General features: G+C 73.5%; 53 protein-coding genes and 1 riboswitch (2 of these 54 cut by a window edge). Of the genes, 14 read left to right on the top strand and 39 right to left on the bottom strand.

Features of this window, described 5'->3' with window-relative positions; genetic code table 11:
• The 5 genes from A4A78_RS15830 to A4A78_RS15810 form a co-directional block, all read right to left on the bottom strand.
• Window positions 1-140: the start of an error-prone DNA polymerase gene (locus tag A4A78_RS15830; protein ID WP_062950915.1), read on the bottom strand. Its footprint begins 3,286 nt before the window's first position; the window shows 140 of its 3,426 coding nt (coding positions 1-140); the start codon lies at window positions 138-140; its stop codon lies beyond the left edge, outside the window.
• Between the two features lie 2 nt (window positions 141-142).
• Entirely contained in the window at window positions 143-595 is a 453-nt protein-coding gene (locus A4A78_RS15825) for a hypothetical protein (protein WP_062950914.1), read from the bottom strand.
• The gene (locus A4A78_RS15820; protein ID WP_062950913.1) at window positions 586-1,170 is read right to left on the bottom strand and encodes a winged helix-turn-helix domain-containing protein; all 585 of its coding nucleotides are present in this window, start codon (window positions 1,168-1,170) and stop codon (window positions 586-588) included. The genes A4A78_RS15825 and A4A78_RS15820 overlap by 10 nt, the downstream gene beginning before the upstream one ends.
• A 214-nt stretch (window positions 1,171-1,384) precedes the next feature.
• Window positions 1,385-3,166, bottom strand: coding sequence for a DNA polymerase Y family protein (locus A4A78_RS15815; protein WP_062950912.1), 1,782 nt, complete (start codon window positions 3,164-3,166; stop codon window positions 1,385-1,387).
• A complete protein-coding gene (locus tag A4A78_RS15810) occupies window positions 3,166-3,993 on the bottom strand; it encodes a hypothetical protein (RefSeq protein ID WP_062950911.1) in 828 nt (275 codons plus the stop codon). The genes A4A78_RS15815 and A4A78_RS15810 overlap by 1 nt, the downstream gene beginning before the upstream one ends.
• Before the next feature lie 483 nt (window positions 3,994-4,476).
• On the opposite strand from A4A78_RS15810, the gene A4A78_RS15805 reads away from it, so the two are divergent.
• Both A4A78_RS15805 and A4A78_RS15800 read left to right on the top strand, forming a co-directional pair.
• Window positions 4,477-5,508 carry an NAD(P)-dependent alcohol dehydrogenase gene (locus A4A78_RS15805; RefSeq protein ID WP_062950910.1) on the top strand — a complete coding sequence of 344 codons (1,032 nt, stop codon included), beginning with the start codon at window positions 4,477-4,479 and terminating at the stop codon, window positions 5,506-5,508.
• Window positions 5,505-6,158 (top strand): HAD family hydrolase, encoded by a 654-nt coding sequence (locus tag A4A78_RS15800; protein ID WP_062950909.1) that lies wholly within the window; start codon window positions 5,505-5,507, stop codon window positions 6,156-6,158. The genes A4A78_RS15805 and A4A78_RS15800 overlap by 4 nt, the downstream gene beginning before the upstream one ends.
• 334 nt (window positions 6,159-6,492) lie before the next feature.
• On the opposite strand, the gene A4A78_RS15795 is transcribed toward A4A78_RS15800, so the two are convergent.
• Window positions 6,493-6,918 carry a hemerythrin domain-containing protein gene (locus A4A78_RS15795; protein WP_062950908.1) on the bottom strand — a complete coding sequence of 142 codons (426 nt, stop codon included), beginning with the start codon at window positions 6,916-6,918 and terminating at the stop codon, window positions 6,493-6,495.
• 171 nt (window positions 6,919-7,089) lie between these two features.
• Here A4A78_RS15795 and A4A78_RS15790 point away from each other — a divergent pair, with 171 nt between their 5' ends.
• Window positions 7,090-8,280, top strand: a complete 1,191-nt coding sequence (locus A4A78_RS15790) for an MFS transporter (protein ID WP_062950907.1) — start codon at window positions 7,090-7,092, stop codon at window positions 8,278-8,280.
• Window positions 8,281-8,377: 97 nt separating this feature from the next.
• Here the strand turns inward: A4A78_RS15790 and A4A78_RS15785 are convergent, their stop codons facing one another.
• The 4 genes from A4A78_RS15785 to A4A78_RS15770 form a co-directional block, all read right to left on the bottom strand.
• A complete protein-coding gene (locus tag A4A78_RS15785; RefSeq protein ID WP_062951293.1) occupies window positions 8,378-9,265 on the bottom strand; it encodes a helix-turn-helix domain-containing protein in 888 nt (295 codons plus the stop codon).
• A gap of 23 nt (window positions 9,266-9,288) precedes the next feature.
• Complete coding sequence (locus A4A78_RS15780) at window positions 9,289-10,191, bottom strand: aldo/keto reductase (RefSeq protein WP_062950906.1); 903 nt, start codon at window positions 10,189-10,191, stop codon at window positions 9,289-9,291.
• 67 nt (window positions 10,192-10,258) lie between these two features.
• Complete coding sequence (locus A4A78_RS15775) at window positions 10,259-11,089, bottom strand: RNA methyltransferase (RefSeq protein ID WP_062950903.1); 831 nt, start codon at window positions 11,087-11,089, stop codon at window positions 10,259-10,261.
• 4 nt (window positions 11,090-11,093) lie between these two features.
• Entirely contained in the window at window positions 11,094-11,888 is a 795-nt protein-coding gene (locus A4A78_RS15770; protein ID WP_062950898.1) for an ABC transporter ATP-binding protein, read from the bottom strand.
• A gap of 106 nt (window positions 11,889-11,994) precedes the next feature.
• Between A4A78_RS15770 and A4A78_RS15765 the strand changes: the two genes are divergently transcribed.
• Window positions 11,995-13,542 (top strand): RNB domain-containing ribonuclease, encoded by a 1,548-nt coding sequence (locus A4A78_RS15765; RefSeq protein ID WP_062950893.1) that lies wholly within the window; start codon window positions 11,995-11,997, stop codon window positions 13,540-13,542.
• Entirely contained in the window at window positions 13,539-14,324 is a 786-nt protein-coding gene (locus tag A4A78_RS15760) for a hypothetical protein (protein ID WP_062950891.1), read from the top strand. Before A4A78_RS15765 ends, A4A78_RS15760 begins: the two co-directional genes overlap by 4 nt.
• A gap of 45 nt (window positions 14,325-14,369) precedes the next feature.
• Here A4A78_RS15760 and glgA read toward each other — a convergent pair whose 3' ends face one another.
• Window positions 14,370-15,563: a glycogen synthase gene (glgA, locus tag A4A78_RS15755; RefSeq protein ID WP_062950889.1), complete on the bottom strand. Its 1,194-nt coding sequence runs from the start codon at window positions 15,561-15,563 to the stop codon at window positions 14,370-14,372.
• A 127-nt stretch (window positions 15,564-15,690) separates the two neighbouring features.
• Here glgA and glgC point away from each other — a divergent pair, with 127 nt between their 5' ends.
• Both glgC and serB read left to right on the top strand, forming a co-directional pair.
• The gene (glgC, locus tag A4A78_RS15750; protein WP_062950887.1) at window positions 15,691-16,932 is read left to right on the top strand and encodes a glucose-1-phosphate adenylyltransferase; all 1,242 of its coding nucleotides are present in this window, start codon (window positions 15,691-15,693) and stop codon (window positions 16,930-16,932) included.
• Window positions 16,929-17,609, top strand: a complete 681-nt coding sequence (gene serB, locus A4A78_RS15745; RefSeq protein WP_062950884.1) for a phosphoserine phosphatase SerB — start codon at window positions 16,929-16,931, stop codon at window positions 17,607-17,609. Before glgC ends, serB begins: the two co-directional genes overlap by 4 nt.
• Before the next feature lie 64 nt (window positions 17,610-17,673).
• Here the strand turns inward: serB and A4A78_RS15740 are convergent, their stop codons facing one another.
• The gene (locus A4A78_RS15740) at window positions 17,674-18,201 is read right to left on the bottom strand and encodes a histidine phosphatase family protein (protein WP_062950883.1); all 528 of its coding nucleotides are present in this window, start codon (window positions 18,199-18,201) and stop codon (window positions 17,674-17,676) included.
• 45 nt (window positions 18,202-18,246) lie between these two features.
• A complete protein-coding gene (locus tag A4A78_RS15735; protein ID WP_062950882.1) occupies window positions 18,247-18,972 on the bottom strand; it encodes a beta-ketoacyl-ACP reductase in 726 nt (241 codons plus the stop codon).
• A gap of 167 nt (window positions 18,973-19,139) precedes the next feature.
• On the opposite strand from A4A78_RS15735, the gene A4A78_RS15730 reads away from it, so the two are divergent.
• The 5 genes from A4A78_RS15730 (at window position 19,140) to A4A78_RS15710 (ending at window position 23,897) form a co-directional block, all read left to right on the top strand.
• On the top strand, window positions 19,140-21,107 hold the full coding sequence (locus A4A78_RS15730; protein ID WP_062950880.1) for a hypothetical protein: 1,968 nt from the start codon (window positions 19,140-19,142) through the stop codon (window positions 21,105-21,107).
• Window positions 21,104-21,634 carry a hypothetical protein gene (locus A4A78_RS15725; protein WP_062950878.1) on the top strand — a complete coding sequence of 177 codons (531 nt, stop codon included), beginning with the start codon at window positions 21,104-21,106 and terminating at the stop codon, window positions 21,632-21,634. Before A4A78_RS15730 ends, A4A78_RS15725 begins: the two co-directional genes overlap by 4 nt.
• Window positions 21,631-22,620: an SURF1 family protein gene (locus A4A78_RS15720; RefSeq protein WP_062950876.1), complete on the top strand. Its 990-nt coding sequence runs from the start codon at window positions 21,631-21,633 to the stop codon at window positions 22,618-22,620. The genes A4A78_RS15725 and A4A78_RS15720 overlap by 4 nt, the downstream gene beginning before the upstream one ends.
• Complete coding sequence (locus A4A78_RS15715; protein WP_062950874.1) at window positions 22,592-23,404, top strand: glycerophosphodiester phosphodiesterase; 813 nt, start codon at window positions 22,592-22,594, stop codon at window positions 23,402-23,404. Before A4A78_RS15720 ends, A4A78_RS15715 begins: the two co-directional genes overlap by 29 nt.
• Window positions 23,405-23,546: 142 nt before the next feature.
• Window positions 23,547-23,897 (top strand): RNA polymerase-binding protein RbpA, encoded by a 351-nt coding sequence (locus A4A78_RS15710; RefSeq protein ID WP_010551569.1) that lies wholly within the window; start codon window positions 23,547-23,549, stop codon window positions 23,895-23,897.
• A gap of 84 nt (window positions 23,898-23,981) precedes the next feature.
• Here A4A78_RS15710 and A4A78_RS15705 read toward each other — a convergent pair whose 3' ends face one another.
• The 9 genes from A4A78_RS15705 to A4A78_RS15665 form a co-directional block, all read right to left on the bottom strand.
• Window positions 23,982-24,587 carry an FxsA family protein gene (locus tag A4A78_RS15705; protein ID WP_062950872.1) on the bottom strand — a complete coding sequence of 202 codons (606 nt, stop codon included), beginning with the start codon at window positions 24,585-24,587 and terminating at the stop codon, window positions 23,982-23,984.
• Window positions 24,588-24,621: 34 nt separating this feature from the next.
• Entirely contained in the window at window positions 24,622-25,380 is a 759-nt protein-coding gene (locus tag A4A78_RS15700) for a polyprenol monophosphomannose synthase (protein WP_062950870.1), read from the bottom strand.
• Window positions 25,381-25,449: 69 nt separating this feature from the next.
• Window positions 25,450-27,087, bottom strand: coding sequence for an apolipoprotein N-acyltransferase (gene lnt, locus A4A78_RS15695; RefSeq protein WP_062950868.1), 1,638 nt, complete (start codon window positions 27,085-27,087; stop codon window positions 25,450-25,452).
• Window positions 27,084-27,866, bottom strand: coding sequence for a hypothetical protein (locus A4A78_RS15690; RefSeq protein WP_062950866.1), 783 nt, complete (start codon window positions 27,864-27,866; stop codon window positions 27,084-27,086). The genes lnt and A4A78_RS15690 overlap by 4 nt, the downstream gene beginning before the upstream one ends.
• 26 nt (window positions 27,867-27,892) lie before the next feature.
• On the bottom strand, window positions 27,893-30,847 hold the full coding sequence (locus A4A78_RS15685) for an RNA helicase (protein WP_062950864.1): 2,955 nt from the start codon (window positions 30,845-30,847) through the stop codon (window positions 27,893-27,895).
• Window positions 30,844-31,809, bottom strand: coding sequence for a diacylglycerol kinase family protein (locus A4A78_RS15680; protein ID WP_062950862.1), 966 nt, complete (start codon window positions 31,807-31,809; stop codon window positions 30,844-30,846). Before A4A78_RS15680 ends, A4A78_RS15685 begins: the two co-directional genes overlap by 4 nt.
• Window positions 31,806-32,636 (bottom strand): twin-arginine translocase subunit TatC, encoded by an 831-nt coding sequence (tatC, locus tag A4A78_RS15675; RefSeq protein WP_062950861.1) that lies wholly within the window; start codon window positions 32,634-32,636, stop codon window positions 31,806-31,808. The genes A4A78_RS15680 and tatC overlap by 4 nt, the downstream gene beginning before the upstream one ends.
• A gap of 146 nt (window positions 32,637-32,782) precedes the next feature.
• A complete protein-coding gene (gene tatA, locus A4A78_RS15670) occupies window positions 32,783-33,097 on the bottom strand; it encodes a Sec-independent protein translocase subunit TatA (protein WP_062950860.1) in 315 nt (104 codons plus the stop codon).
• A gap of 129 nt (window positions 33,098-33,226) precedes the next feature.
• Window positions 33,227-35,269: a WYL domain-containing protein gene (locus A4A78_RS15665; protein WP_231881073.1), complete on the bottom strand. Its 2,043-nt coding sequence runs from the start codon at window positions 35,267-35,269 to the stop codon at window positions 33,227-33,229.
• Window positions 35,270-35,336: 67 nt separating this feature from the next.
• On the opposite strand from A4A78_RS15665, the gene A4A78_RS15660 reads away from it, so the two are divergent.
• Complete coding sequence (locus tag A4A78_RS15660) at window positions 35,337-36,521, top strand: DUF3866 family protein (protein WP_062950858.1); 1,185 nt, start codon at window positions 35,337-35,339, stop codon at window positions 36,519-36,521.
• Window positions 36,522-36,761: 240 nt separating this feature from the next.
• Here the strand turns inward: A4A78_RS15660 and A4A78_RS15655 are convergent, their stop codons facing one another.
• The 7 genes from A4A78_RS15655 to fmt form a co-directional block, all read right to left on the bottom strand.
• Window positions 36,762-37,244 (bottom strand): PH domain-containing protein, encoded by a 483-nt coding sequence (locus A4A78_RS15655; RefSeq protein WP_010551580.1) that lies wholly within the window; start codon window positions 37,242-37,244, stop codon window positions 36,762-36,764.
• Window positions 37,245-37,251: 7 nt separating this feature from the next.
• Window positions 37,252-38,109, bottom strand: coding sequence for an ATP phosphoribosyltransferase (gene hisG / locus A4A78_RS15650; protein WP_062950856.1), 858 nt, complete (start codon window positions 38,107-38,109; stop codon window positions 37,252-37,254).
• A 76-nt stretch (window positions 38,110-38,185) separates the two neighbouring features.
• Window positions 38,186-38,449, bottom strand: coding sequence for a phosphoribosyl-ATP diphosphatase (locus A4A78_RS15645; RefSeq protein ID WP_062950854.1), 264 nt, complete (start codon window positions 38,447-38,449; stop codon window positions 38,186-38,188).
• A 73-nt stretch (window positions 38,450-38,522) separates the two neighbouring features.
• Entirely contained in the window at window positions 38,523-39,230 is a 708-nt protein-coding gene (pnuC, locus tag A4A78_RS15640) for a nicotinamide riboside transporter PnuC (protein WP_062950852.1), read from the bottom strand.
• Between the two features lie 90 nt (window positions 39,231-39,320).
• A riboswitch (FMN riboswitch) is annotated at window positions 39,321-39,439 on the bottom strand.
• Between the two features lie 26 nt (window positions 39,440-39,465).
• On the bottom strand, window positions 39,466-40,152 hold the full coding sequence (gene rpe / locus A4A78_RS15635; RefSeq protein ID WP_062950850.1) for a ribulose-phosphate 3-epimerase: 687 nt from the start codon (window positions 40,150-40,152) through the stop codon (window positions 39,466-39,468).
• Window positions 40,149-41,924 carry an RsmB/NOP family class I SAM-dependent RNA methyltransferase gene (locus A4A78_RS15630; protein ID WP_062950848.1) on the bottom strand — a complete coding sequence of 592 codons (1,776 nt, stop codon included), beginning with the start codon at window positions 41,922-41,924 and terminating at the stop codon, window positions 40,149-40,151. Before A4A78_RS15630 ends, rpe begins: the two co-directional genes overlap by 4 nt.
• A complete protein-coding gene (gene fmt / locus A4A78_RS15625) occupies window positions 41,921-42,886 on the bottom strand; it encodes a methionyl-tRNA formyltransferase (protein ID WP_062950846.1) in 966 nt (321 codons plus the stop codon). Before fmt ends, A4A78_RS15630 begins: the two co-directional genes overlap by 4 nt.
• An 84-nt stretch (window positions 42,887-42,970) precedes the next feature.
• On the opposite strand from fmt, the gene A4A78_RS15620 reads away from it, so the two are divergent.
• Window positions 42,971-44,212, top strand: a complete 1,242-nt coding sequence (locus A4A78_RS15620) for an MFS transporter (protein ID WP_062950844.1) — start codon at window positions 42,971-42,973, stop codon at window positions 44,210-44,212.
• A gap of 79 nt (window positions 44,213-44,291) precedes the next feature.
• Here the strand turns inward: A4A78_RS15620 and A4A78_RS15615 are convergent, their stop codons facing one another.
• The 10 genes from A4A78_RS15615 to A4A78_RS15570 all read right to left on the bottom strand — a co-directional run.
• A complete protein-coding gene (locus tag A4A78_RS15615; protein ID WP_062950842.1) occupies window positions 44,292-45,944 on the bottom strand; it encodes a DASS family sodium-coupled anion symporter in 1,653 nt (550 codons plus the stop codon).
• Window positions 45,945-46,008: 64 nt separating this feature from the next.
• Window positions 46,009-48,312: a primosomal protein N' gene (locus A4A78_RS15610; RefSeq protein WP_082835377.1), complete on the bottom strand. Its 2,304-nt coding sequence runs from the start codon at window positions 48,310-48,312 to the stop codon at window positions 46,009-46,011.
• A complete protein-coding gene (locus tag A4A78_RS15605) occupies window positions 48,282-48,665 on the bottom strand; it encodes an FKBP-type peptidyl-prolyl cis-trans isomerase (protein ID WP_010551590.1) in 384 nt (127 codons plus the stop codon). The genes A4A78_RS15610 and A4A78_RS15605 overlap by 31 nt, the downstream gene beginning before the upstream one ends.
• A gap of 38 nt (window positions 48,666-48,703) precedes the next feature.
• Entirely contained in the window at window positions 48,704-49,648 is a 945-nt protein-coding gene (locus A4A78_RS15600) for an FKBP-type peptidyl-prolyl cis-trans isomerase (RefSeq protein ID WP_062950840.1), read from the bottom strand.
• A 124-nt stretch (window positions 49,649-49,772) separates the two neighbouring features.
• On the bottom strand, window positions 49,773-51,179 hold the full coding sequence (gene pafA, locus A4A78_RS15595; RefSeq protein ID WP_062950839.1) for a Pup--protein ligase: 1,407 nt from the start codon (window positions 51,177-51,179) through the stop codon (window positions 49,773-49,775).
• Window positions 51,180-51,183: 4 nt separating this feature from the next.
• Entirely contained in the window at window positions 51,184-51,375 is a 192-nt protein-coding gene (locus A4A78_RS15590) for a ubiquitin-like protein Pup (protein ID WP_062950838.1), read from the bottom strand.
• A 28-nt stretch (window positions 51,376-51,403) separates the two neighbouring features.
• A complete protein-coding gene (gene dop / locus A4A78_RS15585; protein ID WP_062951290.1) occupies window positions 51,404-53,038 on the bottom strand; it encodes a depupylase/deamidase Dop in 1,635 nt (544 codons plus the stop codon).
• A gap of 38 nt (window positions 53,039-53,076) precedes the next feature.
• Window positions 53,077-54,663, bottom strand: coding sequence for a proteasome ATPase (gene arc / locus A4A78_RS15580; RefSeq protein WP_062950837.1), 1,587 nt, complete (start codon window positions 54,661-54,663; stop codon window positions 53,077-53,079).
• 52 nt (window positions 54,664-54,715) lie between these two features.
• A complete protein-coding gene (locus A4A78_RS15575) occupies window positions 54,716-55,789 on the bottom strand; it encodes a tRNA (adenine-N1)-methyltransferase (protein WP_062951289.1) in 1,074 nt (357 codons plus the stop codon).
• A 43-nt stretch (window positions 55,790-55,832) separates the two neighbouring features.
• Window positions 55,833-56,162 carry the 3' end of a site-2 protease family protein gene (locus A4A78_RS15570; RefSeq protein ID WP_062950828.1) on the bottom strand. Its footprint extends 786 nt past the window's final position, so 330 of the gene's 1,116 nt are visible here — the last part of the coding sequence; the start codon falls outside the window, past its right edge; the stop codon is at window positions 55,833-55,835.

Here is a 56,162-nt window from a genome sequence, read left to right as displayed (position 1 = left end):
CGGGCAGGACGGTACGGATCCTCCGCCTGCTTCCCGGTGTGCTCGACGACGATCGGCGGGGAGACCAGCTCGGCGGGACGGTCCGAGAGGACCGCCTCGAGGTCCTTCCACGCGGGCGGGCCCAGGAACCAGCGGGCCATGGTCAGACGCCCCGCGCTGCCGCGCCGTCGTGCAGCGCCCGAGCCGCCCTGCTCGCCACGTCGGCATCCGCGTCCCCGACGCTGGAGGCCTCGTAGCGCAGCTGGTTGCGTGCACGGCGCATCTGATCGAATCGTCGTGCCCCTGACTGCCCTGGAGGCGTGGTCAGCACTGCCCTCAGGAAGCGTCCCAGCGCCTCGTGCTGTCCCGTTCCGTTGGTCGTCCGGTACCCGTAGGCGGCCAGCAGCGCTTCTCCGACGTCATGTGCGGCGTCGTAGGCGAGGTTGTATCGACTCTCCGCCCAGCTGAGGTTGTCGAGGTCCGCGAGGCGACGACGGGCCTTCTCCAGGAACAGCTCTGCACGCCGCAGGTCGACGGGCACCTGTTCCAGTCGGCGCGCGGCCACGAGAGCGCGCACTGACTGCTCCTGGTCCGGGTCGAGCGGGGTCAAGGCCATGGCAGCTCTCCGAGGACGGGGACGGTGGGACTGTTCCGCACCCGGGTGTGGAATCCCGAGTCGCGATCGAACTCGCTGCGGGTGGTGATGGTGGGATTGACCGGGCGGTGCACGATCTCCTCGACCCGTCCGCAGGCGTCGTACACCGCATCGGGGTCCGGGGTCCCGATGATCATGAGATCGATGTCGTTCGGAGCAGGACCGTCCACCCGTCGCATTCGTGCGGCGAAGGAGCCGTGGAGGAATGCGCTCTCGATCCCGTGGATCCGGGAGAGCTCGTCTTTCAGCAGCGGAACGGGCCCGGTGGTGATGAGGAGGATCTCCCGCAGGGGGGCGACGAGGGGGCTGTCCGGGTCGGCGCGGAGCAGACGTGTGCGTCCTGCCTGGCGCTCGGTCAGGATCCCCGCCTGCAGCAGACGGGCGGATTCCCGATGGACGGAGGGATACGCCAGCCCGGTCTGCTCGGCGAGCTGAGTGAGACTCCGCTCTTCGTCGTCGAGCATGAGGGCGGACAGCAGACGAGCCTGGCCGTCCGAGCGGAAGATAGGGGCGAGCAGCGGCGCTTCGGTTCTCATATAACGGAGGATATCCTCCATTATTTTGACACTCAAGAGGTCCCGGGTTCCAGTCCCGGCCCCCTCTGCCCGCGCTCCTGCCGCTCGTTCCTCGCAGCACGTCGCCTCAGCGGTGCTTTCCGACTGCGCTCCTGCCGCTCGTTCCTCGCAGCACGTCGCCTCAGCAGTGCTTTCCGACTGCGCTCCTACCGCTCGTTCCTCGCAGTACGTCGCGCTAGTCATAGAGCCCCTCCAGCGTCCACTCCCCCGCCCGGGACAGGGCGAGCACGGCGACCTCCTCGGCGCTCGCTCCGCGCACCACGAGCTGCAGGCGTGCGGCGCGCCTGCCGTCCCGCGCCCACCAGCGCTCGTCGAGCACGACGGGAGCGGCATGGGCGAGCACCTGGCAGCCGGAGCCGGCGCGCAGCCCGGCCCGCTGCAGCGCCGGCGCGCCCGGGGCGAGGACGAGCAGGCGGGCCGGCGCGCCGCTCAGCAGACCACGGGCGGTGACCACGACGGGACGGCCTGCGGCGTCCTCGAGCCGCACCGCGGGCGGGTCGCGGAACACGGTCGCGGGCACCGGGCGGGGCAGGGCGCCGGGCCAGGGACCCTCGCGCCGTGCGGGCTTCTCGCTGCGCCAGGGCACCAGGGCGACCTCGTCGGCCAGCAGCCTTCCCCCGACGAGGGCCGGGACCTGCACCGCCTCCTCCCCCGCCAGGCCCTGCGCGCGGGCGAGCGCACGGGAGGCCCGCTGCGCCGCCTCCCCGGCGCTGCCCCACAGCGCGGGCGCGTTCTCCCCCGCCGGGGCCAGTTGCAGAGGGTGCAGCCCGATCCGGGTGATCGCCCCGGTCGCAGGACCGCCGAGTCGCGCCCGGGTGATCCATCCGTCGCACTGCCAGCGGATGCGGTCCACGACGTCGGCGACGGTCAGCGCCCCGTCGTGCCGCCAGGTGCGCTCCATCTCCTCGCCGCCCTCGGTGCGGGCCACGATCCGCAGCCTGGTGCACACCAGCCCTCGTTCGACCAGCATCGCGTGCAGCTGCTCGGCCAGCGGACGCGCAATGAAGGCCGCCTGGTCGGTGCGCACCAGCGGGGTCTCCAGCGTCGTCTCGGCCAGCAGCGGCTGGGTGGGATGGTGCGCGGCGGGCGGGGCGGGCTCCTGCCCGCGCGCGAGCAGGTGCAGCGTCGCGACGTCCGGGCCGAAGCGGTCGGCGACCGCGGCCGAGGGCAGTGCGGCGAGATCGCCGAGGGTCGTGATCCCGAGCCGCTGCAGCAGGTCGACCGTCTCGGCGAGGTCGAGGCGTCGTTCGGGGCGGGCGGCCGAGGGCTGACCGCGATGGCCCCAGCCGGGGCCGACGGGGGCGCTGCGCAGGGCCTGGATCGGGTGCGGGGCGAGGTACTCGGCGCTGCGGCCCTCGTGCACGATCCGGCCTGGCCCGGAGGCGAGCAGTGCGGCGAAGGGACCGTCGGCGATCCCGACGGCGCAGTCCCAGCCGGTGAGGTCGGCGACCGCGTCGAGGATCCGCTCGGCGAGGCGCCCCTCCCCGCCCTGGTGGCGGGCCGGCCCTCGGGCGGACATCAGCAGCACCCCGGGACGCAGCACGTCCACCCCGGCCGCGATCGTGTCCACCGAGGCGGCGACCAGCTCAAACAGCGCGGTCTCCTGCTCGCGGTCAGCCTCCAGCACGAGCGCCTCGGGGCAGGCGGCCCGGGCGGCGCGGCGCGTCATCCCCGGGCGCACCCCGGCCTCGAGGGCGGCGGCGCCGGCATGGGTGACGCGGTGCTGGTCGAGCAGGATCACCGGGACGGCGGCGAGATCGAGCGGGGCCGGCGCGGGGGCGTCCTCCTCCCCTGCGGCGGCCTCGAGGCGTCGCTGGTGGCGGTCCAGCGCGGCTAGCAGCGGCCAGTCCGGGACGGTCACGGCGACGGTGCGGGTCGCCCGGGCGGTGGCGGCGTCGACAGCAGCGGGGTCGGCCGCGGCGGGGGCGTGGAGGTGGGCGGGGGCGTGCACGCTCATCACCCGGCCCTCCGCACGCTCGGCAGGAGCTGCATCGCCGGACGCCGCTCCGGGACCGCCGCCGGACGGGCCGCAGCCCCCGCCGACGCACCGGCGGGAACCGCTGCGAGCATCCCGTCCACCTGCGGCAGCAGCACCTCGGCCGACCGGTGACCGGCGATGCCGCGGCCCTCGGCGGTGATCTCGAGACGGCGCCGACGCAGTCGTCCCGAGCCCTGGCCGAGGCCGGACCATCCCCGAGCGGTGGAGCGCAGCGTGAGGTCGGCGCGGCCGGGCGGGGCGGCGGCGAGGACGAGGGTGTCGGCGGTGCGGGCCCGGCCCAGCAGGCTGCGCCAGAGCGCCGGGGCGAGGTCCAGGTCGGGGCCGAGCACGAGCACGCCCACCCCGTCGGCGAGGGCGGAGAGCACCTGGGGACGCTGCTCGCCGTCCGCCGGGGCGAGGGCGAGGCGGCAGGGGTCCAGGCCCGCGTCCATCGCGGAGCGCAGCCCCAGATCGGGCATCCCGGCGATCGCGCACCAGGAGTCCTCCCCCGCTGCGGCGACCGCGAGGGACAGCAGCAGCGAGGTGCTCGCGGCGCCCTCGAGCGCCACGGAGCTGCCGGCGCGCAGGCTCCCGCGCGGGAACAGCGTCCGGAGCGGCCCCGGGACCGGCAGGCGGGCGCCGAGCCCGTCGTCCGCGGACTCGGAGACGGGGCGCGCCGAGGGCTGCAGGGCGGTGCGGTCGATCCGTCCGCCCCAGCGGGCGGCGGAGCGCTCGGCCGCCCCGAGCGCGGCCCGGGCCCGGGACAGCCGCTCCTCACGGTCCTCGATCTGCAGGGCGGTGCCCATCGCGCTCCTCCTTCCGGCCTTCGCCGTTCCTTCGCACAGGTGTTCGAACAGGGGTTCGAACTGTACGCCCCGGCGGGGTGGCGCTCAAGGCGCCCAGGTCGTGGCTTCGAACGTGCATACGAAGCCTCGAGGAGGGGTGTGACAGACGAGGGGCGAGCGGAACGGGCGGGGTCGCGGGCTGGGTCTCGCGCGACACATTCCCGCCGCACTGGGCCCCGTCGTCGTGCTCGGGGTGCGCGACAGCGCCCGGAGCGATGGGTGCGCCGAGGCGACGGGTGCGGGAACGGGCGGGGGTGTCCGGCACGACGCGCGCGTACGTGATGTACATGATGTACGTGGAAGAACAAACACATACACCTGTCCCTCGAGGGTGGCAGGGCAGGGTGGAGTGGGAGGTGCTCCGTCCGTCGTCGGACCTCCCCTCCTCCCCCGCCGCTCCTCTGCGATCATGAGACGGACCGCACATCGAGGGAGAGGACTGGGATGCGAGCGCTGGTGCTGCACGAGAAGAACCGGATGTCGATCGAGGAGGTCGAGGCGCCCGGTGCTCCCGGTCCCGGTCAGGTGAGGATCGCGATGCACACCGTCGGCATCTGCGCCTCCGACGTGCACTACTGGACCGACGGGAAGATCGGCCCGTTCGTCGTCGAGGCGCCGATGATCCTCGGCCACGAGGGGGCCGGCACCGTCCTCGAGGTCGGCGAGGGCGTCACGGATCTCGCCGTCGGCGACCGCGTGGTCATGGAGCCGGGCGTGCCGGACCCCACCTCCCGCGCGGTCAAGGAGGGCAACTACAACGTCGACTCGGGCGTCGAGTTCTGGGCGACCCCGCCCGTCCACGGCTGCCTGGCCGACGAGGTGCTCCACCCCGCCGCCTACACCTACAAGCTCCCGGAGTCGATGAGCTTCGCCGAGGGCGCGCTGATCGAGCCCTTCGCGGTCGGCATGTTCGCCGCGACCAAGGCGGAGATCTCCCCCGGAGACGTCGCCGCCGTGGTCGGCGCCGGCACGATCGGGATCATGACCGCTCTCGCCGCGCTCGCCGGCGGTGCGAGCCGTGTGTTCATCTCCGACGTGCTGCCGGAGAAGCTCGCCCTGCTCGACGGGATCGACGGGATCACCACGGTCGACGCGACCGCGCAGAGCCTGGGCGAGGTCGTCCGCGAGGCGACCGGCGGCTGGGGCCCGCAGGTCGTCTTCGAGGCGACCGGCGCCGCGCCCGCGTACAAGGACCTGTGGGCGCTGCCCGCCCCGGGCGGACGGATCGTCCTGGTCGGCATGCCGGTGGATCCGGTGCCCTTCGACATCGCCACCGCCCAGAGCCGCGGCGTCTCGCTCGAGACGGTGTTCCGCTACGCGAACGTGCACCAGAAGGCGATCGACCTCGCCGCAAGCGACGCCGTGGACCTCTCCCCCTTCGTCTCGGAGACCTTCGCCTTCGATGACTCGGTCGCCGCCTTCGAGCGGTTCCTCGAGGGGCGGCCGACGGACGTGAAGATCCAGATCGCGCTGTGAGGAGACCGCCGCTGGTCCTCCTGGACCTGGACGGCACCCTGGTGGACCGGCAGCGGGCCTTCGAGGACTGGGCGCGCTCGTTCATCGAAGGGATCGGTGCCGATCCCGACGACCTCGACTGGCTCGTGGAGGCCGACCGGGGCGGCTACCGGCCGCGTGCCGAGCTCGCGGCGCAGATCGTCCGGCGGCTGCGACCGGGCGCGTCGGCCGAGGAGATCCAGGAGCACCTGCAGCTCGGTGTCGTGGAGGGCATCGCCTGCTATCCGGGGATCCCGGAGGCGCTTCAGGAGCTGCGCGGGATCGGCGCGGAGCTGGTGCTGGTCACGAACGGCACGGTCGTGCAGCAGACGGCGAAGCTCGAGCGCACGGGTCTCGGTCCCCTGCTGGACCGGGTGGTGATCTCGGAGGCGGCCGGTGTGAAGAAGCCGGATCCGGAGATCTTCGCGCTCGCCGTCGACGGGATGGAGCGGAGCGCAGAGACCTGGATGATCGGCGATCATGCGACGGCGGACATCGAGGGAGGCCGGGCTGCGGGATTCTCTACCGGCTGGGTCTCCCACGGGAGGTCGTGGCCCCATCCGTGGGAGCCGACGCTGACCGCGCCGACCACCGCGGAGCTGCTGGGCATCCTCCTCGCGAGGCACCGGTGAGCGTTCATGGGCGGCGACCGGACGGGAGCCGCTGATCGACCCTCGCTTCGGCGAGGTGGAGAGACCCGGAAGCCCTTCGACGACAAGGCCCGGGAGCGGCGCGGAGCGTGGATCCGCGGCGAGCCGGACGCCCGGCACGTGAGCTGGGAGAGCGTGGCCGAGGCCGCCCGGCGGTTCGCAGCGGGAGTCGCCGACCAGGAGCCCGAGGACGACCTGCTCATCGCCACCCACGGCATCGTGATGGTCGCGTGGCTCGTGAGCATCGGGCAGGTCGATGCCGGGCCCACGGCCGAGGAGTACTGGGCCTTCCTCGCCTTCCCGGACCTCATCACCGTCACAGCGTCCCCAGCGCCTCCCCCGGGTCCGCGTCGAGGGCGAGGCCCTCGAGCACGGTGAGCAGCTGCCGCTCCTCGTAGCGGAAGTGGCTCTCCATGGTCGCGGCGATGCCCTCGAGGTGTCTCGCGAGCACCTCCGGGGAGGAGCGTGAACTCACCGCCGCTTCGAGACCCCCGAGCAGGTGGCCGATCATGGAATGGTCCTGCTGGAGGGCGCGCAGCACGGGCGCGAGGTCGCGGCGGGCGGCCTCGATCGCCGGGAACAGGGTGCGGCCCTCCCCCGTGTGGTGCGCGTCCAGCGCGCTGCAGAACCCGTGGCAGAACAGCAGCAGCTCCCGGGCGGGGTCCTCGGCGCTCTCGCCGCGGTCCGCGGACTCGCGGGTGACCCTTAGTGCCTCACGCAGGCGCACATGCACGCGTCTCATCTCTGGCGGCCCGACGGGGAGGAGCCGGCCGCCGCCTGGGACGGGCGGCTGCCGAACACGATCAGCCTGCTCGCGCGTCGCAGCTGAGGGGTGCCCTGGCAGTTCCTCCCGGCGAGGACGGCGGCGGCATAGCGTGCCGGGAGCTCGACCTCCGATCGATGAAGGATCTCCATGCCTGCTGACGCCCCGCGGCGACCCCTCGCCTCCCGCTTGCTCGTGCCGTCGGCGGCGCTACTGTGGGGACTGCACTCCTCGCTGCTGAGCCCCGCGCTCGCCCTGATCCTCGCCACGCTCTACGACGCCTCCACCGCAGACATCGGCTGGTCGCTGGCGATCTACAACGCCGGCGGCTTCATCGCCTCGATCGTGCTGCCCGCCTGGACGGACCGGCGCCGCACCTACCTGCCGATGCTCATGGCCGCCGCTGTGCTGACGATCGCGCTGGCCGCAGCGCTCGCCGCGGTGAGCACGCTGCCGCTCGCGACGGTGGCGCTGGTGGTCCTCGGCGGCCCGGCGGGGCTCGGCACCACGATGCTGTTCGCCCATCTGCGGGACGTCGGCGCGGCCACCTCCACGATCGTCGACACCCGCGCGATCATCTCCGCGGCCTGGATGGGCGGGCCGCCGCTCGCGACCGCGATCATCGGCTGGGCAGGGGCACGCGGCATCCTGCTGGCACTGGTGGTGATCGCGGTGGTGAACATCGTGATGACCGCGGTGATGATGCGGCAGCACCGCTCCGCCGCCGCCGAGGCGCCGGAACCGACCCGCTCCCCGCACGCGCTGCCACCCGGCAGCAGGACCGCGACCGTCGTGATCATCGGTGCGTTCGTGCTGTTCCAGGCCACGAATGCGACGGCGATGACGTTCATGGCGCTGTACGTCACCGAGACGGTGGGCCTCGGCGTCATGTGGGCGGGGATCGTGCTCGGCGTCGCCGCCGCGCTCGAGGTGCCGGCGCTGATGATCATCGGGCGGCTCGGCGACCGCATCTCGCACCTGACCCTGGTCGCGGTCGGCGCCGTGCTCTCGGCCGTCTACTACGCCGGGCTGATGCTGGTCACCGAGCCGGTGCTGCTGCTCGTGCTGCAGATCCCGAACGCGCTCGGCTTCGCCGCGATCTCCGGGATCGGGCTGACCCTCTTCCAGGACCTGATCCCGGGGGCGGGGATGTCCACGGGACTGTTCATGAACGCGAGGCGGGTCGGCGCGATCCTGTCCGGGCCGATCATCGCCGCCGGGGCGCTGCCGCTGCTGGGACAGCGCGGCATCTTCGCGATCTGCGCTGTGCTGACCGTGATCGGGCTCGTCATGATCCCGCTGGCGAAGCGACTGGCGGCGCGGCCTGCGGAGCCTGCGTGAGCCTGAGCCGCGGGAGCCGGGACAGCTGATCCAGGAGCACGATCGCCACGCGTCCGGTCCCTGTTCGGCGAGCTTTGGTGGGTCCTCGGCACTGCCGTCAGCCGGCTGCGGTGGCGCGCCCGTCGGCGGCCGTGCGGGCCCCGTCAGCCGACTCCTGCGCGAGGCTGCCCAGCAGCCGCAGCCGCTCCTCGCTCGGCGAACCGGGCGCGGCGGTGTACCCGAACATGAACCAGTCGGGATGGGCGGGGAAGTCCATCGCCTCGTAGCCGAGCTCGAGGTCCCCCACCTCGGGGTGGCGGATGCGCTTGAGACCGGTGCGGTGGTGGCGCACGTCGTGCGCGGCCCAGCGCACCCGGAAGTCGTCGCTGCGGGTGGCGAGCTCGCCGATGAGGTCGCTGAGCCGCTTGTCGCGCGGGGACTGGCCCGCATACGTGCGCAGCGTCGCGACGATGCCGGTGGCGTTGTCCTCCCAATCGGGGAAGAAGGCGCGCGAGGCGGGGCTGAAGAAGACGAACCTCGCCGTGTTCCCGCGCGCGGCGGGGTCCTCGAGCACCGGGGCGTACAGCGCACGGCCGACGGGATTCGTCGCCACCACGTCCATGCGACGGTCCCGCACCCACACCGGCACGGAGACCGCGTCGACGAAGCGCTGCAGGGTGTCCGGGAAGGGCTGTTCGGCGGGACGGGGCCGCCGCCGGGCCGGCGGCCCCGCGGCCTCGGCGAGGTCGTGGAGGTGGTCGGTCTCCGCCTCGTCCAGCAGCAGGGTGCGAGCGAGCGCGTCCAGCACCTCCGTCGAGACGCCGCGCAGGTCGCCGCGCTCGATCCGGGCGTAGTACTCGACGCTGATCCCCGTGGCCGCGGCGACCTCCTCGCGGCGCAGCCCGGGCACGCGTCGACGCGTGCCGCCGAGGATCCCTGCCTGGGAGGGCGTGATCCGGTCCCGGCGCGTGCGCAGGAAGTCGCTCACCTCTGCTCGATGGTCCATGGTCACACCGTATTCCTCCCCGTTCACGCCTCCGGGATCTCGCGACCGAAGGTCTCCAGGGTGATCGCGTCGGGGTCGGGGCCGCCTCGCTCGCCGGTCTCCAGCGCGTCGATCCGGGCGAGATCCTCGTCGGAGAGCGCGAATCCGAACACGTCGAGGTTCTCGGCGATCCGCTCGGGCCGCACGGACTTCGGGATCACGGAGCGGCCCTGCTGCAGGCCCCAGCGCAGCATCACCTGCGCCGGCGTGCGGCCGTGCGCGGCGGCGATCTCGCCGATCACCGGGTCGGTCAGGGTGGAGCGCTCCACGTCGCCGCGGTAGTGGGTGATGCCGCCGATCGGGGACCAGGCTTGGGTGAGGATTCCGTGGCGGGCGTCCGCCTCCTGCACGTCGCGCTGCGCGAAGTAGGGGTGGACCTCGACCTGGTTCACGGCGGGGACCACGTCGGTCGCCTCGAGCAGGCGCTCGAGCACGTCCGGCATGATGTTGCTGATGCCGATGGCGCGCACGCGCCCGTCGGCCAGCAGCGTCTCCAGCGCCTTGTAGGCGCCGATCGTCCTCTCGAAGTCACTGGTCAGCGGCTGGTGCAGCAGGAGCAGGTCGATCTGGTCGACACCGAGCTTCGCGGCGGACTTCTCGAAGCCGTGCAGCGCCTGGTCGTAGCCGTAGTCGGTGATCCACAGCTTCGTCTCGAGGAACACCTCGGAGCGGTCCACGCCCGAGGCGCGCAGCCCCTCGCCGACCTCCCGCTCGTTGCCGTAGGCCGCGGCGGTGTCGATGTGGCGGTAGCCGATGCGCAGGGCCTCGGCGACCGCGGCGGAGGTCTCCTCCGGCGGGGTCTGGAACACGCCGAGGCCGAGGGCCGGCATCGTCACGCCGTTGTTCAGGGTGAAGGAGGGATTCGGTGCGGTGAGATCGATCGTCATGCTGTCCACGCTAGGAGCAGGGGCGACGGGACGGGAGGAACTGGCAGTTCCCCCTTACCGGCGGGGCTCAGGCCTGCGCGAGCATCGCCCGTCGCTGCCAGAACACGACGGCGCTGGCCGCGGCGACGTTGAGGGAGTCCACTCCCCCGGCCATCGGGATCACCACGTGCTCGTCGACCGCGCGGAGCGTCGCGGGCTTCAGGCCGTGTCCCTCGGCGCCGAGCACGAGGGCGACCGTCCGCTCCGGTCCGAGGTCCACCTCGTCCAACGGCACCGCCCGGTCGGTGAGCGCCAGGGCGAGCACGTCGAAGCCGGCCTCGTGCAGCCCCTCGATGCCCGCGGCGGGCCAGGAGGTCAGCCGGGTCCACGGCACCTGGAAGACGGTGCCCATCGAGACGCGGATCGAGCGGCGGTACAGCGGGTCCGCGCACTGCGGGGTCACCAGCACCGCGTCCACGCCGAGCGCCGCGGCGGAGCGGAACATCGCCCCGACGTTCGTATGGTCGACGATGTCCTCGAGCACGGCGACGGTCCGCGCCCCCTCCAGCAGCTCGGCCACGCCGGTCAGCTCGGGGCGCTGCATGGCCGCGAGCGCGCCGCGGTGCAGATGGAAGCCGGTGAGCTGCTCGAGCAGCGCCTCCTCCCCCACGAACACGGGCACCTCCGGGAAGCGCTCGTACAGCGGCGCGAACTTCGAAAGCCACTTCTCGCTCATCAGGAAGGAGCGCGGGGCCATGCCCGCGTCCATCGCCCGGGAAATGACCTCGAAGCTCTCGGCCATGAACAGGCCCCGCTCCACCTCGACGCGGGAGCGGAGCTTCACGTCCGTCATGCGCAGGTAGTCGTCGAGCGCCGGGTCCCCGAGCTCGGTGATCCGGCGCAGCTGCGCCTCGCTCATGCGCTCAGTCCAGGGAGAGGGAGCGGGCGGTGAAGCGCTCGCCGCGCTGCTCGACCACGAGCGGCAGCCCGAAGGTCCTCGTCAGGTTCTGGGAGGTGAGGGTCTCGGCGATGGGGCCGGCGGCGACCAGGCCGCCGTGGCGCAGCAGCGCGACATGGGTGTAGCCCGGCGGGATCTCCTCGACGTGGTGGGTGACCAGCACCGTCACCGGGGTCGCGGGGTCCTTCGCGAGCCGTCCCAGGGTGCGCACGAGCGCCTCGCGGCCGCCAAGGTCCAGGCCCGCCGCGGGCTCGTCCAGCAGCAGCAGCTCCGGGTCGGTCATCAGGGCGCGGGCGGCGAGGACGCGCTTGCGCTCGCCGGTGGAGAGGGTGCCGAAATGACGGCCCGCGAGGCCGCCGACGCCGAAGGCGGCCAGCAGGGTGCGGGCGCGCTCGAGGTCGACCTCGTCGTAGCTCTCCCGCCACCGGCCGACGACGCCGTACCCGGCGGTGACCACGACGTTCTCGGCGGTCTCGTCGGCCGGGATCGTGTCGGCGAGCTCCTGGCTCGCCAGGCCCAGCAGGGGGCGCAGCTCGAAGATGTCCACGCGCCCCAGCTGCTCGCCGAGGATCTCGACGGTGCCGGAGGTGGGGTGCAGCCGTGCCGAGAGCAGGCGCACGAGAGTGGACTTCCCGGCGCCGTTGGGGCCGAGCACCGCCCAGCGCTCCCCCTCCCCGATCCGGAGGGATACCTCGTCGAGGATGGTCTTCCCGCTGCGGGTGACGGTGACATCGGTCAGGGAGGCTGCTGCGACGGACATGGCCCCGAGCCTATAGCCTGGGCGCCCCTGTCCGCGGTCGGCCCACCGGGCGCGTCGGCCCCTGACTAGACTGGCCCGGTCCGACCCCGACCTGCTGGAGGTCCCTGTGGCGCACCGTCCCGTCTCCCTGCTCGCACCGCGCGGCTCGGTCGCCGCCGACGACCTCCGCGAGGGCATCGACGCACTCCTGGCGGACCACGACGGCGCCGTGCCGCTCGAGTTCCCCGCCGACGTGCTCGCCGCCGCCGAGGAGGCCGCGGGGCGTGACGCCGCGGCAGACGGTGCGGACCGACGCGATCTCACGGACGTGCCCTTCGTGACCCTGGACCCGGCGAGCTCCACGGACCTCGACCAGGCGATGCACCTGGAGCGCACCGCGGACGGGTACCGGGTGCTGTACGCGATCGCGGACGTGCCCTTCTTCGTCGACCTCGACGGCGTGATCGACCACGAGGCGCGGCGGCGCGGGGAGACCCTCTACCTCCCGGACCGTCGCATCCCGCTGCATCCCGAGGTGCTCTCCGAGCACGTCGCCTCCCTGCTGCCGGAGCAGACCGCGCCCGCCTTCGTGTGGGAGCTGACGCTGGACGAGCGCGGCGAGGTCGTCGGGATCGGGCTCGAGCGGGCACTGGTCCGCTCGGTCGCGAAGCTCGCCTACGACCAGGTGCAGCAGGAGCTCGACGCCGGGCAGGGCCATCCGATGATGGTGCTGCTGCAGGAGATCGGCGACCTCCGCACCGCGCTCGAGGCCGAGCGCGGCGGGGCGAGCCTGAACGTGCCCGAGCAGGAGGTGGTGGCCGAGGAGGACCACGTGCGCCTGACCTGGCGGAGCATGAACCCGATCGAGGACGCGAACGCGCAGCTCTCGCTGATGACCGGCATGGCCGCGGCCAGCCTGATGCTCGAGCACGGCGCGGGCATCCTGCGCACCATGCCGCCGGCGGAGCAGCGCGCCGTGGATCGCTTCCGCCGCCAGAGCCAGGTGCTCGGCGTGCCCTGGCGCGAGGGCGTGGAGTACGGGGAGTTCCTGCGCTCCCTGGACTGGCGCGAGCCGACCCATCTCGCGCTGCTGAACCTCGCCACCTCCCTGTTCCGCGGCGCCTCCTATGCGGCGTTCACCCGTCCCGAGGAGGTGCCCGAGGACCCGGTGCAGGCCGCGATCGCCGCGCCCTACGCCCACACCACCGCCCCGCTGCGCCGCCTCGTGGACCGCTTCGTGCTGCTGGTCTGCCTGGACCATGCACAGAACCGCAGCCCCTCGCAGGAGCTGCTCGCCGCCCTCGGCGAGATCCCCGAGGCGATGCAGTCCACCGGCGCGCAGGCCGGGAACCTCGAGCGGGCCGCCCGCGAGCTGGTGGAGACCGCCGCGCTCGCCGCCTGGCAGGGCGAGACCTTCGACGCGACGGTGATCGAGCGGCGCGAGGCGAGCGAGGGCAACGGCAACGGCTCCGGCGCCCCGCTCCGCGTCGAGGTGCAGCTGACCGATCCGCCGGTGACCGCCTGGGTGCCGATGGACGCCGAGGTCGGGACCGTGGTGCGGGTGCGGCTGGAGACGGTGGACGTCCCCGCGCGGCGGGCGGTCTTCGTCGCGGCCGACGGATCGAGCGCGGCCGACGACGGGGCGCCCGGCGGCGAGGACGGAGCCGGCTCGTGAGCGAGGCGGCTGCCGGGCGTGATCTCGTCGCCCTCCCCCGGGCGGCCGTGCTGATGCTGTGGACCGCCGCCTACCTGCGCGGCGACCTCGGCCCCGACGACGCCGCCCGGATGAGCCACGGCGTGGGCCGCTCCGGACCCTCCGGCGAGGGCACGGACCTGTTCGAGTGGATGACGGCGCTGCGCCGCCTGCCGCTCGCCCAGCTGCGCCTGGTGCTGCCCGCCCCCGGCCGGCTCGCGGGGCTCGTCGGCCCGCCTCCCGTGGTGCCGCTCGCCCTCGAGGCGGAGCAGGCGATCATCGTCACCGGCGCAGGGATCGCCGACCACACCCTCGTCCCGGTGCTGACCCCGGTCGAGGTCGAGGGACGCGGGGTCACCGCGGTGACCTGGGTGAAGGTCGAGGCGCCGCTCGGCGCGCAGGTCCCGCCCGCGGCGACCTCGGGCAGCGCCCGCGAGGAGCTGCTGCGCGCGCTGCGCCGCACGGCCGAGGGGAGCGTCGACCTGGACCTCGTGCCCGAGGAGCCGGTCGAGGCCGCCCGCATCCCGCCCACCTGGATCTCCACCGCCCTGCCCCGCCACGTCGACGGGGCGGCCGCGCACCTGCTGGTCCTCGCCTCCCGCACCCTGCTGCTGACCCGCTCCGAGATCGAGGAGGGACACGGACACACGATCGACCTCTCCGAGGCACTCGCACGGCGGGGCCTGCTCGACGAGCTGCACGAGGCGGCGCGCGCAGCGCTGGTCGAGGCGATCGAGCGGATCGTGCTGGACGAGTTCGGCTGAGGCCGGCCGTCCCGGCGCACGCCGGGACGGCCGGGGCTCAGGCGGTCAGCGCGACTGCTCGACGACGGTGCGGTAGACCTCCAGGGTGCGCTCCGCGATCGAGGTCCAGGAGAAGTGCTCGGCGGCCCGGCGGCGCGAGGCCTCGCCCATCTCCTTCGCCCGTGCCGGGTCCGAGACCATCCGCACCAGCGCGTCGCGGGTGTCGGCGATGAACCTCTCCGGGTCCACGGGGGTGCCGGTGCCGTCGGTGAGCTGCTCGAGCTGGACCAGGTAACCGGTCTCCTCGTCGGCGACGACCTCGGGGATGCCGCCGGTCGCGGAGGCGACCACGGGGGTGCCGCAGGCCATGGCCTCGAGGTTCACGATGCCGAGCGGCTCGTAGATGCTCGGGCACGCGAAGGTGGTCGCGTGGGTGAGGATCTGGGTCAGCTCGTGGCGCGGCAGCATCTCGGTGATCAGGTGCACGTTGCCGCGGGTGGTGGACAGCTCCCTGACGAGCCCGTCGACCTCCTGGGCGATCTCCGGGGTGTCCGGGGCGCCGGCGCACAGCACCACCTGGTGGTCCTCGGGCAGCTCGCGCACCGCCCGCAGGAAGTAGGGCAGGCCCTTCTGGCGGGTGATCCGGCCGACGAACACGATCGTCGGCGCCTCGGGGTCGATGCCGCGGGAGGTCAGCGCCGAGGTGTCCTGGTTCGGGGCCCAGGAGTCGATGTCGATGCCGTTGTGGACCACGTGCACCTTCGCCGGGTCGACCGACGGGTAGGCGCGCAGGATGTCCTCCCGCATCCCGGCGGAGACCGCGATGACCCCGGCGGCGCCCTCGTAGGCGGTGCGCTCGGCGAAGGAGGAGACGCGATAGCCGCCGCCGAGCTGCTCCGCCTTCCACGGGCGCAGCGGCTCGAGGGAGTGGGCCGAGAGCACGTGCGGGATCCCGTGCAGCAGCGAGGCGACGTGCCCGGCGAAGTTCGCGTACCAGGTGTGGGAATGGACGAGGTCCGCGCCGCCGCAGTCCGCGGCGATCAGCAGGTCGGTGCCGAGGGTGGACAGGGCGGCGTTGGCCCCCTCGAGCTCCGCGGGGGTGCTGTAGGAGCTGGTGCCCTCCTCCTGCCGCTCGGCGCCGAAGGCCCGCACCCGCACGTCGATGTGCGGGCGCAGCACCTTGGTGAGCTCGGCGACGTGCACTCCGGCACCGCCGTAGACCTCCGGGGGGTACTCCTTGGTGAGCAGATCGACGCGCATGGGGTTCCTTCTCCTTCGTGCCTCGGCGCGGGGCGCACGACGCGGACCGGTTCGCCCGTTCCGCCCGGTGTGCCCACGCTCTCGGGGATGTGCGTGACGAGTGCCACGATTGGACTATCCTCGCACCATGTCGTCCCAAAAGGTCCTCGCCATCGTCCTCGCCGGCGGCGAGGGGAAGCGGCTGATGCCGCTGACCCTCGATCGGGCAAAGCCCGCGGTGCCGTTCGGCGGCATCTACCGCCTCATCGACTTCGCCCTGTCGAACATCGTCAACTCCGGCTATCTCAAGATCGTCGTGCTCACGCAGTACAAGTCGCACTCGCTGGACAAGCACATCGCCCAGACGTGGCGGATGAGCTCGCTGCTGGGCAACTACGTCGCGCCGGTCCCCGCGCAGCAGCGGATGGGCAAGCACTGGTTCCGCGGCAGCGCCGACGCGATCGCCCAGTCGCTGAACCTGATCCACGACGAGAAGCCGGAGTACGTGGTCGTCGTCGGCGCCGACAACATCTACCGCATGGACTTCTCGCAGATGCTGGACGCGCACATCGAGTCCGGCCGCTCCTGCACGGTCGCCGCGATCCGTCAGCCGATCGAGCTGTCGGACCAGTTCGGCGTCATCGAGACGGATCCGTCGGACCCCACCGCCATCAAGGCCTTCGTCGAGAAGCCGAAGGAGACCGAGGGACTGGCCGACGACCCCTCCTCGGTCCTCGCCTCGATGGGCAACTACATCTTCACCGCCGACGCGCTGGTCGAGGCCGTCACCCGCGACGCCGAGGACGACTCCTCCAAGCACGACATGGGCGGGGACATCGTCCCCTCGTTCGTGGACAACGGCGACGCGACGGTCTACGACTTCATCCACAACGACGTGCCGGGCTCCACCGATCGCGACCGCGACTACTGGCGCGACGTCGGCACCCTGGACGCCTTCTACGACGCGCACATGGATCTGATCTCGATCCACCCCGTGTTCAACCTCTACAACGACAAGTGGCCCACCTTCACCGGGCACCGCAACGCGCCGCCGGCGAAGTTCGTCCACGCCGGCCCCGGCCGCGTCGGCTCCGCGGTGGACTCCGTCATCTCGCCCGGCGTGGTGGTCTCCGGCGCCTCGGTCTCCAGCTCCGTGCTCTCCCCCGGGGTGCGCGTGAACTCCTGGTCGACGGTCTCGGACTCCGTGCTGATGGACGGCGTCACGGTGGGGCGGCACTGCCAGATCCACCGCGCCATCATCGACAAGGACGTGATCGTCCCCCCGCGCACCCAGATCGGCCTGGACGCCGAGAAGGACCGGGCCCGCGGCTGGGTCGTCACCGAGTCCGGCATCACCGTGATCGGCAAGGGCACGGTCATCGAGCCGTGAGCGCCGCAGTTCCCGGGACCACGACGACCTCCCTCGCGACGGGGCTGCTCGTCTCCGACGTCGACTCGACCTTCCTCACGCAGGAGGTGATCGAGCTCGTCGCCGATCACGCCGGCGTGCGGGCCGAGGTCGAGGAGATCACCAGCGCGGCGATGCGCGGGGAGCTCGACTTCGCCGCATCGCTGAGGGCGCGGGTCGCGCTGCTGGAGGGGCTGGACGACGCGGTGCTCGCCGAGGTGCGCTCCTCGCTGGTGCCGACGCCCGGCGCGCTCGAGCTGGTGCGCCGAGCGAAGGCGGCCGGCTGGGCGACCGCGCTGGTCTCCGGCGGGTTCCATGAGGTGATCGATGCCCTCGCCGCCGGGGCGGGCATCGACCACGTGCGGGCGAACCGCTTCGAGATCGCGGACGGCCGCCTCACCGGGAAGGTCTCCGGCCCGATCATCGACGGCGCCGCCAAGCGCGCCACCCTTGAGGAGCTCGCCGAGCAGCACGGCGTGCCGGTCGCGCGGATCGTGGCGATGGGCGACGGGGCGAACGACCGCGAGATGCTCGCCGCCGCGGGCACGGGCATCGCCTTCCGAGCGAAGCCCGCGCTGCGGGAGGTCGCCGACGTGGTGCTGAACGGGGAGTCGCTGCTGGACGCCTGGCCGCACCTGGAGGCCGCTGCCTCCCGCTGAGCGGCCCCGCACAGCACAGCGCCCGCCCCACTGCGACGGTGGGGCTAGCGCTGTCGCGTCGGCCTCAGGGGCGGACGATGGTGTGCAGGGTGAGCGCGTCCTCGCCGAGGGCCTCCCAGCTCTCCAGGGAGCCGGAGAGCACGGACATGGCGCCGGTCGGCATGCCGATCCGCGCCTGCGCGGTCGCCCCGGCGTCGGAGTCGTCGTCGGCCAGCAGCGCGCTGAGCGAGGAGATCGTGGGCTCGTGCCCGATCACCAGCACCACCGCATGCTTCGTCGCGACGCCTCGCACCAGCGAGAGCAGCTCCGAGGGGCCGCCGGAGTAGATCTCCTCGTGCGAGGTGACCTTCCCGTCGAAGTCCGGCATCTGCGAGCGGACGCCTTCCCAGGTCTGCGCGGTGCGGGTGGAGTCCGAGACGAGCACCCGGGAGACCTCCACGTTCTGCGCGGCGAGGTACTCCCCCACCAGACGGGCCTGGGACTGTCCGCGCTCGGCCAGCGCACGCTCGTGGTCGGGCTGGCCGGAGCTGTTCTCCGCCTTGCCGTGGCGCATCAGGAGCAGCAGACGACTGGCGGGGTCGGAGGAGGACATCGGGGTGGGTTCACACCTTCACGGTCGGTCGGTTCGGGACGGGGATCAGTGTCCCATGCCCAGGCCGCCGTCGACGGGGATGACGGCGCCGGAGATGTACGCCGCGTCGTCGCTCGCGACGAACGCCACGACGCGGGCCACCTCCTCCGGGTCCGCGAAGCGTCCGGCGGGGATCGCCTTGCGGTAGCTGTCCTGGAGGTCCTCGGACAGCTGCTGGGTCATCTCGGTGTCGATGTAGCCGGGCGCGACCACGTTGGCGGTGATGCCGCGGGAGCCGAGCTCGCGGGTGAGCGCGCGGGCGATGCCGACGAGGCCGGACTTCGAGGCCGCGTAGTTGACCTGCCCGGGCGAGCCGTACAGGCCCACCACGGAGCTGATCAGCACGATGCGGCCCTTCTTCTTGCGCACCATCGACTTGATCACGCGCTGCACCGTGCGGAAGGCGCCGGTGAGGTTGGTGTCGAGCACCGACTCGAAGGACTCGTCGCTCATCCGCAGCAGGAGCTGGTCGTCGGTGATGCCGGCGTTCGCGACCAGCACCTCGATCGGACCGTTCTCGGCCTCGACGGCCTTGATCGCGGCGGTGAGGCTGTCGCCGTCGGTGACGTCGGCGGCGACGGTGAGCGCGCCCTCGGGGCCGCCGGCGCCGGAGCGGCTGGTGACCGCGACCTTGTCGCCGCGGCGGAGGAACTCCTCCGCGATCGACCGGCCGATGCCCCGGTTGCCTCCCGTGACCAGGACGCTGCGGGGCTCGGGGGTGCTCTCGGTCATGCGGACTCCTTCGTGTCGGGGGCGGCGGGAGCGGCGTGGAACGGGTGTGTCGGCACGCGGCGGGGACGCCGCCCGGTAGGGGTGTGTGCTCTACGATACGGGGCGAGAGAGCGTCGGGACCCGAGGGGGGACCCGGCCCCGCCCACAGCTCCGGAAGGTGCCCCACGATGGCCTATCGCTTCAATCCTCCGCCGAACTGGCCGATCGACGATCCGCAGTGGAGCCCGCCTCCCGGCTGGCAGCCGGATCCCTCGTGGGGCCCTGCGCCCGAGGGCTGGAACTTCTGGGTCAGCGCCGAGGACGCCCCGGCGGCGCCGTCGGCCGCGCCGGAGCAGGCTCCGGCCGAGCAGTCCGCTCCCGTGCAGGAGGCCGCGCCGGTCGAGGACGACGCGACGCGGCTGAGCACCGGCGATGATGCGCAGACCCACGTCGCACAGCAGCCGGAGCAGCCCGTGACCACCGCGTCCGAGCCCGCGTCGTCGGCCCAGGACGCCTCCTCCGGGCAGGACGCCCCTGCCGCTCAGAGCTCCGCCGGCCAGGACGTCCCTGCCGCGCAGAGCACCACCGGCCAGTACGGCGCGATCAACCCCTACGGCGCCGCTCCGAGCGGTGCCGACGCCGCGCAGGTCGCACCGTCCGGCGAGCACGCCGACGACACCCGCGGGCGGCATGCGGCGGAGCCCGTCGACCAGGGGGAGCCCGCACCGGCGCCTGCTGGGGCCGATGCACCGCGCCAGTCCGCTCCCTCCGACGCCGAGGACGCGACGCACGTCGCGGGCACCGACCCCCGCGCCGCCGGGACCGATCCTGAAACGGCCGGTGCTGCCGACGGGACCTCCGGGGCCTCGGAGACCGCCGAGTACGCGGGACCCGACTTCGAGGCAGGCCTCGCCCAGCAGGCCCCGTACGAGACCGCCGAGCCGGCGCCGGGCGCGGGCCAGGACGCCTCCGGCCAGGGCACGGACGGCAGCGGTGCAGGCTGGGGTGCGGCGGCGGTCGGGGGTGCTGCCGTCGGCGGTGCTGCGGCCGGTGGCGCGTACGCCGCCCAGAGCTCGGCCGACGCCTCCCAGGGCTCCGCCGACGGCGGCGCCCCCTCCGCTCCCGACTACGGCCAGGCCCAGGGCCAGGGCGATGCCGCGTCCGGCTACGGACAGGGTCAGGGCTACGGCCAGGGCTCCGCCGAACAGGGCTACGGACAGGCGCAGGCCGGCTACGGCCAGGCCTCGGCTGACCAGGGCCACGGACAGGCGCACGCCGGCTACGGCCAGGCCTCGGCCGATCAGGGTTACGGCCAGTCCTCGGCCGACCAGGGCTACGGCCAGGCCTCGCCCGCAGAGTACGGCGCCCAGGGCTACGGCCAGGGATCGCCTGCGCAGGGCTACGGCCCCGGCTCCCCCGCTCAGGGCTACGGGCAGGGCTCGCCCTCGACCGACTCCGGCGCGGCCTGGACCGCGTCGACCGGCGCCGAGCCGCCGAAGAAGGGCATCGTCCAGCGCTTCTGGTGGGTCGGCTGCATCTTCCTGCTCATCATCGCGCTCGTCGCGGCGATCATCGGCGGCGTCTTCCTGATCGGACGGGGCGGCGACGAACCGACCGGCGGCGGCGACCCGACCACCTCCCAGGAGGAGACCACCGACGGCGGCGAGGAGACGACCCCCGAGGAGACCACCGACGACGAGGCGGAGGAGCCCGAGCCGACCCCGACCGACCTCGCCACCATCGACCCCTCCGCGAAGCCGGTCGAGATCGTGGGCACCGACGGCACCGGGACCATGGCCGTACACATGGAGTACAAGCCTGCCGACCAGCTCGAGAGCGAGTACGGCGGCACCGTCGATCCCGGCGAGCAGGGCGACTACCTCGTGGTCACCGCGAAGCTCACCGTCACCGAGGGCACGTTCGACGGGCTGAACCCCCACCAGTTCACCGTGATGACCCCCTACGGCGGCGGTGTCTCGCCGGCGACCCCGACCTTCGGGCTCAAGGGCTCCGGGGCGAGCTGGACGCCGGACGAGGGCTTCAAGGCCGGTGACGAATACACGATGACGATGCTGTTCGACGTCAAGCGTGCCAGTGGCAACAAGCTGGACTTCGACACCTACTCGGACAACTACTCCTGGGACGTCCCTGCGTGACCTCCGCACAGCGCTTCAACCCGCCGCCGAACTGGCCCGAACCCCCGCATGACGAGTGGGTCCCGCCGGCGGACTTCCGGCCCGGCCCCTCCTGGGGGCCGGTGCCGGCCGGGTGGAGGCTCTGGACGGACGAGCGCTCCGCCCCGCAGGGCGCGGCGCCGCTGCAGGACTCCGAGGACGTCCCCGCCAGCGGCGCCCGCCCCCGGGCGCGGGTCGAGCAATACCCGGTCTCCGTCCTCAACCCCGGGATGTGGACCGAGAACCATCTCCAGGACGAGGACTACGGCTTCCCGTTGGCACGGCCCCGGAAGGACCGGCCGCGGCTGCGGCTGGGGATGACCATCACGGTCACGGCCCTCGGTCTGCTGCTCACCGCCGCGACGGTGATCCTCTTCGTGCAGCTGGTGCAGTTCGGGATCGAGGACCTCACCGGCGTGCTCGGCGAGCAGGCGAGCCATCTGCACGGGGCCGGGCACGCGATGCCCGGTGAGCACGGGACGGGCGCCGCGGCACCTGATCGCGGATGACCGACCGCTCCGCCCGTCGCCGCATCCTGTTCTCCCGCGACACCTTCCTCGGGCTCGTGATCGTGCTGCTTCTCGCCGCCGTCTGCGTGTCCCTCGGGCTGTGGCAGTACGGCCGCTTCGAGGACAAGCGCGACGGTGCCGCGGTCATCGAGGAGAACTACGACGCCTCCCCCGTCCCCCTCGCCGAGGCGATGCCCGATCCTGCTGCTCCGCTCACGGACGCGCAGGTGTGGACCCCGGTCGAGATGCAGGGCAGCTACTGCACCGATCCCGGCTGCGTGCTCTACGTCCGCAACCGCCAGCTCGGCGGCGAGGTCGGCTTCTGGCAGCTGGTCCCCTTCCGCGGCGAGGACGGCACCACGCTGATGGTCGTGCGCGGCTGGGTGCCGGAGGACGCCGACGCCAGCTCCCCCGCCGATCCTGCGCCCGTCCCGGAGGGCGCCCTCACGGTGACCGCCCGTCTGCGGACGGCGGAGCCGGTGCTGGACCGTGTCCCACCGGAGGGCCAGGCCCACTCCGTCAACCCCGCCCAGATCGCCTCCCAGCTCGGCCTGGACACGGACGCCGTGGTGATCGGCGCGTTCGGCGAGCTCGCGCAGGAGGAGCCGGCCGCGGACCGTCCGCAGCCGCTGCCGGCACCGGAGACGGGCCTCGGACCGCATCTCTCCTACGCCTTCCAGTGGTGGATCTTCGCGCTGTTCTTCCCGGGCGCCCTGATCTTCCGACTGCGCCGCCAGTTCCAGGACCTCGCCGCGGAGGAGGCGGAGGACGCAGGAGCATCGCCCGGCGCCGAGGAGGTCGCAGCGTCCGGCGCGATCGCTCCGACCGATCCGCACGCCGCCGTCACCGACCCCGCGTCCCGGACCCCTGCGCGGTCCGGTGCACGGGACACCGCAGACCATCGCCCCCGACGCGCCGTCCGAGCGCGCCGCCGGGGCCAGGACGAGGAGGAAGAGGATGCCCTCATCGACCAGCAGCGGCCCTGAGCGGCCCGGAGCGCCCGCCTCGCGCTTCCTGCCCGGACCGCGGCCGCGCCGCATCGCCCACCGGGGCCTCGCGCTCGAGGCGCCGGAGAACACCCTCGAGGCGTTCCGCGCAGCCCTCGACGCCGGCGCGGACATGCTCGAGACCGACACCCGCGCGACCCGGGACGGACTGGCCCTCGCCGTCCACGACGAGGACCTCGCCCGCATCGCCGGCGACCCCCGCCGGATCGAGGAGCTCTCGGCGGCGGACGCCGGCGCCGTGCGGCTGCCCGGCGACCAGCCGCTCGCGATGCTCGAGGACGTGCTGGACGCCTTCCCCGACGTCCCGCTGAACATCGACGTGAAGAGCCCCTCCGCCATCGGCCCCGCCGTCGCTGCGATCGCGAGGACCCGCAGCGCCGACCGGGTGTGCCTGGCGGGCTTCGACGGCGCCGTAGTGCGCCGTGCGGTCGCCACGCTCCGCGCAGCGACCGGGGTCACTGCCGTGCGCAGCCCCTCCCGCGGTGTGATCGGCCGCTTCCTCGCCGCCCGCGCGCTCGAGGCCCCGCTCGCGGTCACCGACCGGCTGCTCGCCCCCTACGGCGCACTGCAGGTGCCGGAGACCTACAGGGGCGTCCCGGTGGTGACCCGGGACACCGTCGCCGCCGCGCACCATGCCGGCTGCGAGGTGCACGTCTGGACCGTGGACGACCCCGTGACCATGCAGGATCTGCTGGTCAAGGGCGTGGATGGTATCATCACCAATCGCGTCGACCTGCTCTCCGAGCTCCTCGACGACGCCTGACCCGCGAGGGCCGTGCAGCTCCCGGGAAGAGATCCGGCCCCGCAGGCGTTGACACCTCCGGGTGTCGCCGCGCACGACACCCCACAGACCTTCCGGACGGCACCCCGTCCGGCCCCGTACCCCGGCAGGAAGCGAGAACCGCATGAACAGCCGCAGCCTGCGAGGCACCCGACTGGGCTCCCTCTCCATGGAGACCGACGAGGGCGTCCTCGCCGCACCGCGCCAGGAGGCAATCTACGACTGCCCCAACGGCCACCACATCGTCCTCCCCTTCTCGGTCGAGGCCGACGTCCCGGCCGTGTGGGAGTGCCGCTGCGGCCAGACCGCGGTGCTGCGCGACCACGAGAAGCCCGAGGAGAAGCCGGGCAAGCCCGTGCGCACCCATTGGGACATGCTGCTCGAGCGCCGCAGCGAGGAGGACCTCCAGGTCCTGCTCGACCAGCGCCTCGAGCTGCTGCGCGCCGGCAAGCTCCACCAGCGCCGCAACCTCTGAGCCTCGCCTCTCACGGGAAGAGCCCCCGCACCGCCGTTCTCGGCGGTGCGGGGGCTCTTCCCATCGGCGGTCCCGCAGGTCGGGTCACTCCGGGGAGGGCGGGTCCTGCACGATCATCGGCGGGACGGCGCCGTCCTGTCGCCGTCCGTCGGCCCCGCCGGAGGCACCGCCCGTGCGGCGGTTCTCGACGATGATCTCGCCGTCGATCACGCCGCTGCCGGAGCGGCGGTAGAGCACGGTGCGGGCCTGCTCCGAGCCGCTGCCCAGCCCCATCGCGGAGACGGCGCGCTTCTGCACCGGGGTGAGCAGCAGCACGAGGGCGGCGAGGTCGGTGAGCAGGCCGGGGAAGAAGAACAGAAGCGCCGAGAGCATCGTGAAGGCGGGGCGCGAGAGGTGGTCCTGCACGTCGCCGCTGCCGCGCACGGCACGGAACAGGGAGCGCACGCGCACGAAGGACTGCTGCCCGGCGGCGACCAGCAGCGCGACGCCCACGAGCCAGCCCACCACGACGATCAGCACGGACCACCACAGGCTCGTGTTCACGCCGATCAGCACCAGGATCGCGAGCTCGAGGAGGCCCACGACGACGATCGCGAGCGGGATCGCGCTCGCGCGGCGCGAACGGCGACGGTCGGCGGGTTCGGTGGGGCGCCCGGAGGCCCCCGGGGTGCTGTGGGGCGAGCTCGTCACGGCGGTTCCCTTCCTGTGCGAGGTGATGGCCAGGTTAGCGCAGGGCCTTGCGAAGGCCCTGGGCGCGACGTGCGAGTCCCCAGAGGGTCACCTTCACCAGCGCCTCGCGCACGATGTCGGAGGACATCTTGCTGGCCCCCTCGGTGCGCTCGTCGAAGTCGATCGGCACCTCGACGATCACGGCGCCCAGGTCGCGTGCACGGCGGGTCATGTCGACCTGGAAGCAGTAGCCCTGGGAGGCGATGTCCTCCTCCATCAGGCGCGAGAGCAGCTCGGCGCGGAAGACGCGGAACCCCGCGGTGGCGTCGGCGACCCCGAGACCCATCAGCACCGTCACGTACACGTTCGCGCCGCGGGAGAGGAGCCGCCGATGGGCGGGCCAGTCGTGGACGGCGCCGCCGGGCACCCAGCGGGAGCCGATCGCGAGGTCGGCGCCGCGCCGCACGGCCTCCAGCAGGCCCGGCAGCTGCTCGGGCCGGTGCGAGGCGTCGGCGTCCATCTCCACGAGCTGCTCGTAGCCGTGCTCGAGACCCCAGGCGAAGCCCGCGAGATACGCCGGGCCGAGGCCCTGCTTCCCCGCCCGGTGCAGCACGTGCACGGCCGCATCGCGTCGGGAGACCTCCTCGGCCCATTCCCCCGTGCCGTCCGGGGAGGAGTCGTCCACCACGAGCACATGCGCCTCCGGCACCGCACGTCGCAGCCGCTCGAGGGTGCCGGGCAGCGCCTCCCGCTCGTCATAGGTGGGGATCACCACGAGGGTCGGCGGCAGCGGAGCGGTGGACGGGCGGGTCATCGGTCTCCTCGGAGGATCGGACGGCGCGGGGAGGGCGGGCTGGACGGCGGGCCGGTGCCGCCCGGAGGATCAGCGACGGGCAGCGGCCCGTGCCAGGGCGCGGCGACCGGAGGTCAGCGCCCCGAGCAGCCCGGCGGCACCGAGGGCGGAGATCCCGATCGCGATCCACGGCCCGGCGGCGACGGCCGGGGTGGTCCCGGTGCGCAGCGGCACGTCGGCGACCATCGTGCCCTGCTCCCAGTGGTCCACGAAATCGATCTGGCGTCCCTCGGGGCTGTAGATCGCGGAATGGCCGACGGTGGAGACGTGCACGACGCTGCGCCCGGAGAGCACCGCCATCACCCGGGCCTGCGCGAGCTGCTGGATCGCCTCGTCCGAGTCGCCGAACAGCGCATTGTTCGACTGCACGACGATCACCTCGGCGCCGTCGTCGACCACGTCCTGCACGAGGCCCTCGTAGGCGATCTCGAAGCAGATCAGCAGCCCGGCGGTGCCCTCGCCCTGGCCGAGCTCGGCGAGGTCCATGGTGCCGATCTCCTCGCCGGCGATCATGTCCCGGGAGACGAGGTCGACCTTGTCGGAGAGCCGGCTGAACACGTCGCGCATCGGGATGTACTCGCCGAAGGGGACGGGGTGACGCTTGGAGTAGGCGTAGGGGGTCTCGCCCTCCGGGGTGATCAGCACGGACTGGTTCAACCGCTCCGTCTCCCCCACCGGCACCTGCGTGCCGACCAGGACGGGGGCGTCCGCGTCCTGGGCGAGGGAGGCCAGCAGGGAGGAGAGATAGGGGTCCTGGCGGGGATCGTATCCGGTGGAGTCCTCGGGCCAGACGACCAGGTCGAGGTCGGTGCCGTCGGCCGTGGCCTGGTCGACCGCGGAGCGGGAGGCGGTGAGGTGGTTGTCGAAGACGTCGTCCGGCATCGTGAAGCTGGCGGGGTCGATCTCCCCCATCGAGCCCTGCACGGCGGCGACCGTCATGGAGGGCCGATCGGCCGGGGCGCGGTTGAGGGGATGGGGGACGACGACGGTGGCGAGCACGGCGGCCACGGCGATCGCGAAGGGCCACACGCCGGAGAAGCCGGTCAGCCCGCGGTGGCGGCGACCCAGGAGGGCGAGCGCGCCGAGCAGCAGCAGGTGGGCAAGCAGCGCGACGACGAGGGCGAGCCCGGCCATCCCGATCCACGGCGCGAGATGGACCAGCGGCGAGTCGGACAGCGCGAAGCCGCTCGCGCCCCAGGTCAGGCCGCCCCACGGGGCACTGCCCCGCAGCGTCTCGACCCCCACCCACAGCGCGGAGACCACCAGCGCGGAGGAGACGCAGAGGCCGCGACGCACCATCACCGCACGGGCGGCGAGGCCGAACACTACGATGTACAGCGCCTCGAAGACGCCCAGCGCCAGCCAGGGCGCGCTGCCGGCATAGGTGCTCGCCCACTCGGTCAGCGGGATGAAGAAGGCGAGCCCCCACAGCAGGGAGACGAGGCCGGCGAGCCAGGCCGAGCGCACCAGCAGCCCGCCGCACAGCAGCGCGATCCCCACCGGCAGCAGCATCCACAGGTCGTAGGGCGGGAAGGCGAGCAGCGCGCTGAACCCGCCGAGGAGCCCGCAGCCGATCGCTGCGACCGCGGGCGTGGCCTCGTACTCCTCGCGCGGACGGCGGCCTCGCGGGCGCGCGCGCGAGGCGGCGGTCCGTGCGGCGGTGCTCACTCGGCGTCCCCGCGGAGCTCGTCGTGCACGACCCGGCCGTCGACCACGGTGCGCAGGGCGCGCGGGCTGCCCTGGTCAAGGTCGGGCAGCAGCGGGGTGCGGGAGCGGGGGTCGGTGGACCAGGTGTCGACCCGCTCGGCGAGGGAGCGGACGGTGAGGTCCCACGGCTCCCACAGGACGAACGTGGCCGGCAGCCCGGTGCGCAGCGTGCCGGGATGGCGCCTCCCGGCGACCCGCTGGCCGCCGCGGCTCGCGGCAAGGAAGGCGGCGCGGTCGCTGAGGCGCTGCGCGGCAGGGGCGCTGCGGGCGGCGGCGCGGACCCAGGTCCACGGATCGGCGGCCTCGTCCCGGCCGGCGGAGCCGAAGGCGAGCGGGGTGCCGTCGCTGACGAGGTCCAGGAACGCGGCGTCCTCGGTGACGGGGGCGATCACCTGCACGCCCTCGCGCGTCCCCGTCGGCCCCGGCAGACGAAGCACGATCCCGTGCGCGGCCGCGGCGGCGTCGCCGGCCGGGTCGGGGTCGGTGCCGTCCATGGTCGCGGCGGCGTCGACGAAGCCGGGGGTGACCAGGCAGCCGGTGGCGTCCACGCGCTCGGCCTCCGGGTGGAGCACGAAGGCGCTGTCCTCGGGGCCGGTCCAGGCGATCAGCCCGTCGGCCACCAGCATCGCGGAAGCCTCCGGGTCGTCCGCGCTGTACAGGACGATGCCGGTGTAGAGGACGGGCGCCGTGGGCTGCGAGGGGGGCCGTGCAGGCTGGTTCTGGGCACTCACACGTCCCATCCTCCCCGCTCCCCCTGGGAGAACGCTCATCGGCCGATCTCCTGGGCGACCAGGCCGCGGCGCACGCCGTCGATCGCGGCGCGCGCGGTCCTGCCCAGGCGCTCGTCGGCGGTGAGCTGGTCGAGCAGGTCGATCACCTGGCGGCAGTGGCGCACGAAGTCGCCCGGCGGGAGGTCGTTGCCCTCGAGCGCGGCGGCCAGGTGCGCGCCGCGCGCCCAGCGGTGCACGATCGCCGCGATCGCGGGATCCGGCGGGAGGGTCGGGTCGATGCCGTGCCGCGCCTCGGCGGACTGCAGCTCGGCGGCGATCCTGCTCGAGGCCTCGAGCGCCGCGCCGACGGCGGGATCGGGGATCAGCTCCGGCGCACGGTCGTCACGGCGGGTCTCATGGACGGCGGCGGAGACCACGGCGGCGAGCCCCGGCGCGTCCAGACCGTCCCAGGCGCCGTGCTCGAGGCATTCGGCAATCAGCAGGTCCCGGTCGCTGAACAGGCGTCGCAGCCGCATCCCGCTCGCGGTGGGCACGAGCTCCTCCCCGTCCTCGCCCGCGTGCTCCAGATAGCCGAGCTCGAGCAGCAGGTCCGTGAGGCGGTCGAAGCGTCGGGCGAGCGAGCTGGTGCGTCCGCTGATGCGGCGCTGGACACCCTCGAGCTCGCCGCGGGACTTCCGCCACCGGCCCACCCAGCGCAGATGCGACTCGAGGTCGGGGCAGGCGGCGCAGGGGTGCTCCGCCAGCTGTGCGCGCAGCTCCTGCAGGCGGGGGTCCTGGGCGGCGGTGGAGGGGGTGCGGCCGGCGCGCCGGCGCACCTCGCGGCGGGCGTCGTCGTCCTGGCCCGCCAGGCGCTGTCGGAGCGCGGAGGCGGTGTCCTTGCGCACCTTGCCGCTGCCGAGCGCCTCCGGACGCGGCAGGCGCAGGGTGTCGATGACCGCGGGCGGGGAGGGCACGTCCCCGGGGCGGAGGCTCCGGCGGCGTCCCTCGGTGTCCAGCAGGTCCACCTGGGGGCCGCCGAGGACGTGGCGGTCCACGTCGAGCACGACGGCGTAGCCGCGGCGCTTCCCACCGGGCAGTGCGATGATCTCGCCGCGTCGCAGGTCGCCAAGGACGCTGCGGGTGCGGTCGCGGTCCGCGGCGGCCCGGGCCTGGGAGAGCTCCTTCTCCCGCGCGCTGATCGCCTCCTGGATCCCGGCGTACTCGAGCAGGTCGCCGCGCTCGCAGGTGACCGCCGCGCGGTAGTCCTCGACGGTGTCCTCGAGCTCGCGGGCGCGCCGGGCGAGCCCCACCACGGAGCGGTCCGCCTGGAACTGGGCGAAGCTGGTCTCGAGGGTCTCTCGGGCACGGGAGAGGTCGAAGCGGTCCAGCAGGTTCACCGCCATGTTCGGGGTGGGCCGGAAGGCGGAGCGCAGCGGGTAGGTGCGGCGCGAGGCGAGGGAGGCGGCGGCCGCGGCGTCGAAGCGCGGCCCGCCGACGATCACCGCGTGCCCCTCGGTGTCGATGCCTCGTCGTCCCGCACGTCCCGTGAGCTGGGTGTACTCCCCCGGCGTGAGGTCGGCGTGCTCGACGCCGTTGAACTTCACGAGCTTCTCGAGCACCACGGAGCGGGCCGGCATGTTGATGCCGAGGGCGAGGGTCTCGGTGGCGAAGACGACCTTGAGCAGTCCGCGGGCGAAGAGCTCCTCGACGACGGTCTTCAGCAGCGGCAGCATCCCGGCGTGGTGGGCGGCGTAGCCGTCCAGGACGGCGCGGCGGAAGGCGTGCAGGCCCAGCACCTCCTCGTCCTCGACGCCGATCTCGGCCAGGCGCTCGTCGAGGACGGCGCGGATCTCGCCGCGCTCGTGGTCGTCGGTCAGGCGCAGCCGGGCCCGGGCGCACTGCTGGACGGCGCCCTCGCAGCCGGCGCGGGAGAAGATGAAGACGATCGCGGGCAGCAGCGCGGCGTCGTCGAGCACCTCGACCACCTCGGGGCGGCGCATCGGACGGCCACCGGCCCCGCCGCGAGAGCCGCCGTGCCGACCGCCGTCGTGGCGCGAGCCGTCACGTCCCGAGCCCGGGCCGTGGTGGCGCGGGCCCTCGTGCTCGCCGCGCCGGTCCCCGCCCCGCTCGCCGCGCGGCGAGCCGTGGCGTCCGGCGCCGCGGGGACGGTGACGGCCGCGGGTGCCCTTCCGACCGCGATAGCCGCGGCCGCGCTGTCCCCCGCTGCGCTCGTCCACCGGCAGTGAGAAGGAGGTGATCCGCTCGATCTCTGGGTTGACCTGCCGATCGCTGCGGGCGCCGGGGCCGTGGGAGACGACCGCCTCCCCGTCGGCATCGACGAAGAGGTCCAGCAGCTCCTCGCCGACGATCACGTGCTGCCACAGCGGCACCGGCCGCGTCTCGGAGACGATGATCGAGGTCTCGCCCCGCACCTCCTGGAGCCAGGCCCCGAACTCCTCGGCGTTCGAGACCGTCGCCGAGAGCGCGACCAGCTGGACGGAGCGGTCCAGGTGGATGATGACCTCCTCCCACACCGGGCCGCGCAGGCGGTCGGCGAGGTAGTGCACCTCGTCCATCACCACGAAGCCCAGCCCGTCCAGCAGGTCGGAGTCGGCGTAGAGCATGTTGCGCAGCACCTCGGTGGTCATCACGACCACCTCGGCGGTGGGCCGGATCGAGGTGTCTCCCGTCAGCAGGCCGACGCGCTCCGCGCCCAGCCAGTCCGCGAGCTCGCCGAACTTCTGGTTCGACAGGGCCTTGATCGGTGCGGTGTAGAAGACCTTCCGGCCCTGCGCGAGCGCGAGATGCACCGCGAACTCGCCGACGACGGTCTTGCCGGCGCCGGTCGGAGCGGCCACCAGCACGGAGCGGCCGTCCTCGAGGGCGCGGCCGCCGGCGAGCTGGAAGACGTCCAGCGCGAAGTCGTATCGGGCGGTGAAGGCGGTGAGCTCGGAGTTCTCCCGCCGCTTCTCCTCGGCCCACGCCGCGTAGCGCTCTGCGGGCGAGGTCACTGAGCTCCCCCGTCGACCGCCCTCTCGCCGCGCAGCGCCGAGAGATCGGCGAGCAGGCGCACGGCGCCGGGCAGCACGCGCGCGGTGAGGGGCAGCAGGGAGCGGGCCTCCCCGTCGGCGTAGGCGCGCAGCGAGCGGCCGTGGCGCAATCCCACGGTCACCTCGCGCACCGGGCGGACGCGCACGCCCTCGAGCTCGGTGTGGGTGCCCTTGAAGACGCGGGGGAAGAAGCGCAGGAGATCGCGCCTGCCCAGTCCCTCGATGCTCAGCAGCTCGAGCTGCCCGTCGTCGATGCGGGCGTCCGGGACCATCTGCATCCCTCCACCGTAGACCCCGGAGCTGCACAGGGACAGCAGCGGCGCGTCGATCTCGAACCGCTCGCCGCCGTCGATCTCGAGCCAGTACGGCAGCGGGGTGAAGGTGGGCATCTCCCGCAGCACGGCCGCGGTGTAGCGCACGGTGTGGGAGGCGCGGGAGCTGTTGGCGCGGGCGTTGACGATCGCGTCGAAGCCGAGATTGACGTTGCCGAGCGCGAGGGAGCGGTGCGGCAGCGCGTTCTCCCCCGCGGAGGTCACCTCGATCGCGTCGATGGTGACGACCGGGCGGGACAGCGCGTGCAGGAGCGCGCGGGTGGACTCCTCGGGGTCGTTGACGCTGAGGCCGAGGGCGCGGGCGAAGTCGTTGCCGCTCCCGGCTGGCACGATCCCGAGCCGCACGGGGGTGCCCGCGACGATCTCGGCGCCGAGCGAGACGGTGCCGTCCCCGCCCACCACCACGAGGGCCGTCAGCGAGTCGCGGACCTCCTCCGCCCGGGCCCGGGCGACATGCGCGCTGGGACCGGAGAGGTCGACGACCGAGATGCCCGCGAGATGGAGCAGATGCCCCACCTGTCGTCCCACGCGATGGGCCGTGCCCTGGGCGGCGGTGGGGTTCGCGAGCAGGCCGACGCGGAGTCTGGTCACCGGCCGCCCTCGTCGGGCTCGTCGAGCCGGGAGGGGCCGTCGATCTTCTCGACCTCGTCGTCGATGCGGCTGGCCTCGTCGTCGTCGAGGTCCTCGTCGCCGCTGCGCTTCGCCTGGCGGCGGTCGTGGAGCATCGAGATGACGATCGCTCCGAAGAAGAGGCTGGCGATCGCGGCGGACATCGCGATGAGGGTGATCGGCTCGGGCGTGGGCACCATGACCGCGGTGAAGGCGAAGCTCAGGAAGATGATCCAGCGCCAGGCCTTCAGCATCGCGCGGCCGCTGACCAGGCCCATGAAGTTCAGCAGCACCATGACCACCGGGACCACGAACGCGACGCCGAAGGCGAGCATGGTCTTGACCAGGAGCGAGAGGTACTCGTCGTAGCTGATGAGCTGCTCGACCCCATCGGCCTGCGGCGTGAAGCTCAGCAGCACAGGGACGAGCTGGTTCACCGCCCAGTAGCCGGCGAGGCAGCCGATGAAGAACAGCGGGATCGCGGAGCCGAAGAAGCCGATCGCGTAGCGCCGCTCGTTCTTGTGCAGGCCGGGCATCACGAAGAGCCAGATCTGCAGCATGATCATCGGGGACGAGAGCAGCAGGCCCACATAGGCGGACATCTGCAGCTTGACGTTCAGACCGGTGCCGACACCCCGGAAGTTGAGATCGGCCTGCAGACCCTGTTCTGCGGCGAGCGTGAAGGGGCGCTTGAGCGCCTCGAAGACCCAGTCGAACAGGAACCAGCCCACGACCGAGAGCACCAGCACCGTGATGGCGCTGATGACCAGGCGGTTGCGGAGCTCGGTGAGGTGCTCGCCCAGGGACATGCGTCCCTCGGGGTCGCGTCCCCTCTTCGTCGCGGGCGCGCCCTGCGCCTGGTCGCGTCCCTGTGTATCACTCGCCACGGATCAGTTTCCTCCCAGCCCGGCAGGACGGGACGGGCGCACGGCCCTGCCCCGTCCCGGCGCGGAGCTCAGTCGCGGCGGTAGGGCTCGTCGTCCTCGCGCGGGGCGCGGACGGTCTCGCGGTCGCGGTCCTCGCGGACGTCACGGTCGCGGGGGTCGTACTCGCGGTCGTCGCGAGCGCGGTCGGAGCGGGCGGGACGATCCGACTCGTCCTCGTCGTCCCCGCGCTTCTCGTCGCCGCGCATCTCCTCGACCTCGCTCTTGAAGATGCGCATGGACTTGCCCATGTTGCGCGCGAGTCCCGGAAGCTTGTTGGCCCCGAACAGCAGGATCACGAGCACGATCAGCAGCACGATCGCCCAGGGGTTGCGGAAGAAGTTCATGGAAGTCCCTTTCAACAGCGCCATGACTCAGCGCAGGCGCGCCCATCATCCCACAGCGGACTGGGCGCCGGACGGGCCGCCACGGCGACGGCTCGGCCCACCGCACGGCGGGTCGTCCCAGGGTAGCGCCTAGCGAGGGGTGTGACGTGCAGCGCCCGCGCGCGCCTCAGTCACGATCGTGTCTCTGAGCGCGGCAGGGGACAGCACCTCGGCGGCGCCGGCGGATTCGAGCACCGCGTCCACCAGCGGCGCCCGCACCGGGCCCTCGAGGCGCGCGTAGGTCGCGCCGCCACCGGCACCGTCCGTGCCGTCCTCGCCGGGGCCGTCCCTGCCGTCACGCAGCTCGGCCGCGGCGAAGGACTCGGCGATCCAGTGCCCGGCGGGCTCCAGTCGCAGCCACACCGCGCCCTCGACGCGGCCGGAGAGGTCGGCATCGACCCCGGGAGCGGGCCTGCTCATCGGGGTCCCCTCCGGCAGGATCTCCACGATCCGGTCCAGGCGGAAGCGGCGGCGGCCGCCGGCGAGCTCGCAGTCGGCCACGAGATAGGAGCGTGCCCCGTCGGACTCGATCCGCTCGGGACGGATCCTGCGCACGCTCGTGCCCGAGCGGTCCGTCGAGGAGTAGCGGATGGTCAGCGTCGCCTCGTCGGTGCCCTGCTCGGCGCGCAGCGCGGCGCCCACCGCAGCGAGCACCGTCTCGGCGCGGTCGGCGGTGCGGGCGGCCCGCTCGTCGGCCGAGAGGGCCTCGGCGATCTCCTCGCGGCGCGGGACGGGCGGGGCGGGGGCACCCTCGGCCGGTGCCTCGCCGGACATGGCGGCCAGCAGCTTCGCGCGGGCGGAGTCGACGACCTGCTCCGCCTCGCCCGCGGCGGGCTCGAGGGCGGCGAGCCCGGCCAGCAGCGCCGTGATCTCGACGGCGCTGAGGCTGAGGGCGCGGCGCAGCGGCTCCGCATTGCGCACCCGCACGGTGCCGTGCTCCCACTCCGCCTCGATGAGGTCCTCCCAGCCGGCGCCCATGTCGCCGCAGACGAAGAGCACCTGCAGGTCGTCGACCAGCTGCTTCTCGCTGACGCCGAGCGCTTCGGCGAGCTCGGCGAGGTCCGCCTCGCCGCGGCTCATCACGAAGGACGCGGCGGAGATCAGGCGCGAGAGGTGGTCGCCGCTCTGCGGGCTCACCCGGATCCGGGGGGCGGGGCGCGGCGCGGCGGCCTCGAGGGCGTCGAGCTCGGCGGGGTCCTCGTGGCGCGCGGCGACCGCCTCCAGCACCTCGGCGATCTCGGCGCGCCAGGCGGCGGGCTCGAGCAGCTCGACCCAGCGCACGTCGGCGAGGACCAGGCGGCGGGTCGCCGGGCGGGGCAGCTCGGGCAGGCGCAGCTGCTCGGCCTCGAGCGGGGCGACGGCGCGGTCGCGCAGGGCGAGTGCCTTGTAGGGGGCGGCCTGCAGCAGCGCGGAGGCCCGGTCGTCGCTGTCGAGCATCCGATCGAGCACGTCGGCGAGGTCGATGTCGTCGGGGCGGGGCGCCTTCGCGGCGGGGCCCTCGGCCGGGAAGGACTCGATCCGGGAGGCGCGGAACACGCGGGGCGCGTCGCGGTCGCGGTCGTGGCCGTAGACGTACCAGTGCCCGTCGTGGACGCCGACGACCCACGGTTCGACATGGCGCTGCGCGGGGGCGCCGTGCGTGCCGCGATAGGTGAAGCGCACCGAGCGCCCGGTCACCACGGCGTCCAGCAGCGGGGAGAGCACGGGCAGGGACTCGACGGCGCCGCGCGGTGTGCGCCGCAGCAGGTCGGGGTCCGCGTCGTGGCCGAGGCTGAGCAGCTTCGCGCGCACGCGCCGGGCCGCTCCCCCGGCCGTCGCGTCGTCCCAGGCGCGGCTCGCGGCGAGCAGCACCGTGTACTCCTCGGTCGTGAGATCGAGCACCGCCGTGGAGGGCGAGGCGTCGATCCGGTAGTGCACGGTGTTCTCGTCCAGCACGTCCCGCTCGGCGACGAGCGGGAGCCCGAGCTCGAGGATCGCGGCCTTGTCGCGCTCGAACATCCGCTCCGCGGCCTGCTCGGACGTCGCCTCGGCGTAGTCGGGGATGACGGAGAAGAGCTTCGCGCGGTCCATCCGCCGTCGCGAGCCGATCGTCATGATGACGTTGAGCAGTCTCTCCACGTTCTTCGAAGCCACCCGCCCAGACTAGCCGGACGGGATCACAGGATGCGGAGCTTCCGCCGCGCGCCTCTAGGCTGGGGCCATGCTGCGATGGGAACGGGGCACCGTGAGTGCCGTGACCAGCTCCTGGCCCGGAGTGGACCGGCTCGAGATCGAACTGGACGACGGGGCGGGGACGCTGAGCGCGATCGCCTACGAGGAGCTCACCGGGCGCCCGCGCGCCGGCGAGCAGGTGCTGCTGAACACCAACGCCGTGCGGCGCGAGCTCGGCACCGGCGGCGACGCCATGGTGGTGGCCCGCACCGAGGTGCTCCCCGAGGCCGCCGAGGTGCGAGGCCACATGGTCAAGGCCCGCTACACGCCGATGCAGACAATGGTCGACGCGCTCGACGACCCGGACAGCGAGCACTACGAGACGGTCCGGGAGGCCACCGGCATCGACGGGATGCCCGTGGTGGTCGCGGACCTGCACTCCTCCCTCCCCGCGATCGTCGCCGGGATCCGGGCGCGGCGCCGCTCGGCCCGGATCGCCTACGTGCACACCGATGCCGCGGCGCTGCCCGCCGTCTACTCGAGGAGCGCGGCCCGGCTGCGCGAGGCCGGCCTGCTCACCGCCGTGATCAGCGCCGGGCAGTCCTTCGGCGGCGATCTCGAGGCGGTCACGGTCCACTCGGCGCTGCTGGGCGCCCGGCATGTGGTCGGCGCGGACGTCGCGATCGTGATCCAGGGCCCGGGCAATCTCGGCACCGGCACCGGCTGGGGCTTCTCCGGCATCCAGACGGCGGAGTCGCTCCACGCGGCCTCGGTGCTCGGCGGCGTGCCGATCGCGACCCTGCGGGTCTCGGAGGCCGACGAGCGGGCGCGGCACCGCGGCCTGTCCCACCACTCCTCCACCGCCTACGGGCGGGCGCTGCTCGCACCGGTGCACCTGCCGGTGCTCCCCCGCACCGACTCCCGATACAACTCTTTTCATGAGTCAGTGCGGAAACAGGTCAAGAGCACGATCCTGAAGCCGGCGAAGAAGCGCGGCGTGCTGCACCACCTCACCGAGGTCGACGCCAAGGGGTTGCGCGATGCGCTCGAGGAGATGCCCGTGCGGATGACCACGATGGGACGGACCGTCGCCGAGGACTACGCCTCCTTCCAGTACGCGGCTCTCGCCGGGCGCTGCGCGGCCGAGCAGGTCCGGGGCGCCGGCGGCGGCTCGGGCGGCGCGAAGGGCGAGTCCAAGGGCCCGAAGGAGTCCAAGGGCGGCACCAAGCGCTAGACGCCTCGGCGCCGGCATGGGCCCGACGGAGTTGCCGGGGACAGGCGACCGACGGAGTTGATCGACGTGAGGTACCAGGAAAGTGGTACCCGACGTCGAACAACTTGCCGTGCTGCCCTGCGCCGCGGCCGGCGGGGCCGTCCAGCGAGGTTCTTCGACGTGAGATACCAGGAATGCGGTACCTGAGGTCGAACAACTGCCCTTCCGGCCGACCGATCCATGTCGGCCGTGCGATCCGCGTCAGCCGCGCTGGGCGTCGCCCTCGCCGTGGGCCTCGCCGCGCTCCTGGACCAGGTGCAGAAGGCGGTGCGCGGCGGAGATCGCCCGCTCCCCGTCGTAGCGCTGGATCGCGTGCAGCGGATGGGTGCGCCCGTCCGCGAGGTCGAGATGTGCCCAGGGATCGCCCATCGGGAAGCTGATCCCGAGCACCTCGGGCCATTCGAAGGTACGGGTGCGCATGAGGTTGCGGACCTCGAGCCCGTCGGGACGGGCGACCACGCGCACCGAGGCCTCGAGATGGCAGAACAGCGCGATGAGCAGGCCGATCATGAGCAGGCCGAGCCGTCCGCCGAGCTGGAAGCTCGTGATCATGACCGCGCCGCCGATCATCCCGGCCATCACGATGACGGCGGTGATGTAGGCGGCCCAGCGCACCGCCCGCGGACGGAACACCTCGACGGCGCGTGCGTCGTCGCGGCCCGGGGTCCCTGCGGCACTGCTCATCGGGATCTCAGATGCGGCAGGCCTGGATCGCCGTGACCAGGATGGCGCGGGCGCCGGCCTCGTAGAGGTCGTCCATCATGCGGTGCGCGGAGCGGCTGTCGACCATGGCACGCACGGCCGACCACTCCCCGCCGTGCAGCGGAGAGACGGTCGGGGACTGCAGGCCGGGGGTGATCTCGACCGCCCGCTCCAGCAGCGCCGAGGGGATGTCGTAGTCGAGCATCACGTACTCACGGGCGACGAGCACGCCGCGGATGCGCCGCTCGAGCACCTCGAGCGCGTGCTGCGCCTCGTCGTCCAGCTCCATGCCGGGGCGGGAGAACAGCACGGCCTCGCTGGTCATGATCGCCTCGCCGAAGGGCTCCAGACCTGCCTCGCGCAGTGTGGTGCCGGTCTCGACGACGTCCGCGATCACGTCGGCGACGCCGAGGCGGATCGAGGACTCGACCGCGCCGTCGAGGTGGACCACCTCGGCGCTGATCCCCCGCTCGGCGAGGTAGTCCTCCACGAGGTTCTCGTAGCTGGTGGCGATGCGGGAGCCCTGCAGCTCCTCGACGGTGCTGTGCGTCCCGGCGGGCGCGGCGAAGCGGAAGGTGGAGCGGGCGAAGCCCAGCGAGAGGATCTCCTGGGCCGGGGTGCGGGAGTCCAGCAGCATGTCCTGGCCGGTGATGCCGACGTCGACCGTGCCGGAGCCGACGTACACCGCGATGTCCCGGGGACGCAGATGGAAGAGCTCCACCCCGTTGTCCTCGTCGACCACGACCAGCTCCTTGGAGTTGCCGCGGCGGCGGTAGCCGGCCTCCTGGAGCAGGTCGGCGGCGGGGTCGGACAGGGCGCCCTTGTTGGGCACGGCGATGCGGAGCACGGATCCTCCTCGGCCGATGCGGCGGCCTCGAGACGGGTGGGACGGGAAGTCGGGGGGCGAGCGGCGCGGGGCCGGCTCAGAGATGTCGGTAGACGTCCTCGAGGGAGATGTCCTTGGCGATCATCATGACCTGGAGGTGGTAAAGCAGCTGGCTCATCTCCATGGCGGCGTCGACGGTGGACTCGTGCTCGCAGGCCATCCACACCTCGGCGGCCTCCTCGACGATCTTCTTGCCGATCTGATGGACGCCGGCATCGAGCTCCGCGACGGTGCCCGATCCCTCGGGTCGGGTGCGTGCCTTCTGGGTCAGCTCGGCGAACAGTGCCTCGAAATCCTTCACGGGACCAGGGTACGCGTCCCGGCAGGTGCTCCGCGGTGCGGACCGCCTGCCGGGCACGCGGCCCGCCCGCGGCTCAGCCGCGGCGGACCGTCGGGTCCAGGTGCGCGGTCTCGACCGTGACCCGGTCGGCCTCCTCGTCGCGGCGGCGGCGCACCTGCCACCAGACGAAGAAGCCGGTGAGGGTGAACGCGCCGTAGAAGAGATACATGAACGCGCTCGCGTAGTAGCCGGCGCTCCACAGCAGCGGCACGCCGACGAGGTCGACCGCGACCCAGATCAGCCAGAACTCGACCCAGCCCTTGGCCATGCCGAAGGTCGCCAGCAGGCTGCCCATGAAGATCCAGGCGTCGGCCCAGACCGGCTCGTAGGAGCCCAGCGCCCGGAACAGCGGGGTGAGCGCCGCGGTGCCGCCGACGAGCACGACGAGCAGCAGGGCGCGGGTGCCCCAGGAGGCCCAGACGGGCTCGACGGCGGTGCCGTCCTCGTGCTTCGCCTGGCGCCAGCGCACCCAGCCGTAGACGCTGGTGGCGATGAACATGATCTGTCGGCCGGCCTGGCCGAGCAGGTCGACGGAGTTCGGGTTGCCGAAGACGCTGCCGAGGAAGACGGTCAGCAGCAGGGCGTTGCCCAGGATGCCGATGGGCCAGGCCCAGACCTTGCGGCGCATGCCGCCGAGCGCGCTGAGCAGTCCGAAGACGTTGCCGAGCACCTCGCGGAGCAGGAGGAACTGGCCTCCGCCGAATTCGATCTTGGCGTCGAAGAGCCACTGCAGGATATCCATGTCGGTCCTTTCACCTCGGATGCAGTGGCTCCGGGGGAAAAGGGTTGCCTGCGGGGCTCGGGGAGGCGTGCGCCGTCCCGGGACCTGCGGGACGTGCGCCTCTCATCCAGGCTGTACTGTCGGTGCCGGAATTCCACCGGCTCCACCGCAGGATGCGGGTCGCGGACTGTCACCGCCGGCTCGGACTTTCACCGACCCCGGAGCACGTCACAGGATGTGACGGAGCAAGGATAGGTCAGTGCGCGGTGTGGGCGCCCGCCAGTTCGCGCAGGGCGGAGATCTCCTCGGCGGCGTCCTGCGCCTTGTAGATCGCGGAGCCCGCGACGAAGACGTTCGCGCCCGCCTCGGCGCAGCGCTCGATCGTCTCGCGGCTGACGCCGCCGTCGACCTGGATCGAGACCTCGAGGTTCGCCTCGGAGATCGCGCGGCGGGCCCGACGGATCTTCGGGAGCATCGTCTCGAGGAAGCTCTGCCCGCCGAAGCCGGGCTCGACCGTCATGATCAGCAGCATGTCGAACTCGCCGATGATGTCGATCAGCGGCTCGACCGGGGTGGCGGGGCGCAGGGCGACGCCGACCTGCGCGTTCTTGCGGCGAAGGTCGCGGGCGAGCTTGACGGGCGCGCGGGCGGCCTCGAGGTGGAAGGTCACCGAGGAGGCGCCTGCCTCCGCGAAGACGGGGGCCTGGTTGTCGGCGTCCTCGATCATCAGGTGCGCGTCGATCGGGATGGGGCTGCGCTCGACGATCTGCTCGACCATGTTCGGCCCGAAGGTCAGGTTCGGCACGAAATGGTTGTCCATGACGTCGACGTGGACGCTGTCGGCGCTGGAGATCTTGTCGAGCTCGGCGCCGATGGACATGAAGTCGGCGTTGAGGATGCTGGGGTGGATGAAGCTGGAGTCGGTGGAGTACGAGATGCTCACGAGCTCGGGGTTCCTTCCTCGGTGGGGGCGGGGAGCCTGCGCAGCAGGCAGATGAACATGGCGTCGGTGCCGTGGACGTGGGGCCACAGCTGCACGTCGGGGCCCTCGCCCAGCTCGACCTCGTCCCGCACGGAGGGCAGCAGGCCGGCCCGGACGGCGGGGCGGGCGTCGAGGCGCTCGACGTCGTCGCGGCGCTTGAGGACGTCGGCGACGATCAGGCGGGTCTCGGCCAGGTGCGGCGAGCAGGTGACATAGGCGACGACGCCGCCGGGCGCGGTCGCGTCCAGCGCGGAGGCCAGCAGGTCGCGCTGGATCGCGCCGAGCTGGCCGACGTCCGCGGGGGTGCGGCGCCAGCGGGCCTCGGGCCGGCGGCGCAGCGCACCGAGCCCGGAGCAGGGGACGTCGGCGAGGACGCGGGAGAACTCCCCCGGCCGCTCGGCGCCGATGGTGGTGCCGTCGGCGGTGAGGGTGGTGATCTCGCAGCCGGCCTCGCGCAGGCTCGCCACCGCGCGGTCCACCAGCTCGGTGCGGTGCTCCTGCAGCTCGACGGCGAGGAGGTCGGCGTCGTGGTCGATGGTGAGCCCGCCGAGCAGGGCGGTCTTCCCGCCGGGGCCGGAGCAGAGGTCGAGCCAGTGGGCGTCGTCGGTGAGGACGAGGTCGTCGGCGCCGAGCGCGAGGGAGAGGGCCGCGAGCTGGGAGCCCTCGTCCTGGACGGCGACGCGGCCCTGCTTGACCAGGTCCATGCCGCCGGGGTCGCCGGAGGGCCAGGCGGCGGCGAAGACGGAGAGCCGGCCCTGGCTCGCGCCGTGGTCGATCAGCTCGTCGAGGTCGGTCAGCCCCGGGCGCATCACGAGCGAGACCGCGGGGGCCTGGTTCTGCGCCTCGAGCAGCTGGTCGATCTCGTCGCGGGAGCGGCCGTTCCCGGCGAGGGCGTCGGACAGGGCCCGCACCACCCAGCGGGGGTGGGAGTGGACGACGGCGAGATGCCCGGTGGGGTCCTTCTCGCGGTCCGGGGCGACCTCCGCGATCCAGGTGGCGAGGTCCTTCTCCCCCACCCGGCGCAGCACGGCGTTGGCGAAGCTCGCACCTCCCGCGCCGACCTCAGCGCGGGCCAGAGCCACGGTCTCGGACGTCGCGGCGTGCGGGGCGACGGTCATGTCCAGCAGCTGGTAGGCGCCGAGGCGGAGCACGTCCAGCAGCGCGGGCTCGACCTTCGCCAGCGGTCGGTCCACGCAGGCGGCGATGATCGCGTCGAGCCGGCCCTGGGCACGCAGCGAGCCGTAGAACAGCTCGGTGGTGAAGGCGGCGTCGCGGCCGGAGACGCGGTGGCTGCGCAGCAGGCGGGGCAGGACGAGGTTCGCGTAGGAGTCCTCCTCGCGCACCAGGCGCAGCCCCTCGAGGGCGACCTGGCGGGAGGGGGTGGAGGCGCGGGAGCGCTCGGAGGGGCGGGAGGAGGACCAGCCGCGGCGCGGACCGCCCTGGCCGCGGGAGCCGGAGCGTTCGCGGCCCTGCGCGTCGCGGGGCCGGTCCCGACGGTCGTCCCGCCGACCGCCCCGGTCATCGCGCCGGTCGCCGCGGTCGTCCCGTCGACCGCCGCGGTCGTCCCGTCGGTCGCCGCGCCGGTCGTCCCAGCGGTCGCCGCCGTCGCGGCCTCCGCGGTCGTCGCGTCGGCCGCGGTCGTCGCGGCCTCGGCGGTCGTCGCGGCCTCCGCGGTCGTCCCGGCCTCGCCGGCTGTCGTCGTGGCGGCGCCCGCCGCGTCGGTCCTCGCTCATGCGCGTGCTCCGTCCTGCTGGTCGTCCTCGAAGCGGGCGTCGGGGCCGAGCCCCGCCCCGCGTGCCCAGTCCGCCGCGCGCATCGGGCGCTTCCCCGCCGGGGCGAGGGCCGCGATGGCGAGCGGGTCGGTGCCGGTGCCCACGAGCACCTGTCGCTTGGTGGCCGCGAGCGCGCCGGGGGCCGACGGGGCGCTCGCGCGCGAGGCCTCCTCGACGGCCTCGAGGCCGAGGATCTTGGTGCGGGCGCCGTCCAGGAGCGTCCACGCGCCGGGCTGGGGGCTCATGCCGCGGATGTGCGCGGAGACCTCGTCCGCCGGGCGGGTCCAGTCGATCCGGGCCTCGGCGGTGGTGAGCTTCGCGGCGTGGGTCGCGGCCGCGTGGTCCTGCGGGGTGAGGGTCGCGGTGCCGTCCTCGAGCGCGTCGAGGGCCTTCAGCAGCAGCGCGGCGCCGTCGTCGGCCATCCGCTCGAGCAGCTCGCCGGAGGTCTCGAACTCGCCGATGGCGGTGGGGGCGGCGGCGATCACGTCGCCGGTGTCCAGGCCCTTCTCGAGGCGGAACACGCTCATGCCGGTCTCGCGGCGGCCGGCGAGCACGGCCCGCTGGGCGGGAGCGGCGCCCCGCAGCTCGGGCAGGAGGGAGAAGTGGAGGTTCACCCAGCCGTGGCGGGGGATCTCGAGCGCCGCGGGCGGCACGAGGTTGCCGTAGGCGACCACGGGCGCGGCGTCCGGGGCGAGATCGCGCAGCTGCTGCTGCACCTCCTCGTCCCGCAGCGTGGCGGGGGTGAGCACCGGCACCCCGGCCTCGAGGGCCAGGGACTTCACCGGGGACGGGGTGAGCTTCCGTCCGCGGCCGGAGGGGGCGTCGGCGCGGGTGAGCACACCGACCACCTCGTGGCGGGAGTCGAGCAGGGTGCGCAGGGAGGGGAGGGCGGCCTCGGGGGTGCCGGCGAAGATCAGACGCATGATGACCCGAGTCTACGGTCCCACCGGCGGCTCCTGCCGGGCCGTGCCTACAGTGGAGGACATGACGCGGGCACGGTGCGAGGGATGAGCGTGGGCGACCCGATCCCGGGCCATGCGCTCGGCTCGCCCGCCTACCGACGGATGCAGCTGGCGCTGGTCTGCGCGGGCATCGCCTGCTTCGCCCAGCTGTACTCCCCGCAGGGGATCCTGCAGCTGATCTCCGCCGATCTCGGCATCGGGCCGGAGCAGGCGGCGCTGACGGTCTCCGCCGCGACCGCCGGGCTGGCGCTGGCGGTGATGCCGTGGTCCTTCGTCGGCGATCGCCTCGGCCGGCGTCCCGCCATGATCCTCGCCGTGATCGCGGCGACGGTGCTTGCCCTGGCGGCGGCCTGGTCGCCGAGCTTCCCGCTGCTGCTCGTGCTGCGCCTGCTGGAGGGGATGGCGCTCGGCGGGGTGCCGGCCCTGGCCATGGCGTATCTCTCCGAGGAGGTCGATGCGCGTTCGCGCGCGGTCGCGGCGGGCTGGTTCGTGGCGGGGACGACGCTGGGCGGGCTCTCGGGCCGGGTGCTCGCCACCCCGGTCGCCGATGTGCTCGGCTGGCGGGCGGGGATGACCGCGGTGGTGATGCTGGCGGTGCTCGCGGCGGTCGGGTTCGTGGCCCTCGCCCCGCGGGAGCGGCGCTTCGTGCCGCGACGGCGGACATCGGGCGGGGCCGTCCCGGGCGGACGGGCGGGCCGGCTGCTCGCCCCGCTGCGGGACCCGGGCCTGGCGGCGCTGCTGGCCTGCGCGTTCCTGCTGATGGGCGGGTTCGTGGCGGTCTACAACTATCTCGCCTTCCACCTCAGCGGCCCGCCCTACCTGCTGCCCGCCTCGCTGATCGGGCTGCTGTTCCTCGCGTACCTGGGCGGCACCGCCTCCTCCCCGCTCGCGGGCCGGCTCGCGTCCCGGCACGGGCGCCTGCCCGTGATGCTGGGCGCGATGGCGGTGATGCTGCTGGGCCTGCTGCTGACTCTCGCCGCTCCCCTGCCGGTGCTGATCCTGGGCCTGGTGCTGATGACGGCGGGCTTCTTCGGCGCGCACTCGGTCGCGAGCGGCTGGGCGGGCACGCGCGTGCCCGGTGCCCGGTCCCAGGCGACGGGGCTGTACAACCTCGCCTACTACGCGGGCTCGAGCGTGCTCGGCTGGGCGCTCGGCTTCGTGCTCGCCAGGGCCGGGTGGGGCGGGGTGGTCGCCGCGGTGAGCGCGGCGGTGGTGCTCGCGGGCCTCGTCTCCGCGGCGCTGCTGCGCGACGAGGACCGGCCCGCCGCGTCTGCCGGGAGCTCCTGAGCACCCGCACGCGACGCCGTGGCCCCGCGGTCCGGGGTCGGGGCGTCGACGTCACGGCCCCGGGCGCGCCCGCCCCGCCTCAGTACACGAGCGAGAACACCCACACGGCGAGGGTCATGGTGGTGGCGGAGATCAGCACGATGCCGATCAGGTTCAGCCACAGCCCGGCCGAGGCCATCTGCGGGATCCGCACGTAGCCGGAGCCGTAGGCGATGGCGTTCGGCGGCGTCGCCACCGGCAGCATGAACGCGCAGGTCGCGGCCAGCGCCACCGGGATCGCCAGCAGCATCGGGTCCACCCCGATGCCGACGGCGACCGCGGTCGCGACCGGGAGGAAGGTCGCGGCGGTGGCGGTGTTCGAGGTGAGCTCGGTGAGGAAGAGGATCCCCGCGGCGACGATCGCGACGATCAGCACCACGGGCAGGCCGCCGATCCCGGCGGTGACCTCGCCGATCCACTCGGTCAGGCCCGAGGAGCTGAACTGGGCGCTGAGCGCCAGACCGCCGCCGAACAGCAGCAGCACGCCCCAGGGCAGCTTCACCGCCGCGTCCCAGTCCAGCAGGCGCACCCCGCGGGCGGCGCCGGCCGGCAGCACGAACAGCAGCAGCGCGACGACCATGGCGATGCCCGCATCGCCGATCGGCGGGTCGCCGGCGCCCGCGATCTGCCAGATCAACGGGATGAACACCCAGCTCAGCGCCGCGAGCACGAACACGGACAGCACTCGCACCTCGCCGGAGGAGATCCTCCCGAGCCCGCGACGCTCCTGGCGGATCAGCTCCGCACCGCCGGGGATCTCGGAGATCTCGGGCCTGAAGACGACCTTGGTCAGCAGCAGCCAGGCGATCAGCAGGAACACCACGGCGATCGGGGCGCCGACGACCATCCAGCGGCCGAAGCCGATCGTCACCCCGAACTCCTGGCTCATGTGGGCGGCGAGCAGGGCGTTGGGCGGGGTGCCGATGATGGTGGCGAGGGAGCCGATCGAGGCGGCGTAGGCGATGCCGAGCATCAGGGCGGTGCCGAACTTCGAGCGGACCGCTGAGCTCGCGGTGCCGGCCGAGCCCTCGGCCTCGAGCTCGGGGTCGACGCCCTCCCCCGGCTCCTCGCCCTTGCGGGCGGCGTCCTCGAGCCGCAGCCGGTTCACGAGCACCAGCACCGAGACGCCGATCGGCAGCATCATCACGGCGGTGGCGGTGTTCGAGACCCACATGGAGACGAATCCGGTGGCGATCATGAAGCCGAGGATCAGCAGGGAGGGGCTGGTGCCGATCGCGCCGACGATCGCCAGCGCGATGCGCTTGTGGAGGTTCCAGCGCTGCATGGCCAGGGCGAGCATGAACCCGCCCATGAACAGGAAGATGATGTTGTTGCCGTAGGAGGCGCCGACGTCGTCGAAGCCCACCTCGGGGTTCAGCACCGGGAAGACCACCAGCGGGACCAGCGCGGTCGCCGGGATCGGCAGCGCCTCGGTCATCCACCACACGGCCATCAGCACCGCGGTCGCGGCGGTCAGCTTCGCGGCATGGGCGACGTCCGCGGGCATGACGAAGTAGATCAGGAGCGCGGCGACCAGGCCGACGGCGAGGCCGAGCCGGCGCACCAGCAGCGTCCGGTGGGTCTCGGCCGGGGCGCGCTCGCCCTCGGAGACGTCGGGGCGTTCGTCCGTCGGCGGACGGTCGGCGGGGTCTGCAACGGGGTGGTCGGACGTCGGGGAGGCGTTCGAGGCCATGGTGGGGGTCCCTTCAGCGCTTCGTCGCGGCGGCAGGCGTTGGCCCAGAACACTAGCGGATCGGTCAGAACACGTCGGGCGGATCGAGGCGGACGCGCAGGGAGCCGCGGTCCTTGCGGGCGCTGCGGGCCGCGACGCCGGAGCGCAGCGCGGCGGCGAGCTCGCGGGAGCGGCGCGGCTCGATCCGCAGCACCGCACGGGCGCGTCCGGCCTGGTCGGGGCCCTCGAGGTCCACGGGGCCGAGCACCTCGGTCCCGTCCGGCAGCTCGGTCGTCCCGAGGAAGCCGCGGCAGGCTTCGCGCTCCCCCACCACCTCGGCGACACGCCGGAACGGGGGCAGGTCCAGCTCGCGCCGGTCCTCCAGCACCCGGTCCAGGAACAGCGCGGAGCGGTGGGCGACGAGGTCGCGGATGGCGGGGAGGGTCGAGGTGCCGACGACGAGCACCTCGCCGCCCTCCTCCGCGGTGCGGACCAGGGAGATGGCGCCGCGCCAGCGGCGGACGGCCTCGACATCGGCGTCGAAGGCGGCGCGGCCGAGCATCGCGTCGGCGTCCAGCAGGAGGCAGGCGCTGTACCGGCCGGGCGGGACGGGCTCGGCGCCGGGGGTCGCCACGACGATCCCGTGCTCGGGCACGGCGTCGTCCTCGAGCGGGCCGTGGGCGCCGCCGGCGACCTTCAGCGGCGCGTCGGGGAAGGCGCGGTGGAGCTCCTCGGCGGTGCGTGTGGAGCCGATGACCATGGCGCGCACGTGGGTGCGGTCGCACTCGGGGCAGCGGTAGCCGTCCTCCCGTCGGCCGCAGACGGTGCAGTGCAGGGGCCCGTTCCGGCCGCGCTGCGACAGGGGCGCCGCGCATTCGGGGCAGCGGGCGCGGGTGCCGCAGAAGGTGCAGGCGATCGCGGGGGCGTAGCCGGTGCGCGGCACCTGGACGAGCACGGGCCCGGTCGCCAGGCCCCTCCGCAGCACGCGCATCGCCTCCTGCGGGAGGCGGGAGCGGCCGGAGGGGCCCTCGCGGTCGCGGAGGTACTGGTCCATGGCGACAATGCGGGGTCGGACCGCGGTGACGGGGGCGGGCACGGGATCGAGGCGGGCGAGATAGCCGGCGTCGGAGAGGGCGCGCATGGTCACCGACTCGCTCGCCGAGAGGAAGAGCAGGGCGCAGCGCTCCTCGGCGGAGCGGCACTGGAGCACGGTGCGGGTGTGCGGGTAGGGAGCGCGGGGCTCCTCGAGCAGGTCGTCGGCCTCGTCCCAGCAGATCACGAGGGCGAGGTCCTGCACGGGGGCGAAGGCGGCGGAGCGGTTGCCGAGCACGACCCGGGTCGCGCCGCGCAGGATCCGGCGGAAGGTGCGATAGCGCTTCTCGGGTCCCTCGGTGCCGGCGAGGACCTCGTGGGCGATGCCCCGCTCCGTCAGCACGCGGGAGAGCCGGGTGACGTCGCGCTGGTCGGGGGCGATGACCAGGGCGCCGCGGTCGGGGCCGAGCGCGGCGATCGACTCGGCGGCGATCGCGGTCCACGGGTCCACCGGGTCCAGCACGAGGGAGGCGCGGGGCACGGGGCCCTCCGCGCTCCCGGCACGGGAGAGCAGGGCGGCAAGTCCCGGGTAGCGGTCGCCGTGGCGCGGGGCGGCGGGGGTATCGGGGGGCGCCGCGGCCCGGTCGTCGCCGTCCGACGCCGGCGGCTCCTCCGCCGACGCGGCCTCATCGGCCGGCGCGACCTCTGCGGTCGCCGCGGTCTCCTCGGAGGTCGCGGTGACCTCGTCCTCGGCGGGTGCTGGTGCGTCTGCGACCGCCTCCTTCTCCGCCGCGGCGCGGTCGGCCTTCTCCGCGCGGGCGTGACGGGGCGGGAGGGCGAGGCGCAGCACGTCGCCGACGGTGCCGGCGCTGCGCTCGGCGACGTCCTCGCACACCCGCATCATCGCGGGCGGGACGACGACGTCGTCGGAGACCAGGCGGTGCAGCGGGGCGAGGGCCCGGTCGGTGGTGGGCTCGGCGCGGCGCTCGAGCACGATCCCCTCGGTGTCCTTGCCGGAGAAGCGCACCCGCACCCGCATGCCCGGACCGGCCGCGGCGGTGTCGGGGGTGACCGCGTACTCGAAGGGACGGTCCAGGTGGGGCAGCACGCCGACGAGGCGCACGCTCGCGATCGGCAGCTCGCTGACGACCTCGAAACCGGCGGTGGTGCGCAGGCCGGGACCCCGGGCCGCATCGGGGCGGTCCGGGGAGGTGGTGGCGTTCTCCGCGGCGGCGGGGACGGAAGCGGCGGGGGCCGCGAAGAGGGGTGCCTGGCCGTCGGCCGGTCCCTCCTCGCGCTCCCCCGCCGCTCCGTGGGCGGTGCTGGTCAGCGCTTGTGCACCGCCACCAGGTCGCACACGAAGATCAGGGTCTCGCCGGGGGCGATGACCGGCGGGGCGCCGCGATCGCCGTAGGCGAGGTGGGCGGGGATCTCGAGGCGGCGGCGGCCGCCGACCTTCATGCCCTGCACGCCCTGGTCCCAGCCGGTGATGACCTGGCCGACGCCGAGCTGGAACCGCAGCGGCTCGCCGCGGTCCCAGGAGGCGTCGAACTGCTCGCCGGTGGAGTGGGAGACGCCGACGTAGTGGACGTCGACGACGTCGCCGCGGCCGGCCTCCTCGCCCTCGCCGAGGATCTCGTCGGTGCTGACGAGCTCGGTGGGTGCGGGGCCCTCGGGGGCGTCGATCTCGGGCTTGGTGCGATCGCTCATGCGATGTTCCTCCTGTGGTGGATGAGAGGGTGCAGGGGTCAGTCTGCCGTGTGCGCGGCGTCGAGGACGTCGACGACGAAGATCAGGGTCTCCCCGGCCAGATCGCCCTGATCCCCGTATGCCTCCGCGGCGGGGATCACGAGCATCACCTGGGATCCGACCTTCAGGTCCAGCAGGTTCTCGTCCCAGCCCTGGATCACCATGCCCTGGCCCTGGACGAAGGAGAAGGGCGCATTGCGCTCCCAGGAGGAGTCGAAGGCGGAGCCGTCGGACCACTTCCAGCCGGAGTACTGCATGGTGAGGTAGTCGCCGGCGCGGGTGGTGTCGCCGGTGCCCTGAATCAGCAGCTCGCGGACGGTCGTCGCGGGCGGCTCGCCCTCACCGGGGCCGGAGATGGACGGCACGCCGTTGTCGTCGAGGGACACCTCGGGATAGGTGCCGGAGGGCGAGCCGGCCGTGCCCTCCGCGCGCAGCGGGGAGACGACCCGGTCCACGTCGGCGACCTGGAGCAGGGAGCGCGCCTGGCCGCTCGAGTCCTGCTGCCATCCGGCCATCACGAAGCGGGAGCCGACCGTGGTGGTGGTGAGCACGTCGAAGGCGGCCTGTCCGATGGTGTCGACCGTGACCTGCACGCCGCCCGCCGGTGCGCCCTGCCACCACGACTGCAGCACCTCGCCGGAGCTCGCGTCGACGTAGAGGTCGCGCCAGATCACCGTGTCCCCGTCGGCGATGGTCGCGCCGTCGCCGGTCACGACGACCTGTGCCTGGGCCGCGGAGATCTCGAGCGGGGCGGTGAACTCGACCGTCGGCTCCGCGCCGAGGTCCTCGCTGACGGTCACGCCGGACAGGGCGTCGCCCCCGCCGTCCGAGGCACCGCCCGCGTCGGAGGCGTCGGAGCTGCTCCCGTCATCGGTGCAGGCGGCGAGGCCGATGGCGGCGGTCGCGGCGAGGGCGGTGGTCAGCAGCGTGCGGCGGCGGATCAATGGAGGACCTTTCGGATCGGCAGCCCGTGAGCGGGCACCGCACCAGGGTACGGGGCGCTCGGTGGGCGGAGCCTGGGGCAGGGAGTGGCTGTCGTCTCAGGCGGCAGGCGCCGGTCGGCGGTGCTCAGGCGAGCGGGGGCTCGGCGGCGGGAGCGTCCTGCTCCCGGATCTCCGCCAGCAAGGCGTCGACGGCGGGCAGCTCGGTCGCGAAGGGGTCCAGGACCTGCACCGGCATCGCGCCGCGGCGGGTGAGCCGCAGCGTGGTCCAGTCCACGACGTGGTCCACGCCGTGCTCCTGGGCGGCGGTGACCACCTGGCCGCGCAGGTGGGCGCGGGTGGTGGTCGGGGCGACGGTGCGAGCCCGCTCGATCCGCTCCTCGGGCAGGATCGCGGGGGCGAGGCCCCGACGCTGCAGCGCGAAGAACGCGCCGCGGGCGGGGTCGATATCGTGATAGGCGAGGTCGAGCCGTTCGATCGCCGGGTCCTCGAGGTCGATGCCGCGACGCTCCCTCACCTGGGTGAACAGCCGCTCCTTGATCGCCCAGTCGAGGTTCTGCGCCGCCCAGGTCCGGTCCCCGGTGCGCACCGCGTCCAGGGCCTTCTGCCAGGTCTCGAGCACCTCGGTCTCCTCCCCCTCGGCGAGGTCGGCGACGTGGTCGAGCCAGCGCTGCTGCACCTCGAGCGCGGTGGTTGTGCCGCCGCCGGCGGTGGGCAGCGGTGCGGCGCCGGTGAGGTCGCGGGCCACGGCGCGGATCGCGGCGATGTCGTCGGCCAGGCCCAGCTCGGGCAGGGCCCTGCCCGACTCGATCGCGCGCAGCACCAGGTCGGTGGTCGCGAAGCGCAGGTGGGTGGAGACCTCGCTCATGGTCGAGTCGCCGACGATGACGTGGAGGCGGCGGTAGAGGTTCGCGTCCCCGTGCGGCTCGTCGCGGGTGTTGATGATGGGGCGGGTGCGGGTGGTGGCGGAGGAGACCGCCTCCCACATGTGGTCGCTGCGTCGGGAGAAGACGAACTGGGCGCCCGCCCCCTCGCCCGCCTCGCCGGGGACGGCGGGGGCGACGCCGCCGGCGCCGGTGACGATCTGGCGGGTGACCAGGAAGGGCAGCAGGTAGCGGGGCAGGCGGGTGAACTCGCCGCGCCGGTCCACGAGGTAGTTCTCGTGGGAGCCGAAGGCGTTGCCGGCGGAGTCGACGTTGTTCTTGAGCAGGTGGATGCGGGCGTCCTGGCCGGCCTCGGCCAGGCGCGCATCGGCCTGGGCGGTGAGCTCGGCGAAGATCCGCTCCCCCGCCCGGTCCTGGGCCACCAGGTCCCACCAGTCGTCGCACTCGGCGGTCGCGTACTCGGGGTGGGAGCCGACGTCGAGATAGAGCCGGGCAGCGTTGCGGAGGAAGACGTTCGAGGAGCGGCCCATCGCGACGACCGGCCGGAACAGCTCCCGTGCGGCCTCCTCCGGCTCGAGGGCGCGGCTGCCGTCGGCGCGCACGCACACGAGCCCGAACTCGGTCTCCAGACCTCCCACTCGGCGCTTCATCGGTTCACTGGCCGCCCTTCTGCACGAAGGAGCGCACGAAGGTCTCGGCGTTGGACTCGAGGACGGAGTCGATCTCGTCGAGCAGGTCGTCGGTGCCCTGCACGGAGGCGAAGGTCTGGCCTCCGGTGAGCGCCTCGTCGTCGGGCGCGTTCTCGTCGGGGCCGCCGCCGGGGGCGTTCAGGGACTGCTGGGACATGGCGTCCTCCTTCAGGGGAGCGGGTGGGTCAGGATGCGGTGACGGCCCGGCGCAGCGCGTCGAGCACGGTGTCGAGGTCGGAGGCGGGGTCGATGCCGTGGCGGGCGCACCACTCGGCGCTGCCCAGGCGCGGGTCCGCCAGACGCAGGCGGTGGCCGCCCGCGGGGCCTGCGACGGTGATCGCGTCCCAGCCGGCGGAGGGGACGTGCGGGCCGTGCGCAGAGATCAGCCCGCCGCGCAGGTGGGCGCGGGTGCTGGTCGGGGCGGTGGTGATCGCGGCCTCGACCTCGTCGGCGCCCACGAGGGTGCCGACGGCGCCGGCGGCGCGGAGCCTGTCGAACAGGCCCTTGCCGGGGCGGAGGTCGGAGAACTGCAGGTCCACCATGGCCAGCCGCGGATCGGACCAGTCCAGGCCGTGCCGGGCCCGGTAGCGCTCGAGCAGGGAGAGCTTGGCGACCCATTCGACGCGGGAGGCGGCGCGCATCGGGTCCTCCGCGAGGAGGTCGAGGATCTCGCCCCAGGCGCGGAGCACCTGCGCGGTCTCCTCGTCGGCCGCATCGGCCGCGGCGGAGAGCGCCTCGAGGTGGGCGCGCTGGATCTCGAGGGCGGTGAGCTCGCGGCCGTCCGTGAGCGGGACCGTCGCCTGCAGGCTCGGGTCGTGGCTGATCGTGCGCACGGCGGCGACCGGGTCGGCCAGAGCCAGGTCCGGCAGGATCCGCCGCCCGGTGCGATGCTCCGCCTCGAGCGCGGCGAGGACGAGGGAGGTGGTGCCGAGCTTGAGGAAGGTGGACTCCTCGAGCAGGTTCGCGTCCCCGATGATCACGTGGAGGCGGCGGAAGCGGCCCGGGTCCGAGTGCGGCTCGTCGCGGGTGTTGACGATCGGGCGGTTCAGGGTGGTCTCGAGCCCGACCTCCGCCTCCATGAAGTCCGCGCGGGAGGAGAGCTGGAAGCCGGGCTCCTGCCCACGGGTGCCGAGGCCGACGCGGCCCGCGCCGACCAGCACCTGCCGGGTGGCGAAGAAGGGCAGCAGCGCTTCGACGATCCGTTCGAAGGGCACCTCGCGGTCCACGAGGTAGTTCTCGTGGGTGCCGTAGGAGGCGCCCTTGCCGTCGGTGTTGTTCTTGTAGAGGGCGACCTCGGGGATCCCCTCGGCGCCGGCGAGGATGCCCATCGCCCGGCGGGCGATCTCCTCCCCGGCGCGGTCCACGACGACGGCCTCGCGGGCGCGCAGGACCTCCGGGGCGGAGTACTCGGGATGGGCGTGGTCGACGTACCAGCGGGCGCCGTTGCGCAGCACCGCGTTGCCGATCGAGCGCTGGGAGGCCCAGGCGAGGACCTCGGCGTCGTCGCCCTCGGGTGCGACCTCCGGGCCCGTCACGGGCGCGTCGAGCTCGACGCTCGGCACATGGGCGTCGCGCACCTCGTCGGTGAGCTGGGTGGGATGGGCGGCGGCGCGCTGCATCTCGAAGCCGCGCGCGTCCCGCAGGGGGGTCTCGTCGCCGTAGTCCCAGCGCACGCGCCGGCCGCGCTCCCCCTCGGCGGGGTCCAGCAGGGCGTAGGCGCCGACGACGAGATGGGACAGCAGGATCGAGCTGCCGGCCCCGGCGCGGGCGCGGTCCTCGAGGTCGGCGTGCAGCACGCCGAACTCGGTCTCGATGCCCATCACCCGCTCTGTGGTGAGGGCGGGTCGGTGCTGCTCGGTCACGCGGAGACCTCCTCGGCGGTGGCGGCGGCGTCCTCGGGCCGGCTGCGGTCCTGCAGCGGGACCACGGCCTCGACCCGGCGGCGGGAGCGGCCGGGCAGTCCGGTCACCCGTGCCCAGTCCTCGGCATGGGCGGCCGAGGGCATGTCCTCGTTCTCCGCGAACTCGACCCGGATCGCCTCGGTCAGGTGCTCGGAGGCGACGCCGACCTCGCCCGTGGCGATCTGGTCCTTCACGGCGAGCTTCTTCGCCCGGTCCACGATGTTGCGCAGCGTCGCCCCGGAGACGAAGTCGCGGAAGTGGAGGGTGTCGTGGCCGCCGTCGGCGTACTCCACGCGCACGTAGGCGGTGGCGGGGCCCTCGGCGTAGATCTCGCGGACGGCGAGGTCCAGCAGCGACTCGCGGTCCTCCCGCACGGGCACGTCCTCGCCGAGGTACAGGCCGAGGATCTCCCGTCCGGCGCGGGCGTTCGGGCGGCGCACCCGGATCTTCACGTCCAGGCGGCCGGGCCGCAGGATCGCCGGGTCGATCATGTCCTCGCGGTTCGAGGCGCCGATGACGATCACGTTGTCCAGGCCCTCGACGCCGTCGATCTCGGCGAGCAGCTGGGGCACGATCGTGGTCTCGACGTCGCTGGACATGCCGGTGCCGCGGGTGCGGAACAGCGCCTCCATCTCGTCGAAGAAGATCACCACGGGGTGGTCGGCGGCGGCCTTCTCCCGCGCCCGCTCGAACACCAGGCGGATCGACCGCTCGGTCTCGCCGACGTACTTGTTCAGCAGCTCCGGGCCCTTGACGTTGAGGAAGGCGGAGTTCGCCAGCGCGTCCTCCACGCTCACCCCGCGCACCTCGGCGCTGCGCAGCACGAGCTCGTGCGCGACGGCCTTCGCGATCATGGTCTTGCCGCAGCCGGGCGGGCCGTAGAGCAGCACGCCCTGCGGGGGCCGCAGCCCGTAGGTGCGGTAGAGGTCCTGCTGCAGGAAGGGCAGCTCGACCGCGTCGCGGATCGCCTCGATCTGCTCGCCGAGCCCGCCGATCTCGTCGAAGGACACCTCCGGCACCTGCTCGAGCACGAGGTCGGTGATCTCGGCGCGGTCGATCCGCTCGAGCACGAGCTGGCTGCGCAGGTCCACGAGCACGTGGTCACCGGGGTGGAGGGTCTCCTCGGCGAGGGCGCCCGCGCGGCGCAGCACGCGGGTGTCGTCGGGCGCGACCGCGACGAGGACGCGCGAGTCCGCGAGGGCCTCGACGACCGGCACGACGTTGCCGGAGTCGCCCTGCGGAACCGCCTCGACCGCGGCGAGGGCCTCGTTCAGGCGCAGCTCGGTGCCGGGGGCGAGGGCGTCGAGGTCGAGGCTCGCGGCGGTCGCGACGCGCAGTCGTCGGCCGTTGTGGAGCACGTCGATGGTGGTGCCCTCGCAGCGGCGCAGGAAAGTGGCGTAGGAGTTCGGCGGGTCCCCCACCCGCTCGAGGTCGTTCTTGAGCTCGACGATCTGGGCGCGGGCGGAGCGCAGCCCGCTGACCAGTCGCTCGTTGTGGGCGGCGAGCTTCTCGAGCTCGGCGGTCATCTCCGCGTAGGTCTTCATCGTCGTCTCCTCCCCGTGGGGCGGGTTCCTCGGTGGTCTGTGATGGTGCCGCTCAGCGGTCCCGGCCCTGGCGGATGTCGCGCAGGGCGCGCTTGAGCTTGCGGGGTGCGACGCCGCGCTCGCCGACGTCCTGGGCGGTCCACTCGCCCGAGCCGCCGCCGAAGCCCTCGTTGTCGGGGTGGTTCAGCTCCTCCTCGTCGCGGGAGCCGGGCGCGGGCCGGGTCGCGCGGCGCAGCGCCTCGGTGCCGTGGGCGGTGCGGCGGGCGGTGAGCAGGAAGCCGGTGTGCGCGTTCATGCGGTGCTCGGGGCGCACGGCGAGGCCCTCGAGGTGCCAGGGACGCACGAAGGACTCCCAGGCGTGGGGCTCGGTGAACTCGCCGTGGTCGCGCAGCGCCTCCGCGGTGCGGGAGAGCTGGGTGACGGTGGCGACGTAGGCGAGGAACACGCCGCCGGAGACGAGCACGTCCGCGGCGGCCTCTACGCACTCCCAGGGGGCGAGCATGTCCAGGACCACGCGGTCCACCGCGGCGGTGCCGAGAGCCGGGGCGACGTCCTGGAAGTCGCCGACGGTGAGGTCCCAGCGCGGGTGCAGCGCCTCCTCCTCGAGCCCGAAGAAGGTGCCGACGTTCTCGCGGGCGACCTCGGCGAAGTCCTCGCGTCGCTCGATGGAGTGGACGGAGCCCTCGGGGCCGACGGCGCGCAGCAGCGCGGTGGTCAGCCCTCCCGAGCCGACGCCGGCCTCGAGCACCCGCGCCCCGGGGAAGATGTCGCCCCACATGAGGATCTGCGCGGAGTCCTTGGGGTAGATGATCGCGGCGCCGCGCGGCATGGCGAGCATGTAGTCGGCGTACAGGGGCCGCAGCGCCTGGTAGCGGATGCCGTGGCTGTTCTCGACGACGGTGCCGTCCTCGGCGCCGATCAGCTGGTCGTGGTGGAGCACGCCGCGGTGCGAGTGGAACTGTCCGCCCGGTTTCAGGGTGATGGTGTGCAGGCGGTTCTTGGAGTCCGCGAGCTGGACCTTGTCGCCGAGGGCGAAGGGTCCGGTGCGGTCGAGGCCGCGACGGGGCGCGCGGGGCGCGGGGCCCGACGCCGTGTCGTCGGCGGCGGGCGGCGGCTGAGAAGTCATGCTCTCCAGCATAGGGCCGGATACGCGCGGTGACCGGGCCTGTTCACCGTCCGCGCAGGAGCGTGTTCACGTCGGCGCTGAGGATCACGCCCTGGGGCCGCCCGTCGGGGTCGACCACGAGGTAGACCGGCGCGGGGCGCGCGAGCATCGCGGAGACCAGCTCCTCGCCGCGGAGACCCGCGCGCAGCGCGACCACGTCCCCGACGGGCTCCGCGACGGCGGAGGCGGGAACCTGCTCGCGGTGCCCCGGCGGGACCGCGGCGACCGCCTCCGCCTGGAGGCGCAGCGCCCGGCCGACGGTGCCGGGGTGTGGGGAGGCGGGATCCAGCAGCAGCACCTGCTCCGCCCCCGGCCCGTCGGGCAGGGCGGCGAG

It is taken from the genome of Brachybacterium sp. sponge (assembly GCF_001613775.1).
Taxonomy (GTDB): Bacteria; Actinomycetota; Actinomycetes; order Actinomycetales; family Dermabacteraceae; genus Brachybacterium; species Brachybacterium conglomeratum.
This window is presented reverse-complemented; position numbering and strand designations above follow the sequence as displayed.

Coding starts and splice junctions, on each gene's coding strand:
- A4A78_RS15825 (WP_062950914.1), bottom strand. CDS start 595: ATGGCCTTGACCCCGCTCGACCCGGACCAGGAGCAGTCAGTGCGCGCT.
- A4A78_RS15820 (WP_062950913.1), bottom strand. CDS start 1,170: ATGAGAACCGAAGCGCCGCTGCTCGCCCCTATCTTCCGCTCGGACGGC.
- A4A78_RS15815 (WP_062950912.1), bottom strand. CDS start 3,166: ATGAGCGTGCACGCCCCCGCCCACCTCCACGCCCCCGCCGCGGCCGAC.
- A4A78_RS15810 (WP_062950911.1), bottom strand. CDS start 3,993: ATGGGCACCGCCCTGCAGATCGAGGACCGTGAGGAGCGGCTGTCCCGG.
- A4A78_RS15805 (WP_062950910.1), top strand. CDS start 4,477: ATGCGAGCGCTGGTGCTGCACGAGAAGAACCGGATGTCGATCGAGGAG.
- A4A78_RS15795 (WP_062950908.1), bottom strand. CDS start 6,918: ATGAGACGCGTGCATGTGCGCCTGCGTGAGGCACTAAGGGTCACCCGC.
- A4A78_RS15790 (WP_062950907.1), top strand. CDS start 7,090: ATGCCTGCTGACGCCCCGCGGCGACCCCTCGCCTCCCGCTTGCTCGTG.
- A4A78_RS15785 (WP_062951293.1), bottom strand. CDS start 9,265: ATGGACCATCGAGCAGAGGTGAGCGACTTCCTGCGCACGCGCCGGGAC.
- A4A78_RS15780 (WP_062950906.1), bottom strand. CDS start 10,191: ATGACGATCGATCTCACCGCACCGAATCCCTCCTTCACCCTGAACAAC.
- A4A78_RS15775 (WP_062950903.1), bottom strand. CDS start 11,089: ATGAGCGAGGCGCAGCTGCGCCGGATCACCGAGCTCGGGGACCCGGCG.
- A4A78_RS15770 (WP_062950898.1), bottom strand. CDS start 11,888: ATGTCCGTCGCAGCAGCCTCCCTGACCGATGTCACCGTCACCCGCAGC.
- glgA (WP_062950889.1), bottom strand. CDS start 15,563: ATGCGCGTCGATCTGCTCACCAAGGAGTACCCCCCGGAGGTCTACGGC.
- glgC (WP_062950887.1), top strand. CDS start 15,691: ATGTCGTCCCAAAAGGTCCTCGCCATCGTCCTCGCCGGCGGCGAGGGG.
- A4A78_RS15740 (WP_062950883.1), bottom strand. CDS start 18,201: ATGTCCTCCTCCGACCCCGCCAGTCGTCTGCTGCTCCTGATGCGCCAC.
- A4A78_RS15735 (WP_062950882.1), bottom strand. CDS start 18,972: ATGACCGAGAGCACCCCCGAGCCCCGCAGCGTCCTGGTCACGGGAGGC.
- A4A78_RS15730 (WP_062950880.1), top strand. CDS start 19,140: ATGGCCTATCGCTTCAATCCTCCGCCGAACTGGCCGATCGACGATCCG.
- A4A78_RS15720 (WP_062950876.1), top strand. CDS start 21,631: ATGACCGACCGCTCCGCCCGTCGCCGCATCCTGTTCTCCCGCGACACC.
- A4A78_RS15715 (WP_062950874.1), top strand. CDS start 22,592: ATGCCCTCATCGACCAGCAGCGGCCCTGAGCGGCCCGGAGCGCCCGCC.
- A4A78_RS15710 (WP_010551569.1), top strand. CDS start 23,547: ATGAACAGCCGCAGCCTGCGAGGCACCCGACTGGGCTCCCTCTCCATG.
- A4A78_RS15700 (WP_062950870.1), bottom strand. CDS start 25,380: ATGACCCGCCCGTCCACCGCTCCGCTGCCGCCGACCCTCGTGGTGATC.
- A4A78_RS15690 (WP_062950866.1), bottom strand. CDS start 27,866: ATGGGACGTGTGAGTGCCCAGAACCAGCCTGCACGGCCCCCCTCGCAG.
- tatC (WP_062950861.1), bottom strand. CDS start 32,636: ATGTCCCTGGGCGAGCACCTCACCGAGCTCCGCAACCGCCTGGTCATC.
- tatA (WP_062950860.1), bottom strand. CDS start 33,097: ATGAACTTCTTCCGCAACCCCTGGGCGATCGTGCTGCTGATCGTGCTC.
- A4A78_RS15660 (WP_062950858.1), top strand. CDS start 35,337: ATGCTGCGATGGGAACGGGGCACCGTGAGTGCCGTGACCAGCTCCTGG.
- A4A78_RS15655 (WP_010551580.1), bottom strand. CDS start 37,244: ATGAGCAGTGCCGCAGGGACCCCGGGCCGCGACGACGCACGCGCCGTC.
- pnuC (WP_062950852.1), bottom strand. CDS start 39,230: ATGGATATCCTGCAGTGGCTCTTCGACGCCAAGATCGAATTCGGCGGA.
- A4A78_RS15630 (WP_062950848.1), bottom strand. CDS start 41,924: ATGAGCGAGGACCGACGCGGCGGGCGCCGCCACGACGACAGCCGGCGA.
- fmt (WP_062950846.1), bottom strand. CDS start 42,886: ATGCGTCTGATCTTCGCCGGCACCCCCGAGGCCGCCCTCCCCTCCCTG.
- A4A78_RS15620 (WP_062950844.1), top strand. CDS start 42,971: ATGAGCGTGGGCGACCCGATCCCGGGCCATGCGCTCGGCTCGCCCGCC.
- A4A78_RS15615 (WP_062950842.1), bottom strand. CDS start 45,944: ATGGCCTCGAACGCCTCCCCGACGTCCGACCACCCCGTTGCAGACCCC.
- A4A78_RS15605 (WP_010551590.1), bottom strand. CDS start 48,665: ATGAGCGATCGCACCAAGCCCGAGATCGACGCCCCCGAGGGCCCCGCA.
- pafA (WP_062950839.1), bottom strand. CDS start 51,179: ATGAAGCGCCGAGTGGGAGGTCTGGAGACCGAGTTCGGGCTCGTGTGC.
- A4A78_RS15590 (WP_062950838.1), bottom strand. CDS start 51,375: ATGTCCCAGCAGTCCCTGAACGCCCCCGGCGGCGGCCCCGACGAGAAC.
- dop (WP_062951290.1), bottom strand. CDS start 53,038: ATGGGCATCGAGACCGAGTTCGGCGTGCTGCACGCCGACCTCGAGGAC.
- arc (WP_062950837.1), bottom strand. CDS start 54,663: ATGAAGACCTACGCGGAGATGACCGCCGAGCTCGAGAAGCTCGCCGCC.
- A4A78_RS15575 (WP_062951289.1), bottom strand. CDS start 55,789: ATGACTTCTCAGCCGCCGCCCGCCGCCGACGACACGGCGTCGGGCCCC.